Genomic DNA, 54258 nt, shown 5'->3' with positions numbered 1-54258 from the left:
TGCATTGGCGCTGGGGGCGCTGCAGATCCTGCGCAGCGGCGTGGACCTGCAGTCGCTGTCGCTGCCGCCGCCGGCGGCAAAGGGCGGCTAGCGCTCGCGGCAGCGCAGCCAGCCACCCGCAGGGGCAGAGATCTGTTCCCACCCGTTGGCCAGCCGGCGGAAGGCCTGCCCGCCAATGCAGGCCGTGCCGGTGCGCTTGGCCTCGGCCGAACCGAGCGCCGGCAGCACGCCCACCTCGGCGGACGGACCGGGACGACCGGCCTGGCGCGCTTCGTTCTGCAGGGTGCCGGCTTCAACGCTGGCGCAGTACGCCTTCATGCCGGGATGCGGGTGGTTCGGCCAGGCGTACTGCTCGCAGTTGAACGGCGTCGTGCTCTTGGCCATCGAGTTGTGCGCCGGCCGTGGTGCCGCAGGCAGCGGCCTGGGCGCGGGTCCGGTGGCCGAACGGATCTGCTGTGCTGCCGCAGGCAACGCTGCAGCCAGCAGCCAACCCGACAGCAGCAAGGGGCGAACAACCATGGCGTCTCCTCGTTCCATGAGTGGGCAGTGCGAAGGCCCTGCGGCGTGACGCATCACGCTTCCGGCCGGTCCATGCCGACGATTCTGCCCGAAACCCGAGCCGCTGCGGGGGTGGTTCATCGATTGGACGCCGGCCTGTTCCAGCATGGACCACGCCCTTTGACTGCCCAGGATCACCATGACGGATCATTCCTCTGCCGCATTCACTGAAACCGAACGCCAGCACGCGCTGGATGCGCTGCACGTGGTCGGCAGCCTGCCCGAGCCGGCCTACGATGACATCGTGAAGGTGGCCGCCGCCGTCTGCGGCACGCCGATGGCGCTGGTGACCCTGATCGATCGTGACCGCCAATGGTTCAAGGCGCGCATCGGCGTGGAGGGCAGCGAAACCGACCGCGACGTGGCGGTGTGCGACCACGCGATCCGCCAGCCCGATCAATTGCTGGAAGTGGGCGACCTGAAGCAGGACAGCCGCTTCGTCGACAACCCGGTGCTGAACGAGATGGGCGCGCGCTTCTATGCGGGCATGCCGCTGGTCACCCGCGAGGGCGCGGCGGTGGGCAGCGTCTGCGTGGTGGACCTGACGCCGCGTACGCTCAGCGCCGAGCAGCGCGACGCCCTGCAGGCCCTGGCCCGGCTGACCATGAACCTGATGGAAGCGCGCAGCCGCGAGCGCGAGCAGGAAGTGGCGACCATCCTCGAACAGAGCCCGCTGGTGGAAGCCGCGCACGCCACCACCGGCACCGCCTGCACCGTGGTCATCCTCGAGCTGCAGGACCTGGCGGCCCTGGCCGAGCAGATGGGCGAGCGCAGCCTGGAGCGCCAGCTGCAGCAGCTGGATGCGGCGCTGGAACAGTGCCTGGATGCCACGCGCGGCGACAGCATCAACCGGGTCACCGGCAGCGGCGAGTTCATCGCGGTGCTGGGCAGCGACCAGGCCAGCGACACCCTGGCGGCGCTGCAGGCGGTGGCCGACGATGCCTCCTCGCGGCTGGCCCGGCCGCTGCTGCTGGGCGCCGCCGGTGGCACCGGCGAGGAAAGCACCAGCGCCGTGTTCCTGCGCGCTGACCGTGAGCTGAGCGCGCGGAAGGACGCCCAGCGCTGACCGACGGAAACGTGCTCACCGTAGACGCCAACCTTGGTGGGCAACTACACGTAGCGCAACAACTATGCCGCCGCGAACGTGCAGTCTGCGCTGGCAACAAGGGTAACGAACGCCCCGCCCAGCGTGCTGTTGTGGTGCTCGATGATCATGTCCGCAGCCAGCACCGGCGAATCGCTGGTGGTGTGCGCGTCGGCCACCAGCACCGCCGGGAAACCGAGATCACGGGCGGCACGGCAGGTGGTATCCACGCAGTAGTCGGTCTTCATGCCGACGATGACCAGCTCCTCGATGCCGGCCCCGGCCAGCCGTTCGGCCAGGCCCGTACCGAAGAAGCAGCTTGGCCGCGTCTTCTCGAACACGGTGTCACGTGCCGGGTCGATGGTCAGCTCGGGCAGCAGCTGCGACAGCGGGTTGTCACGGGCCAGCGGCGATCCCGCCGGGCCGACATGGCGTGCAGCGAAGACCGGAACACCGGCCGCATGGGCGCGGGCGATCAGTGCGTTGATGTTGGCCAGCACCTCGTCACCGCGATAGGGGCGGCGCGCGCCATTGAACAGGCCCTGCTGCATGTCGATGACCAGCAGGGCGCGGCGTGGCAGTGCGGGCAACGTCACGTCAGCGCCTGCAATGCCTCGAACACCGGGGTTTCACCCTCGGTGAGCTCGATGATGCGGCGGCGTACCTGCGGATGTTCGATCAACCCCAGCAACGTGGCCGCGACGTCGGCGCGGGGGATGTTGCCGTAGGGAATGGCCAGGCCTGCGCGCACCCGGCCGGTACCAGGTTCGTCGGTGAGCGTGCCGGGGCGCAGGATCACCCAGTCCAGCGGACTGTCGGCCAGGTGCACATCGGCGCGCTTCTTCACCACCATGTAGTTCTCGAAGGTGTCCGACAGGTGCTTGCCGCGGCCTGCCTCGGGGAAGGCGGATACCAGCAGGAAGCGCGGCACCGCTGCCGCCTGCGCCGCGGCAACGGCCAGCTCGAGCCCGCGTCCATCGATGGCATCGGTCATCGACGCACCGCCCTTGCCGCCGGCACCGGCCGAGAACACCATCACGTCGCAACCCTTCATCAATGCCGCCAGCGCGGTGGCGTCCAGCTGCAGCAGGTCGCCCTGGACCGGGCGTGCGCCGAGCGTGGCCAGTTCGTCCGCCTGTTCCGGCGCGCGGTGCAGCGCCAGCACGCGGTGACCACGTGCGCTGGCCTGCTGGACCAATGCACGGCCGACTTTACCGGCGGCGCCGACAATGAATACTTGGCTCATTCTGGATCCTGTACTGGGGGCGGATTCCAGTGTGCCGCGCAGTGCTCCAACGCAGCGTGACAGACAGCCGTGATGTTGCCGTGCCCGAACTGCGGCACCTCCTGCATGGACTGTTCACCTCCCATCCCCGTCCGGCCAACGGCCTGCAGCATAACGTGATGGCTCCCTCGATACTTGGAGTGCCCCATGGCCATCAAAACAGCGGAAGACCTGTTCATCCACGAATTGTCGGACATCTACAGTGCCGAGAAACAGTTGACCAAGGCCCTGCCACGACTGGCCCGCGCTGCGCAGAACGCTGAGCTGGCGGCCGCCTTCGAAACCCATCTGGAAGAGACCCAAGGCCAGATCGAACGGATCGACCAGATAGTGGAGGTCCTGGGCATCCGCCTGAAGCGGATCAAGTGCGCGGCCATGGAAGGGTTGGTGGAGGAAGGCAAGGAAGTGATCGATGCCATCGACAAGGGTGCCGTGCGCGATGCCGCGCTCATCGGCGGTGCGCAGAAAGTGGAGCATTACGAAATCGCCTCATACGGCACCATCGCGGCACTGGCCAAGCAGCTAGGCTACAAGGACGCCCTGCCTTTGTTGCTGGAAACCCTGGATGAGGAAAAGGCGACCGACGAGAAGCTGACCCTGCTCGCCAAGAGTGGTGGCAATGCAAAGGCGGCGCAGGCTGCGTGATCCAAGGCTTCATCCGCACGACGCCGTCCGCACTGACGGCGTCGTGCGATCCGCAGACAGGAGCAGACATGCATCCCGATGTCCTCGGCTGGGTTGCCACGGCGGTCCTGATGGCGACGCTGATACGGCAGATGGTCAAGCAATGGCAGGCACCGCATCCGGAAACGGTGTCGAAGTGGTTGTTCCTGGGGCAGATGACCGCCTCGATCCTGTTCACCGTCTACAGCGCCCTGCTGGCTTCGACCGTGTTTGTCGTCACCAATGTGTTGTTGCTGCTCACTGCGGTTGTCGGCCAGGTGCTGGCGTTGTGCCGACGTCGCCGGTGCGCCGCGCCTCCGCCGTGCTGAGCCTGCAGCCCCTCATGGAGCACGATCATGGAAGCATCTGCGGCCCTGATCATCATCGACCTGTTCAGCCTGTTCGATTTCCCTGGCGGTCAACGCTTGGCTGCGCTTGCGGTGCACGCGGCGGAGCGGGCAGCAGCGCTGCGCGACGCCTTCGACAAGCGTGGCCTGCCCGTCATCCACGCCAACGACAACTTCGGCGACTGGAAGCGGGACTTCCCCGCGCTGGTGGACGCATGCCGTGACCACGGCGGAGCATCCGCCCGGATCGCCTCGATCATGGCGCCGCAGTCGCATCACTATTTCATCCTCAAGCCCAAACACTCCGCTTTCCTGGCAACGCCGCTGCCGGTGCTGCTGGCATCGCTCGGTGCTTCGCGGGTGGTTCTGGCAGGCATGGCGCTCGATTCGTGCGTGCTGGCCACAGCGCTGGATGCCAATTCACGCGAGTACGAAACCGTCGTGGCATGGGAGGCGACGGCCGCCCTGCCCGGCCGCCGGGAACCTGCACTGCAGGTATTGAAGCGCTCGGCAGCCGCGAAGGTCCTGGACAACCGGCAGATCATCGCGCTGCTCGATGCCGGCCTGCACCGCCCTTCACCCTGATCAGCTCAGGTGCGGGGCAACCACGGCGCTCATCAGGTCCATCGCCGCAGGGGCGCTGCCTCCCCGGTCAGCCCTGCGCACGAAACCCCGCCAATCGGCGTAGGCCGCCTGGCTGAGCTCCGCGGAGCCGGTCGGCAGCAGCCGCATGGACCAGTAAGGGCACATGCGGCGCCCGACCCGGCCGCGTGCAAGCTCGACGATTTCGCGATGGCTGCTGGCGTCGAGGATCCGGTTATAGGCGATCTGCAATGCATCCTCGGGCCCCTCGATGTACTGCAGGAAGCGCTGTCCATCAAAGAGCAGGATGCCGGTGATGCCTACATCCCGGTTGAAGCGGGCGGCGTCCTCGACCAAGGCGGCGAGGCGGTCTTCAGAAAGGTCGGGAACTGCTTCGCTTGCGTAGGCGATTGCGCGGTTTGCCATGGACGTAGGGTTGGGTTTGCCTGACTCCCTACCTTACGAATCCGTTGTCAACGCCGGGTCTTTGCGCGCGGGCGCAGCCGTGAAGGCCGCTCTCCTGCCGGCGCGCCCCCGGTCGCGCCGGGCCGGTACAGGACCTGGCAGTTGGGGCAGAAGAAGGTTCGCCGATGGGTGAGGCCCAGGTAATGCTTGCTGACCGGCCCGCTGCATTGCGGACAGGTCGTGCGGGTATGCACCTGCCAGCGCTTCTTCAGCTCACCTGCCCGCTTCCAGCGCAGGAAATCGAAGCTGTACCCGCGTGTCTGCTCGATCAGCCGGGTCAGCACGCGCGGCGGCAGGTCACCTACCCTGCTTGCGGGGTGCACGCCCACCCGGAACAGAACCTCGTTCTTGATGATGTTGCCGACGCCGGAAAAGACGGATTGATCCAGCAACGCATCGCACACCAGCATGTCTGGACTGGACTTCAACTTCCGGCGCGCGAGGCTTGCGTCCCAGGCATCGCTCATCACATCTGCACGCCAGTCGTAGACCGCCTCCAGCGGCTGGTCGATCAGCTTGACCGAGCAGGCGTAGAAGTTCATTTCGCCCTTGCTGAACTGCAGCGACACCCTCGGCACGGCGTCCTTGCGCTCATTGATGCGGTAGCTGCCGAACATCATCAGATGGATACGGGGTGGCCTGGCTGAACTCCAGCAGGAAATGCTTGCCCCAGCTGCGGACTGCTTTGACGCGACGGCCGAGCAGGGGATCCAGATCCACGCGGCTGCTACCACCGACGCCGCGCACGGTCCGGCCCTTGAACTGTGCAGCGGCCTCGCGCAGCAGGACGATGGAAGGACCCTCAGGCACCCCGGCTCTCCTTCATCATTGCCTGCAGGCGCAGGGCATTGGGTACGGCATGACCCTGCGCGGTATTGTCCAGGATGACCCAGGCAGGTCCGCGCCGTGCTGCCGCCTCTGCGGCCTTGGCCAGCACCTGCAGATCGCCCTCCTGGTAACTGCTGTAATACATCCGGGGCCTGCCATGCCAGCGCCAGTAGCTCAGATGGCGTGCACCCCCGGGCTCGCGCGCCGGGGGAGCGGGCGCCGGATCCACTGCTGCGCGCGCAATATCGTGCCTCGCCAGCAGTGCATCTGCCGGCGCTGTGAACCAGCTTTCATGCCTGGGCTCGCAGGCAACCGCGACCTCCGTACGATGTCGCAGTGCGCGGAAGAACGTGGAGGCCACGCGGGCATCAAAGACCAGGCGCGGTGGAAGCTGCAACAGCAGCGCACCCAGCCGCTCGCCCAGGTGATGGACGGCATGCAGGAACGGGTCAAGCAACGGCGCCGCGCCCCGCAACCCGCACTCATGGCTGATGGCCTGCGGCATCTTCACCGAAAAGCGAAAACCGCCCGGCACAGCGTCGGCCCATCGGGCGTAGGTCCCGGGTTTGTGGGATCGGTAGAACGATGAGTTGATTTCCGCGCATGTGAACTGCGTTGCGTAGCGCTGCAGCGCGCTGTTTCCATCGCCGAACGCATCGGCGTGAGCGGTGGGAACTGACCAGCCAGCGCAGCCTACGAGAACAGGCGCCATTTCCAGGATGTCGATGTCAGGCCTCATGCGGCTACTCTCGCTCGCACCCCGTACCGCCACGGTGAACCAAGGCCCGGTTCCGCGTGAAGACCTGCATGCTCGGCGTGCCGAAACGGCTGTGGCTGCTCCTTCGCATCCTGCACACAGGAGGCATCCGCTGCCTTGATGCCTGCGGGAGGACAGTATCCACAACAGAAAAGGAAGAGCACGACCTGGCATGCAGAAGCACGGTAATGATCGATCGCGGGAACATTGTCTACTGCTGGTGGAAGATCAGCTGGACCTTGCTGAACTGGTCGAGGATGCGCTTGCCGACGAAGGCAACACGGTCACTCACGCCGAAAGTGTTTTCGAGGCATTGTCCCTGCTCCGGGAAGGTATGTTCGATGCCGCAATCCTCGATATCGAGCTCGGTGATGGTGTGGTCTTCCCGGTCGCCGATCGCCTGGCCGAGCTGGGCGTGCCATTCGTGTTCGCATCGGCCGTCTACGACCAGGTCGTTCCTGCGCGGCACCAGAAAGCACGCTTCATCGCCAAGCCTTTCCACATCCCGCAACTGCAGGAAGCCGTGAGTGCAACGCTGGCGCAGTCCCGCGCTGGCAGGCACCCTTGATTCACCCTGGCCCGAAGGAGAGAGATCCCATGAGCAACAAGCTGCCATTCAATCCGACAGGCGACGCCAGCGACCAGGACAAGGCGCACACACCGGACAAGGTGCGAAGCGACCACAGCTGGAAGAAGGGAAAGGACATGCCGGAGCAGGATGAAACCGCGCATCCGGACGATTACGAACGCCCACCCGTCGATCCCACACGCGGGGAGCCGCAGCCCTGAGCGGGATGGCGGCCCATGCAGCTGGCCTCCGGCCCCCGTGCGCCCTGCATGACGATCAGAGGGAATCAAACCACTCCGCGTAGGGCGTGTTCTTTACCAGAAACCGGTTGTAGTCCTTGCTGCCATCCAGCCACCATGCCGGCCCCCGTTCGCCCAGGCCACGTTTGGCCGCGTCCACCGCCCGCCGCGCCGAACGCAGTGCTTCACCATCCCCGCTTCTCATTGCCGCATGGACGGCGCGCCGCGCATCCATCAGTGCTGCAACCCACCGCGCGCGCTCGGCGGCTGTCAGGCCGGGGTTGGTTGCCCGCCACAGACGCCCCCGCACCACCAGGTAGCGACGATCGGGGGTCAGTGGCGGCATGCCAGCGCCGCCCTTGACCCTGCAGTCCGAGGTGTCGCCATCTGCACTCATGGTGTCAGGACGATCTTCCGGCAGTCGTCATCCTTGGCGTCGAACATCGCGTAGCCCTGCGCTGCGTCGGCCAGGCGCATCCGATGCGAGATGATGTTGCCGGGGTCAAGCCGGCCTTCCAGGATGGCGGTCAGCAGCTCAGGCATCAGGCCCTGCACATGGGTCTGGCCCATCTTGAACGTCAGCCCTTTGTCGAACGCATCGCCCAACAGGAAACCGTGGATGAAACCGGCGTAGACGCCCGGAATGCTGACCACGCCGCCGCGCCGCGCGGCAGCGATGCACTGCCGGATCGCCACGCCGCTGCTGCCTTCGAGCTTGACTGCGGTCAACGCAGTTTCAAGCGAACTGCCCTCCGCCTCGAACCCGACCGCCTCAATGCAGGCATCCACGCCTCGCCCACTGGTCTGGCTGACGATGTAGTCGGCGGGATCGTCCACCTTGCTGAAATCGATGGGCGTGATGCCATAGGTGCGTTGCGCGAAATCCAGCCGATACGGCAGATGATCGACCATGAAGATGGTTTCCGCACCCAGCAGGCGGCAGCAGGCAGCGCTCATCAACCCTACTGGTCCTGCACCGAAGACAGCAACCGTCGAGCCCGCCTTCACCCCGGCGTTGAGCGCTGCCTGATAGCCGGTCGGCAGGATGTCGGACAGAAACAGTACCTGCTCATCTGCTACGCCTTCGGGAATGCGCAGTGGACCGACGTTGGCTTTGGGCACCCGCACAAACTCCGCCTGGCCACCAGCGACTCCACCGTAGAGGTGGCTATACCCAAACAACGCGGCCGGCGGCATCAATCCCTTCGCATTGAGCGCCGCCCCTTTGCCGGGGTTGGTGGTCTCGCACGCGGCGTACTCCGCCAGCTGGCAATGGAAGCATTCACCACAGGCAATCACGAACGGGATGACCACGCGGTCACCAGGGCGTACCTGGGTCACGCCCCTGCCAACCTCTTCCACGATACCCATGAACTCGTGGCCCAGCACGTCGCCGCTGTGCAGGTCGGGAATCTTGCCCCGGTACAGGTGCAGGTCAGAGCCACAGATGGCGGTGGCAGTAACCCGCAGGATGAGGTCGTCCTCGGCAGCGAGTACCGGATCGGGTACGGTCTCAACGCGCACATCCTTGCGGCCGTGATAGGTCAGCGCCTGCATCATCGTTCTCCTGCCGTTGGGGACTGCAGGGTTGCATGGTCACCGCTGTGGCTGCGGTGACATTGCCGTGTGCGGCGCGTGCATTCCGCTGCTGCGGCGTCAGCGGTCTTCGGCATCCACGGTGATCTCTCCCGAGGTCTCCAGCATGGCCAGTTCGATCTGGTGATGGCCACCGCAGCCTGCCTTGCGCATGGCCACGTCCAGGTCCTCCGGCGCCACGTTGCAGCGGCGCAACTGATCCCAGAACACCTTGCCGTTGCGCACCAGCACGACCGGCGCGCCCTCCACCCAACGGTGCAGCCGACGATTGCGCGCGGTCACGTAGCCGACCAGCCAGTTCAGACCCAGCAGCGTGGCGGCAAGGATGAGCCCGCCAAGCAGCGAGGTGTCCTCGCCGATCAGCGAGTTCTGCACCGCCGTGCCCAGCAGGACGATGACCAGCATGTCGAACGGTGCGGACTGCCCGATCGATCGCTTGCCACTGAGGCGCGTCAGCAGAAGCACCACGACGTAGACGGCGGTGGCCCGTAGTACGAACTCGAACCACGGCATGCCCAGCTCGAACAGATCGGTCACGGTTTTCTCCCTGCATGGCCTGCCCGGAGGGATACAGAACAGGTCGTCCACGCCGCGTGACTCCGTCTGCGCGGCCTGTTACAGCGGGTGCAGGGCCCATTGGCCCAAGGAGAGCCCCCTGCGAAGGATGCGGTACGCGTCGCGGTCGAACACCGGATCACTGCGGCGCACGCGCCGGGCAGCGGCCAAGGTCTTCGCGCTGCCGTGATAGAACCATCCATCGACGACATGAAACTGCCGCATCGCTTCACCGCGTTCCTCGATGGCCACGGGTCCTGCGTAGGGCCATTCGGCAATCTCCAGCAGCCTCAACGCGTCGGCGAGCCGTGTCTGATGCTCGGCCAAGGTCTCGCGGCCGCAGCAGGCGCCGGCGCACTGGCGCAGCATCGAGCGGAAGCACGGGCGCCCGGACGGCAGCCGCTCAAGGCCCAGCAGCGAATAGCAAAGGCGATTTTCATCGGCCACGCGGCGCAGCGCCTCACGTGCCCCGCGGGCACTCGAATAGATGCCGTACAGCATCGGCGTGGACGTCAGATCCACCTCTGCCGAGTTCACCACGCTGGTCTCGCCGCGATACAGGCGCAGGCTGAACTGGCGCGGCAAACGCCGCAGCAGGCGGTTGTACAGCGGGCGCTGCGCTTTCACCATCGACGCCTCCAGCAGCTGCGCGCCCAGGTCCCCGGCCATCGGCAGATGGCTGATGCGCTCCGACTGGCGCAGCATCGCCGCTTCTTCGGCCGTCCGTAGATGATCCATGACCCGCGTGCGCAGGTTGATGCTCTTGCCGATGTAGAGCGGCAGGCCGCACTCGCGGCCATGGAAGGTGTAGACACCCGGTCGTGCAGGGAGCGCCTGCGCCTGCGCACGCAGATGCTCGGGAAACACATACCCGGCGGCGCGGGCGGAACGTCGCGCGGCCTGCGCATTGGAAGGCATGAAGGGCAGCAGTGAGGTGCAGTGGGGCCAGCGACACATGATAGGCATGCGCTGCAGGACCGCCAACGCAGGGCTGCTCACGGCACTGAACGCTTCACGTTGATGCCGCGGACACCCGCCGTGCACGCCTGCGACGCGGGCCCCTGGATGAAGCTGTGGGACCGCCGTACGGAGAATAACCATGACGCAGGACAACCCCGGCGCCCTCGGGCGCAAGCGATGGGCCATTGCCGAGGGCTACATTCCCGGTTGGAGCCATGGGCCGGAGCCCGAGCTGCAGAGTCACGAGACGTGCTGCATCCTCAATGCCGGCAGCACCGATGCCCGGATCAGCCTGATGCTGTACTTCGAAGACCGCGAGCCGCAGGGTCCCTATGCCTTCACCGTCCCCGCCCAGCGGACCTGCCACAAGCGCTTCAACGACCTGCAGGAACCCGCCCCGGTACCGCGGGGCGTCGGCTTCTCCTGCGTCATCGAGTCCGACGTGCCGGTGGTGGTGCAGCACACGCGCCTGGACTCGCGCCAGGCAGAGAACAGCATCATGACCACCATCGCCTACCCGCTGTGACCCGCGCCGTGCACGCGGCGCCGACATTGCTGGGCCAAGGCGTTTACTGCGATGCATCCAGACTGCCAGCTCCTTTCCCCGCAGAGGACGCACGCATGCCAGTGCTCAATTACCCGAAGCCGCCGTTCAAGGCGCAGCAGCAGTCCTTCCCCGGCAAGACCAGCAAACTCGACCCGAAGCCGGACCACGGAGAAACGAGCTACAAGGGTCACCGCCAGCTTGAGGGCAAGAAGGCACTCATCACCGGTGGCGACAGTGGCATCGGCGCAGCGGTCGCCATTGCCTACGCACGCGAAGGGGCAGATGTGGCGATCGCCTTCCTGGAGAGCGAAAAGGATGACGCGGCTGACATCGGCAAGCTCATCCAGGAGGCCGGCCAGAAGGCGGTGCTGGTCCCCTGCGATATCAGCGACGAGGCGCAGGCCGAGCAGTTGATCGAGCGCGTCGTGCACGAACTGGGCGGCTTGGACATCCTGGTCAACAACGCCGCCTACCAGCGCTACTACGAGTCGTTCGACGAGATCACGATGGACGACTGGCGCAAGACGTTCGATACCAATGTCCATGCGCTGTTCAACCTGACCCGACTCAGCGTTCCGCACCTGAAGGACGGCGGTTCGGTCATCAATACCGCGTCGGTGAATTCAAAAAAACCGACGCCGAACATCCTGCCGTACTCCACCACCAAGGGTGCGGTCGCCAACCTCACCATCGGCCTGGCCGGCCTGCTGGCCGAGAAGGGCATCCGTGTCAACGCGGTCCTGCCGGGCCCGATCTGGACGCCGTTCATTCCCGCCGGCATGGCCGCGGACAAGGTCGAAAATTTCGGCAGCCAGACCCCCTTCGGCCGCCCCGGCCAGCCCGCTGAACTCGCGTCCGCCTACGTGATGCTGGCCGCTGACAGTGCCAGCTATACGTCGGGCGCGCTGCTCACCATCTCCGGTGGCGCCGTCACCCTGTAACCCGCTACTCACCTCTCCCAAGGAAACCCCATGAGCCGCAACCAGTACGACATGCAGAACCCCCTCACCCAATTCCCGCAACCGACCTACCCGGCCCAGGTGCAGACGCCACCGGGTACGGTGCACGAATTGAATCCCAAGGCAGATCACGGCGAGAAGAGCTACGTCGGCCTGGGGCGGATGAAAGGGCGCAAAGCGCTGATCACCGGCGCTGACTCCGGGATCGGCCGCGCGGTGGCCATCGCCTTCGCGCGGGAAGGCGCGGATGTCGCGCTCAACTATCTGCCCGAGGAAGAGAAGGACGCGGCGGAAGTCGTCGCCCTGATCGAAGCGGAAGGCCGCAAGGCCATTGCCCTGCCCGGCGATCTGCAGGACGAGGTGTTCTGCCGGGACCTGGTGAAGCAGGCCGTGGACGGGCTGGGCGGACTGGATGTGCTGGCCAACATCGCTGGCAAGCAGTTGGCCGTGGAGAAGATCGAGGATCTGGACACCGAGCAGTTCGAGGCGACCTTCCGCACCAATGTGCACGCGCTGTTCTGGGTCTGCAAGGCCGCCCTGCCCCATCTGCCGGCCGGCGCGACGATCATCAACACCGCTTCCATCCAGGCCTACCAGCCCTCGCCGAACCTGCTCGATTACGCGCCCACCAAGGCCGCCATCGTCAACTTCACCAAGTCGCTGGCGCAGCAGGTGGCCGAGCGTGGCATCCGCGTGAATGCGGTTGCGCCGGGCCCGATCTGGACGCCGCTGCAGCCCGCAGGTGGCCAGCCGCCGGAGGCGATTCCCGATTTCGGTTCGCAGACACCGTTGAAGCGCGCGGGCCAGCCGGTGGAGATGGCGTCGGCCTATGTGCTGCTGGCCACCCAGGAATCGAGCTACATCACCGGTGAGGTGATCGGCGCCACTGGCGGCATGCTGCTGCCGTGACCCAGGACGTAGTTGAAGGAGTGAGCATCGCGCGTGACCCTGAGGGTCACGCGCCGATCAACGCATACGCGGCCATCGGTGACGGGCGGTCTGCCGCACTGATCGCGCCCGATGGCAGCATCGACTGGTGGTGCGCACCCTGCTTGGATGCACCACCTCTGTTTGACCGCTTGCTGGATGCGGCGGACGGCGGCCGTTTCGTGCTGCAGGCGCGCAACATCGAGAACGTCTCCCGCCGCTATCGGCCAGACAGCAATGTACTGGAAACCGCGATCCGCACCGCTTCCGGCCTTGCGCGGGTGACCGAATCGCTGAACAGCGGCCCGGCCGGACGCCTGCCGTGGTCCGAACTGGCGCGTCGTATCGAGGGACTGGAGGGAGAGGTCACCTTCGATCTGCACTATTTACCCGGTACCCGCGCCGGCAGCTGCACGCCCTGGATGAGCGACACGCCCAACGGCTGCGTGCACCACGTCGGCCCGGTGATGACCATGCTGCGCTTTCCCGAGCAGACCCGCATCGAGCAGTGTGACGATCGCGAGGTGAGGGGCAGCATCCGGGTTGCATCAGGCGAGCGGGCGATCATCGCCCTGCTGGCCTCGCAGGACGAGGTGCTGCCGGTACCGCCCCTGCAGGACATCGATACCCGCATTGACCGTTCCGACCGTGAATGGCGGCAATGGGTTGCCGATCTGCATTGTGAGAGCCGCCAGCGCAGCGACGTCATGTGCTCGGCGCTGGCGTTGAAGTTCCTCTGGTTTGCACCCACCGGGGCGATCGCCGCAGCGGTGAGTGCCTCGCTGCCCGAACGCCTGGGGGGCGACAAGAACTGGGACTATCGATACGCCTGGGTGCGCGATGCCGCATATGTCATCAAGGCGTTCCTGCGTGTGGGCGCCCTGCCCGACGCGAAGGCAGGCTTCAGCTGGCTGATGACCACCATCGGTCGCCATCGTCCCGGTATTCCGCCGTGCTACACCCTGCACGGAGAACGTGTGGAGCAGGAGCGCTACATCGACATCCCTGGCTACCAGGGCAGCCAGCCGGTGCGGGTCGGCAACACCGCCACCGACCAGCTGCAGACCTGCGTCTACGGCGATGTGCTGGAGATGGCCAGCCGGATGATCGAGGCCGGACACATACTGGATCCCGCTACCGCGCGCCTGTTGTTCGAGCTGGCAGACGAATGCGCCGACCAATGGATGCGCAAGGACTGCGGATTCTGGGAGCTGGAGGATCTGCAGCACTACACCATGTCCAAGGTGGAATGCTGGATGGCCCTTCGACGCGCCTGCGAGCTCGCTGAAAAGGGCCACATCACCCGCGCGCGTCTGCCACGCTGGCAGCGGGAGAAAGAGCGCATCCTGGACTGGATCGATGCGCACTGCTGGGATGAGGGCAGGCAGACCTATGTGATGCACGCCGGCAGTGACCGGTTGGATGCCAGCCTGTTGCTGGCCTCGCGATTCGGCCTCGCCGAGGTACGGCGGGAACGCTTCATCGCTACCCGTGACGCCATGCGACGCGAGCTGTGCGATGCCAGCGGCGATCTGCTGTGGCGCTACAGCGGCATGCAGGACTGCGAAGGCACCTTCATCAGCTGCGCGTTCTGGATGGTGGAGGCGTATGGCCTGCTGGACGAGCGGGACGAGGCCGAGCGCCTGTTCCATTCATTGCTGGGGCGGGTACGCAACGATGTCGGGCTGATGCCGGAGATGTGGGATCCATCCACCGGGCAGGGACTGGGCAACACGCCGCAGGGCTTGAGTCATCTGGCGCTGATCCATGCCGCGTTTGCGGTGGACGGCCACTAGATCTGCGCTGAAGGAGTCCTCAGCTGGCCAAGGCCAGCTGGGGAGTCGGCAACGCCTCAACGGCAGCCAGGCTTGCCAGATGATCGGCAAAGCCACCGACGGCGCGGCCTGACAACCGGCCACTGGTGGTCACCACTGGCGCGCTGGCCCAACGGATCGACGCGCCTGCCGCCTCCAATCGATGCACCAGATCCACATCTTCGGAGCATCGCTTCGCCGCGAACCCGCCCGCCCGCCGATAGGCAGCGGCCGAGACCCCGAGGTTGGCCCCGTGCACGCGACCATGCCCCTCACCCCAGCGCTCGCTGCGCTGGAAGCAGCTGCGCAGCCACGCCTGCTGCGGCGCCAGCTCGCCAAGATCGACGACGCCACAGAACACGTCGGTCCCCGCAGCCCGTTGGGCGACCAGCCAGTCGCCAGGGACCTCGCTGTCTGCGTCGGTGCTCGCCAGCCAGGTGGCGCCACGCTCGACCAGCACCCCCGCCGCGGCCGCGCGCGCAGCGCCGACGCACCGTGCCTGCAGGCTGAGGGTTTCCGTCGCCATCCGCGCACAGACCTCGGCGCTGCCGTCCGTGCAGCCGTCCAGCGCAACGATGATCTGCACCGGCTCGCCAGCCAACCCCGGATGCGCTGCAGCGATGGCCAGCGAGCGCAGGCATGCCGCCAGGTGCTCGGCCTCGTTGTGTGCCGGCACCAGCACGCCGATCATCTCAGCCCCTCGTTGCTGGCCAGCGAGAGCGGTGCGCGGGTCCAGCCCTGCAGGATGAAGTCGCTGTCGCGGTAGCAGAACGCCTCCTGCAGGCCATGCCCCAGCCGCTCATGCACCAGGGCACTGCGACAGGCGCGGCCCGGGAATGACGGCAGCCAGTGACAGGCCACCAGCAGGCCATCCTCCTTCATGGCCGCATGCAGCCCATCGCGCAGTTCAACCAGCGCTTCCGGGCCCAGGTAATAACCCATTTCGCCACACACGATCAGATCGAAGCGACCAGCGGGCCATTGCTGCGGATGCTGCGCACAGTGCACCTGCACGTGCGGCAGGTGGGCGAGGCCGCGGCGCGCCTGGAAGGCGGCGCGTGGGCTGATGTCCGTGGCCAGCAGGCGCTCACAGCGGCCGGCCAGGCGCTCTGTGAGCACCCCGTTGGAGCAGCCCAGTTCCCAGCCGCGCTGGAAGGTGGACTGGGTCAGACTGGCCATCAGCAGGTCGCGCTTGCGCTCTTCGTACCAGCGAGTGCGGTAGCCGAAGGGATCGTCATTGGCGTGGATTTCGTCAAAGTAAGGCTGGGCGCTCATGCAAAGTAAACCTCGTGGGTACGGTAGAAGCGGGTGAGCACGTGGTCCGGAAGGATGGGCTCGGCCTGCAGCCGGGGAACATTGCCGGTCTGGGTGCGGAACTGGGCGATGGCCTCACGCTTGCGCGCGGCAACCGCAGAGATGTCTAGAAGGCGTGGCGCCTCCCAAGCCATGTGGGCGCAACCGGGATCCAGCCAGTGCCAGCCCCATACCGGATATTCCAGGCGCTGGCATCCGGCCATACGCGCGGCACGCCAGGCAGCGCGGCCCGCTGCTTCATGGTCGGGGTGGCCATCAAAGCGCCACGGTGCCAACACCAGGTCGTCCTCGCGCAACGTCTGCCACAGCCAGTCTTCCAGGCCCGTTTCGTGATCGCTGACCCCGCCGTCGGCAATGCCGAGGTGGACGATGGCCCCAGCATCGATGGCCAGCGCACCGAGAGCGTCGCGCAGTTCCTCTCGGCGTGCCTGGCGCAGCCGCTGCGGTGTCCACCAGGCCTCGCCCGGATAGCATGCCTCGCCGTCGGTCACCGCTACCACCTGCACCGGCACGCCAATGGCTGCCGCCGCACACAGCAATCCGCCACAGGCCAATACCTCGTCATCCGGATGCGGCGCGACCACCACGATGCGCCCGGCTCCGCCAATGAGTTCGGCCAAGGCCGTCTCGGGCTGCTGCCAGAGCCAATCGCAGTGCTCCCACGCGCACTCCTCCGAGCCCTGCCCGTGGATGGTGGCTACAGCGCCCATGGCATCACCTGCCGGGCGCATTGTTCGCCCAGCCATTCCCAATCCTTGTCGGCATGGCTCTGCCGCATGAACACGGTCAGATCAGCCCAGCGTCGCGCATGGGCATCTTCCATGCACATCGGCGCCGGGCCAAGCGCGCGGCCCGCCAGGTCCAGCACCTGCGTGGCAGCGCGTTCGACCACGCTGCGTACGCGCACCACCTGCACCCGATGGGTTAGCTGCGGAGCAGCATCGACGGCATGGGCCAGTTCGCGCAGCAGCGCTGCCGCCGGGGCCAGCGCGAGGTCAGCCTTGCCCAGCAGGCGTGCACGCAAGCCCTCACTGCAGGCGTGCTGCATGCGCTCGGCCAGCGCGGTCGCCGCACCAAACCACACCGCGGCGATGCCAGCACCACCGTGCCAGAAGCCGGGACGTTCCAGGTAACCGTTGACGGGCCCGACCGCTTCGGCCTCAGCGTCATCGAAGCGCACCGTGGTCGATGGCACCCCGGCCATGCCGGCGGCCGGCCACGGCTCGCTCTCCATGCAGTGCCACTGCGACGCGTCCACCTTGTACAACTGGACGCCCGACTCACCGCGCACGGTCACCAACGCGGTGTCGACCAGGTTGCTTCCGGAACACCAGGGCTTGTCACCGCGCAGGCGGCCAGTGTGCTCGGCCCGTAGCGTACTGGCGGGGCCTTCAGCTGCCCACACCGCGAACAGTTGCTCCGCAGGAACGGGCACACGTAGTTCATGCAGGATCGCGATTGCATCATGATGCGCCTCCAGCACCTTGGCCAGGCACAGATCCTCATGGCCCAGGGCAGCCAGCGCACGCCAGCGTTCCAATGTGCGGCCCTGGCCTGGAAGGGGAAGATCAGGCAGCTGCAGCAGGCGTTGCCGGGCGAGATTGGACAACGGGGGAGGCAGCACTGGAGCAAGCATCTGGTGTATATCGCTAGGGACAGACCTGCAACGTAGGCGCTGCCCGATCACGTTGCTGTCTTGCCGGCGTGTCCGATGGATGAATGCTTTGGCAGTGCATCCTCACGACCTGCGCCGACAGCCACGATGAAGGATTCAGATGCTGACGGTGAGCCATGTCGGCGCGTGGTCGCTGGCTTTCTCCTGCAGCCGCACCCAGCGGTCGACGCCTGCGTCCTGCAGGCGCGGCGCCAATGCCGGGTTCAGCAGCAGGTGATCGATGCGCAGGCCGCGGTCGCGCTCGGCGTGCTGGCGGAAGTAATCCCAGAATGTGTAGATGACGGTTTCCCCGTGCACTTCGCGCAGCGCATCGCGCCAGCCCTGCGCGAGCAGCTGCTCGAATGCCTCGCGGACGTCGGGCTGGAACAGCGCGTCACGCTTCCAGGCCTTGGGGTCATACACGTCTAGGTCGGTGGGGATGACATTGAAGTCGCCCATCAGCACCGCCGGGTGGGGCAGATCGACCAGCGAGCGGGCATGGCGCAGCAGCCGCTGCATCCAGCGCAGCTTGTAATCGAACTTCGGGCCGGGCTGCGGATTGCCGTTGGGCAGGTACAGCGCGCCAACGACGATGCCATGCACGGCCGCTTCCAGATAGCGGCTCTGGCTGTCCTTGGGATCCCCCGGCAGCCGGCGACGGCTTTCGATCGGCATCGCATCCCGCGCCAGCAGCGCGACGCCGTTCCAGCGCGCCTCGCCGCACCAGATCGCGCCATAGCCCGCCTGCTCCAGCTCGGCTGCCGGGAAGGCAGCATCGGTGGCTTTCAACTCCTGCAGGGCCACCACATCGGGTGCCTCGCGATCCAGCCATGCCAGCAGATGCGGCAGGCGCGGGCCGATGCCGTTGACGTTGAAGGTGGCGATGCGCAGCGTCTTCCGGCGTGGCATGAAGGGTAACCCCGGCAACCCCGTGCGGGGATCGATGGCCTGCAGTATCCGCGCCTGCAGATGCAGGCGCGGTGCAGGGCCATTCATCCGTAGTCAGCGCCCCTCGCGGTAATCCATGTCCTGCAGATCCTGCAGCAGCGTCGGGCCGACCGGCTGCCAGCCAAGGCGCTGCCGCGTCAGTGCACTCGATGCCGGCAGGTCCATGCCGGCGAACAGGCCGAACCAGCCGAACATCGCGTCCGCGTCTACCGCAGCGATGCCGCGCACCGGCACGCCCAGCCCCGCGCCCACCACCTCGGCGATGCGGCGGGCACTGATGCCCTCCTCGGCCACGGCGTGGTAGCGCTCACCAGCGCGGCCGCGCTCCAGGGCCAGGACGTAGGCACGGGCCACATCATCCACATGGGCCGCAGACCAGCGGTTGCCGCCCTCGCCCACGTAAGCGGCTACGGCCTGTTTGCGCGCGTTGTCGATGAAGTAGCTGATCAGGCCCTGGCGGAAGGCATCGTGCACCTGCGGCAGGCGCATCACCCGCACGTCGATGCCCGCGTCGAGCAACGCGTTGCCCGCGCGTTCGGAGGCGATGCGTGGGTTGCCATGGCCAGGATTGAACACGGTCTCCAGCGCCGGCTGGCCGGGCGCGGCCTCACCCATGCCGACGCCGGAGGTGATCAGCAGCGGGCGCGGCGAGCCCTTCAGTACCTCGCCCAGTGCGCCGATCACGGCCGCGTCCTGCTCGCAGTTGGCGGCGAAGCGGCTGAAATCGTGGTCGAACGCGGTGTGGATCACCGCATCGGCTGCCGCCGCGCCTGCGCGCAGGCTGGCCAGGTCGCCCAGCTCGCCACGCTGCACGTGGGCGCCTGCGGCACGCAGGGCCTCCGCGCCCGCGTCCGAGCGGGTCAGGCCGATGACCTCATGGCCTGCCGCCTGCAACTGCTCGCATACGCGGCGGCCAATGAAGCCGGTGGCGCCGGTCAGGAATACACGCATGGGATGCTGCTCTGCTGGAAAGTGGGACCAGTATCCGGCTCCGCGCATCCTGTTAAAGTAGTGACGTTATACAGGTATAGCGACTGACAGGCAGGGAACGGCATGAACCAGCATTCGCTCGGGGAATTTCTCAAGAGCCGTCGCGCACGGCTGGATCCGGCCAGCTTCGGTTTCGCCACCGGCCGCCGACGCACGCCAGGCCTGCGTCGCGAGGAGGTGGCGCAACGGGCCAGTATCAGCCCGACCTGGTACACCTGGCTGGAACAGGGCCGCGGCGGCGCGCCGTCGGCCGAGGTGCTGGACCGCATCGCCTCCGCCCTGCGCCTGACCGATGCAGAACGCGAACACGTCTACATGCTGGGGCTGGGCCGCCCGCCGGAAGTGAAATACCGCAGCGGTGACAGCATCTCGCCGCGCCTGCAGCGGGTGCTCGATGCCCTGCCCTACAGCCCGGCGTTGATCCGTACCCAGACCTGGGACGTGGTCGCCTGGAACCACGCCGCCACGGTACTGCTGACCGACTACGCGCAGGTGCCGCCCAGCGAGCGCAACATCCTGCGCTTCATCTTCAGCAACAGCCGGGTACGCGCGGCGCAGGAGGATTGGAGCAGCGTCGCCCGCTTCGTGGTGGCGTCGCTGCGGGCCGACGCGATCCGCGCCGGTGCCGAGGCCGAGGTGGCGCAGCTGGCGGCCGAGCTTTCGGCCAGCAGCCCCGAGTTCGCGGCGCTCTGGCGCAGCAACGATGTGGCCAGCGAAGGCGATGGCAGCAAGCGGCTCAAGCACCCGGAGCTGGGCCCGCTGGAGCTGGAATTTTCGACGTTCGCGGTGGAGGCACGCCCGGACCTGTCGATGATCGTCTACACCGCCGGCAACGCGGCCACGCTGCAGCGGATCGCGGCGTTCATCGAGGCGCGGCGCACCCCGCCGCCGCCTGTGGGAAAATGACGGGCAGCTTCCCCCGTTGGTTGTTGCAAGGAGTTCCTGATGTCCCCCTTCCCCTTCGATGCCGTGCTGTTTGACTGCGATGGCGTCCTCGTCGATTCCGAGCCGCTGGTGGCCCGCGTGCTTTCGGAAATGCTGACCGAGCGCGGCTGGCCACTGACCCAGCAGCAGGCCGGTGAGATCTTCCTCGGCAAATCCGTGGCGGGCCTGGCTGGCCTGATCGAGGAGCGCACCGGCAAGCCCTTCACCGAGGCGTGGCTGGACGAGTTCCGCCGCCAGCGCAACGTGGCGCTGGAGCGCGACCTGGTTGAGATTCCCGGCGCGCCGTCCGCCGTGCGTGCCCTGCAGGCGGCCACCGGCGGCAGGATCGCCTGCGCCTCCGGCGCCGATCTGCTGAAGGTGCGCCTGCAGCTGGGCAAGATCGGCATCCTCGATGCCTTCGGCGGGCAGATCTTCAGTGGCCAGGACCAGCCGCGGACCAAGCCGCACCCGGATGTGTACCTTGCCGCCGCCGCGTCGCTGGGCGTCGATCCGACCCGCTGCGCGGTCATCGAAGACACCGTGACCGGCGCCACCGCGGGCGTTGCTGCCGGCGCCACGGTGTTCGGCTACAGCCCGGGCGGCCAGTACCACAGCACGCCCGAAGCCCTGCGTGCAGCCGGTGCCCATGTGATCTTCGAGTCGATGCACGAGCTGCCGGCCGTGCTGGCCGCGTACGCCGCCAACGCAGCCGCGTGATCGGCGCTGCCGCCGCCCCTTCCGGGTGCGGCGGCAGCCTTGCATCACCAGGTGCTCAACACCAGGTGCGCATCACCAGGTAAACCGCGCCGTCGCCGTCACCGTGCGGCCGGTGCCGTAGTAGCACGACGACACGCCGGTGCAGGTCGACACGAAGCGCTTGTCGGCCAGGTTGCTCAGGTTCAACGACAGCAGCGTGCCCACTGCGCCATGCAGGCCGGCGTCATAGCGGATGGCCGCATCCCACAGGGTGTAGGACGGAATGCGGTACAGGTTGGCACTGTCACCGTAGCTCGTGCCGTTGTAGCGCACGCCCGCCGCCAGACTCAGGCCCTCCAGGGCACCGGCCTGGAAGGTGTAATCCCCCCACAGCGAGGCGGTCCAGTCGGGCACCATCGCCAGTTCCTTGCCGCGGTAGCCGTTGTTGCTGCGGGTGACTTCCGATTCCATCCACGACGCAGCGCCGATCACGCTGAAGCCCTGCAGCGGGGTGACGCGCCCTTCCAGTTCGACACCGCGCACGCGGCCTTCGCCATCCTGCACCTGGCACTGGCTGGTGCCCGTGGTGCCGCAGGTGTTGTGGCTGCTGTCCGGATCATCGGTCAGCACGTTCTGTTGGCGCAGGTCGTAGGCCGACACGGTGATCAGGCCGTCGAAGCTGGCGGGCTGGTACTTCAGGCCCACTTCCCACTGCTTGCCGGTGATGGGATCGAACGCCGTGCGCTCAAACGACTGCGTGGCCGTGCTGCCGGCCGGCTGGAAGGATTCGGCATAGCTCAGATACGGGGTCAGGCCGTTGTCGGCCACGTACAGGATGCCGGCGTTGCCGCTGAAGGCATCGTTCTTGATGTGGCTCGGCGTGCGTGCGCCGTAACGGTCGCTGGCCACGGTGTAGGCCTGGGTCCAGGCGTCATCCTTGGTCCAGTCATAGCGGCCCCCGACGGTGAAGCGCCACTTGTCCAGCGCGATCTGGTCCTGCAGGTAGGCACCGGTCTGGCGGTTGATGCCACCGGAGTAGCTGATCGACGTGGTGGCCGGGATGTAGCCGCTGTAGACAGGGTTGAAGATGTCGATGGCGGTGGGCGTATCGGTGGCCGTGCCCATCGCGCCGCGCGCGGCGGTCCAGTCGGCCTTCTGCCAGTCCACGCCCAGCAGCAGGGTGTGCTCGGCGGCGCCAGTGCTGAACTTGCCGGTCAGCCTGGTATCGGCGGTATCGCCACGCGAATCGCCCTCGCCCCAGGTGGAACGACGCTTCTGCGTGCGGCCATCGGCGTTCAGCGCGCCATTGGTCACCACGCTGCGGAAGGTCGATTCCACGTTCAAGCGGCGCGCGCTCTGGCTCAGCGTCCAATGGTCGTTGAAGGCGTGTTCGAACAGCCAGCCACCGGACCAGATGGTGCGGTCGTAGGTGTTCCAGGTCGGCTCACCAATGAAGGTGCTGTTCTTCATGTGGCCATGGGGCGTGGCCACCAGGGTGCCCGCCATCGGCAGGAACTGGTAGGTCGAGCCGCCATCGTCGCGCTGGTACAGGCCCAGCACGGTCAGGCGGGTGCGTTCGGCCATCTGCCAGGTATAGCTGGGGGCGAGGAACCAGTGCTCCTGGTCGGTGTGCTTGATCTGCGTGTCACCGTCACGGTACAGGCCAACCAGGCGCCCGAGATGCCGACTGTCAGCGCTGCCGGCGCCGACGTCGAAGGCGGTGCTGTACTGGCCGTTGCCATCCACGCCCAGCTGCAGCACCTGCTGCTGGTCCGGGGTGGGCGTCTTGCTGACCTGGTTGACCATGCCGCCCGGTGCCACCTGGCCGTACATCACGGCCGAAGGGCCCTTGAGGACTTCCACGCGGTCCAGGTTCCAGCTGTCGACCATGGTCCGGTTCCACTGCCCACCCTGCGGGGCGCGCATGCCATCGACGGTGACGTTGTTGCTCCAGCTGCCGGCATCGAAGCCGCGGATGCGGAAGTCGTCAACACGGTTGTCGATGCCGGTGCTTTCCAGCGAGACACCGGCCACGTAGCGCATCGCCTCATTGAGGTTCTGCACGCCGCGTGCGTCCAGCTCCTCACGGGCGATGACCGAGACGGACTTGGCCATCTCCGCCACCGGGGTATCGGTCTTGGTTGCACCCGAGGTGTGGGTGATCGTGCGGTAGGCGTTGACGTGCACTGCATCCAGATCGGTGGGCGTGGCACCGTCCGGCATCGCCGACTGGGCCTGTGCGGCGATCGGCAGCGCCAGCAGCGTGGCAACGGACACGGACAGCAGCGAGCGCATCGGCTCGCGGGCAAGGGAACGGGTATGGGACATGGGGGACCTGCTGATAGGAGGCGCGCCTGGGCGGCGGCAGCGGCGCTGGTTAAGGGCGCGTTAAATCATAGCAGATGCGAATGGTTCCCACTAGCAACGGCGCGACAATCGGTCGCAGCAGCGCTGCATCGATGGCCGAGCACGGTGCCTTAACCGGCGTTGCCTATGCTGTCTGCGCGTCGCACGCCTGCGGCGCGCCCGCAATGGAACGCACGAGGAGATTGCATGACCCGTCTGCACAGCCTGATCGTCACCGCCAGCCTGCTGGCCATCAGCCCGCTGGCCCTGGCCGAAACGGTGAACCTGACCAACAGCGCCGACGGCGCCAACCGCGATGCCGGCATCAACGCAGTGAAGAAGAAACTCAGCGACGCCTGCACCGACCGCAAGGGAACGCCAAAGTCGGACTCGTTCGAGGTGGTCTTCGAGAAGACCAGCGAGAACCCGAACGTACCGAAGCCCTATTACGTGGACGGCAAGATGCAGTGCGAACTGCCAGGCTGAGACGCCTGTCGGCTTCGCAGATCATTGCACCCGGGGTGGCCGCAGCCACCCCATCCACGCAGCCGCTGTGCGCACGCCATCTCAGTGCGCCACCCGCTCCTTCGCTGGTCGCTCGATCATTTTCCAGCCATTGCCGGATGGATCACGGAATCCAGCGTCGACCGCGCCGTAGCGCTCGACCGGCTCCTGGGTGAATTCAACGCCTTTGGCCAGCAGTTGCGCATGGCTGGCGCGACAATCCTCGACAGCCAGCACCAGGGGCGGCATCGCGCCCTTGGCGACCAATTGCTGCAATGCCTGTGCGGTCGCCGTGTCGTGCACCGGCGGCCCTGGCTTGAACAACCCGAGCTGGAAGCCCTCATCACCTGCAGCCTGCACGGTAAGCCAACGATACTCACCGCTGCCGACATCGGTATGCACCCTGAAGCCCAGGATCCTGACGTAGAAATCGAGTGCTTCGTCCTGGTCACGCACATAAAGGCCCACCACGTTCACGGTACCGGTCATAACCCCTCCTCTGTAGTGGGGCTCACGCTAACAAGCGCGGCGCGGCGTCGCTTCTCCAAAACTGCGGTCTTCAGGTCGGGGCGCTGCGCGGCACGCACATGGCATTCCGGCATCGGCGCACGGGCATCCAGCTTGCTGCGCTCGCGGTCGCGGACCGCCCGTGGGCTGTCGCCGGCAATGTCGCGAAAGATGCGCCCGAACGTGCCGAGGCTGACCCAGCCGGTCAGTGCAGCAATCTCGGTGACAGGAAGATCTGTCTCCCGCAACAGGGCGACCGCGCGCTCGATGCGGCGGCTGAGCAGGTAGCGGTGAGGAGGTACGCCGAAGGCCTGCTTGAACGCGCGTGCAAAGTGGGCCGGCGAAACCGCGCTGACTTCCGCGAGGCGCAGCACCGGCCAGTCTTCGTGGCTGGCCCGGTCGATCTGGTCCTTGGCACGCAGCAGGCGACGCAGCAGTTCAGGGCTCTGGGACATGCGTCAAGCGTAGCCCATACGGCTACAGCGCCGCGCGCACGGCGGCCATCAGTTCCAGCAGGCTGAACGGCTTGGGCAGCAGGCTCATGCCGGTCCCGAGGAAGGTCTCGCGCACCGCGGCGCGCTCGGTGTAGCCGGTGATGAACAGCACCGGCAGTACCGGATTGATCTCGCGCGCAGCATCGGCCAGTTCGCGCCCGTCCATGCCCGGCAGGCCGACGTCGGACAGCAGCAGGTCGAATGCGGGGTCATGCCTCAGCTGTCGCAGCGCCTGGCGGGCATCCGCCGCCAGCGTGACCTGGTAGCCGGCCTCGGACAGCATCTCGCCGACCATCATCCGCACCGAATCGGTGTCATCCACCAGCAGGATGCGCTCGGACTGGCCACGTGGTGGGGCTGTCTGGTCGATGCTGGCATCGCTCTGCACTGGTTCACCGGCAGGCAGCAGCAATTCGATCTCGGTCCCCTCGCCCGGCTCGCTGGCGATGCGCGCCACCCCGCCTGACTGCCGCGCGAAACCATAGGTCATCGACAGGCCCAGTCCGGTGCCCTCGCCCTGCGGTTTGGTGGTGAAGAAGGGTTCGAAGACCTTGTCCAGCAGGTCCAGCGGGATGCCCGGCCCGTTGTCGATCACCTTGAGGCTGACATAGCGGCCGGGCGTCAACTCGTTCTCGCGCTGGATTTCAGAGGCCTCGGCGCGCAGGCGGATCAGGCCGCGGCCCGCAAGTGCGTCGCGTGCGTTGATGACCAGGTTCAACACCACGTTCTCGAACTGGTTGACATCGGCGATGGCCACCAGCGGTTCCTCGCCCAGCTCGAATTCCAGCTCGATGTTCTCGCCGATCGAGCGGCGCAGCAGGTCTTCCAGCGAGCGCGTGCGCGCGACCAGGTCGAAGGGACGCGAATCCAGCGGCTGTTTGCGCGCGAACGCCAGCATGCGCTGGGTCAGGGCGGCGGCGCGCTGGGCCGATGCTGCTGCGATGCTGCTGTACTGGGGCACCTTTTCCAGCCGGGAAGAGGCAACCGCCAGCTCGATCATGTCCAGGCCGGAGATGATGGTGGTCAGCAGGTTGTTGAAATCATGGGCGATGCCGCCGGTCAACTGGCCCAGCGAATCCATCTTCTGTGCCTGCAGCAGCTCGCCTTCGGTGCGCGTGCGCTCGGCGATCTGGAGGGCCAGCTCGGAGGTGGCCGTTTCCAGCTCGGCGCGCTGTTCAAGGGCGCGCACGTGGTGCTCGGTCACATCTTCTACCACCACCAGCCCATGGCCGGTGCGGCGGTCCGGCGTCAGCCGCCACTGCGTGTTGCGCACGCCCTGGCGGCCCGCAATGGCCAGCACACCCTGCCATCGCTCCTGCCGGGCCAGCGCGTCCTGCAGGTCGAGCACGAATTCCTTGTTGCTGCCCATCAAGGCAAACAGGGAGCCATTGGCATCGGCGTCGCTGAGCAGGCGTGCGAATGCGGGATTGCTCTCGCGGACCTGCAGCTGCTCATCGAGCACGGCGATGGGCGCATTGACCTGGCTGAAGATCTCCTGGAAGCGCGCGTCCGCCTCACGCAATGCTTCTTCGGCCCGGCGCGCGCGCAGCAGGCTGCGCAGGGTCGCCAGCAGGACGTCGGGGTCCACCGGGTGGATCAGGTAGGCATCGGCACCGTTGTCCAGGCCGGTGATCATGTCACCGGTGGCGATGGAGGCGGCCGAAACGTGCACCACCGGCAGCAGCTGGGTGCGCGGGTGCGAACGCAGCTGGCGCACCACGTCGAAGCCGCTCATGTCCGGCAGATTGACGTCCAGCACCACCGCGCCGAACTCCGCGTCAGCCAACCGGTCGAGCCCCTCCTGCCCGGTGGCCGCTTCACTTACGCTGTAGCCATGGTGTTCGAGCACGCGCCGCACGGAATACCGCGTGGCTGCGTTGTCGTCCACTACCAGAACACGATCAGAGTGGGGCATTGGCGTTCTCCGTCGCCTCGTCCAGTGCTACCGGCAGGATGACATGGAAGGCCGAGCCGCTGCCAGGCAGGCTTTCCACCGCGACGCGGCCACCAAGCAGTTCAGCGAAGCGCTTGCACAGCGACAGGCCCAGGCCGGTGCCGCGCAGGCGCTTCTGCAACGGCGAATCCACCTGCACGAAGTCTTCGAACAGCGCCGGCAGCAGCTCCTGCGCGATGCCGATACCGGTATCGCGCACGGTGAAGCGAACTTCCACCTCGCTTTCCATCCTCGCCGACACCACCACCTGCCCTTCCGGGGTGAACTTGATGGCGTTGGAAATATAGTTGCGCAGGATCTGCGCCAGCTTCTTGTCGTCGGTGTAGAGCATCGGCAACGGCGGCGGGTCCTCGAACACCAGCTCGATGCGCTGGTTGCTCTCCACCAGTGGCCTGAACATGCCGCGCAGCGCTGCGAACAGGTCCATCAGGTCGAACCAGCCCGGCGAGATCGTGATGCGGCCCGCCTCGATCTTGGCCAGGTCCAGCAGGTCGTCCACCATCTCGCGCAGCTCCGACGCCGATGCGCTGACGAAGCGCACCTGGCGCAGCTGCTCATCGTTGAGCGGGCCGTCGAAGCCGTCCTCCAGTAACCGGGTCATGCTGAGGATGGAGCCCAGCGGCGTGCGGAACTCATGGCTCATGTAGGACAGGAACCGGCTCTTGAGATCGGACACCTCACGCAGCTGCACCGCCTGCTGGTCCAGCTCGGCATACAGCGCCAGCACGCCCTGGTTGGTTTCTTCCAGCTCCGCGCGCAGCGCGGCATTCTCGGCCGCCAGGCGCGCGTTTTCGTCCTGCATCTGTTCCTGCCCCATCACCACGCTCCCATGCGCAGGGCAACGATGCTGGCATCGTCACGCCCACGGTCGAAATCACGCTGCAGCACGGCCACCACCAGGGCCGGGTGGCGATGCACCAGGCCCGGATAGTCCTGCAATCGCCAGCGCCCCTGCAGCCCATCGCTGTGCATCAGCAGCAGGGTGCCGTGCGCGGCGTGAACGTTGAATGCCTGTGCCTTGCGGTACTGCACGCCGACGATGCCGGGCATCGAGGCCAGGCCGCGGTAGGTCGCGGCGTCGGCAATGCCGGCATTGATGTTGCCGATCCCGGAAAACTGCAGCTCGCCCCCGGCCAGCGGCAGGGTCGCCACGGCGACGGCGCCGCCGCGGGTGCCCGACATGGCCCGGTGCAACGCTTCAATCAGCGGCTTCGGTGACTCCGCGCCCGCCTGCGCGGCCGCGCGTGTGCCGGCCTGCGCCGCATCGGTCGCAGGCAGGCCGTGGCCCAGGCCGTCGATCACGGTCAGCGTGGCCTGGCCTTCGCGCACCGACAGGTGCCAGGCATCGCCGCAGGCTTCTTCGCCCCGCATGGCAAGGCGCAGGGCGCCATAGGCGAGGTCAACGCGTGGGCCGGCACGATCCGGGTAGATGCGGGCGACGACGATCGTGCCACGCGAATCCGACCAGCTGTCCAGCAACGCCGCTTGGCGCTTGACCACGCCCAGCCCAAGTCCCTGGCTGCCGCCGGTGGAATAGCCTTCCACCAGCGCCTGCGAAAGCACGAAGCCGGGACCAGCGTCCACGGTGTACAGCTCGATACCGCGGGCGTCGCGCCCCTGCACGACCGAAAGATGGACCTTGCCGCCACCGCCATGGCGCAGCAGGTTGCTGGCAAGCTCGCTGGCCGCCAGCGCAACCCGGCCGCTGTCCGTTTCATCGAAACCGATCCGCGCCGCCAGGGCCAGCGCCTCACGGCGCACCTGCCCGACCTGGGTCGATTCCTCCACAGCCACGACGCGGGTGACGTGGCCGGAGAAATTCACGTCCATTTGGTGATGGTGATGCGCGTGCCCTGGCCCGCTGCACTGTCCAGTTCAAAGACATCCACCAGCCGCCGTGAGCCGGACAGGCCCAGGCCCATGCCCTTGCCCGACGACCAGCCATCGGTCAACGCCTGCTCGATGTTGGCAATGCCGGGGCCCTGGTCGGAGAACACCAGGCGCACGCCACGGCGCAGCCCTTCATCCAGCAGTTCCCAGTCCATCTGCCCGCCACCGCCGTAGATGACCGTGTTGCGCGCCAGCTCACTGGCCGCGGTCACCAGCTTGGTCTGGTCGATCAGGCGCAGCCCGCAGGCCACCGCAGCCTGGCGCACGGCCTGGCGGGCCAGCACGACGTCCTGCTCGACCCGCACCGGTAAGGTCCCCTGGCGTGCGGTCATGGCGCTTTATCACTCAGGCGCAGCAGCTTCATGCCGCGCTCCACGTTCAGTGCCGTGCGTACGCCGCTCAGGTCCAGGCCCAGCTCGACCAGGGTAATGGCGACGGCCGGCTGCATGCCCACCACGACGGTGGTCGCATCCATGACCCGCGACAGCGCGGAAATGGTGGCGATCATCCGGCCGATGAAGGAATCGACGATGTCGAGCGAGGAGATGTCGATCAGCACGCCACGCGCGGATGTGCGGCGGATGCGCTCGCTGAGGTCGTCCTGCAGGTTCAGCGCCAGCTGGTCGTGCATGTCCACCTGGATGGTGACCAGCAGAAGGTCGCCCATCTGCAGGATCGGGATGCGGTCCATCAGCGGCTGGCCTGGCTGACGGTCACGCCGTTCCGCTTCAGCGCCAGGGCCAGTGCGTCGGCCAGGTTGGCCTTGGTCACGATGCCCTGCAGGTCCAGGCCCAGGTGCACGATGGTCTGCGCGATCTGCGGACGCACGCCGCTGATGATGGCGTCGGCACCCATCAGGCGGATGGCGGTGACGGTCTTCAGCAGGTGCTGTGCCACCAGCGTATCCACGGTCGGCACGCCGGTGATGTCGATGATGGCGATTTCCGAGCCGGTATCGACGATCCGCTGCAGCAGTGATTCCATCACCACCTGGGTCCGCTGCGAATCCAGCGTGCCGATCATCGGCAGCGCCAGCACCCCATCCCACAGCTTCACCACCGGGGTGGAGAGTTCCAGCATTTCTTCCTGCTGGCGCTGGATGACATCTTCGCGGGTGCGCTGGAACGCCTTTACCGTGTGCAGGCCCAGTACGTCCAGCAGCTCGGAGATCGACCACAGCTGCTCGCCCAGCGACTGCGGGTCACCGCTGTGGTGCTGCTGCAGCAGCTGGAACAGCGGCCGCTTCAGCGAAAAGATGAAGGTGGCTGTCTCCGACGAGCTGAAACCCTTGATCGCGCGGTCGCGCGAGAGATCTTCGAGGAAATGGCGGATGCCCTGCCATTCGCCGCCATGCAGGTTCGCTGCATCGGCCGCCGACAGGGCGGGCAGCAGCAGTTGCCAGAATTCGTTGACCTGGATGTCCAGGTCGCGCGCGCCGATGCGGCTGTCGTCGTTCTGCCCGGCGGCGTTGAGGTTGTCCCGCCACTGCGCGATCAGGGTCGACTGATGCTCGCGGATGAGATCGATGGTGCGCTGCTGCAATGCCGCCATGGGTACGGTCCAGGTAGATGAAAACGCTGGGTCCGTCCTCAGAGGACGAGCCCCCACTCGTCAGGAAGCCTATTAAGCACTGTGAAGACGTTTCCGGCACGTGAAATTTCTCAATCAAGAGCGCTTGGCTGGTCACAACGCGTGCGTGCAGGATCGGCAGGCGTTCACATCGCCACGCAGTCATCTTCGCGATAGTGGCGCACGCCCCACCCGCCCTTGAGCCCGGATGCCCGCATTTCCAGTACGTTTCAAGCAATGGTCGCGCCCCTGGCGGGTGTTGGCATGGAGCATTGCCGGGGTCTACGCCGCCTACCTGCTGGCGGGCAACCTGTTCCTCAACACGCCCCTGTTCGACCGGGTCACCAACCACAAGCCGCAGAAGTTCGTGATGCGCACCGGCCCGGCAATCACCCTGCTGCCGGGCCATGTCATTGCCTGGAACGTGCACATGCGCGGGCACGTGAACCATACGGTGTATGTCCTGCATGCCGAGCGTGCCAGCGCCCGGCTGGCGCTGTGGCCGCTGTTCCGCCGCGAAGTGCGCGTGCCGCGCCTGCAGGCCACGGGGGTGTCGGCCGAGGTCACCCGTGTCGAGGACGTGGTGCCACCGCCGCCCCGCGGCAACCAGGGGTGGACGCTGCGCTTCGACGCCATCCATAGCGATTCCATCCAGCACGCCCGTTTCGGCAAGCTGCTCATCATCGGCACGGGCAGCGGCACCGTAGGGTTCCGCAAGCAGCTGCGCGGCGGCCCCTCTGAACTGTATGACTCGCAGGTGGCCTTCGCCGATGCCAGCGCCAGCTACGACGGCGTGCAGCTGCTGGACGCGATGAAGGTGGAGGCCCGCTTCGGCTACCCCTGGCACTACCGCGACCAGGCACCGGGCATCGCCAAGTTCGAAATCATCCACGGCGCCTTGAAGGTGGATGCGCGCAGCCATGGCATCCGCGTGGACACCGATGCACGGACGCTGGCCGTCTCCAGCTCACCCAGCACCGGGCAGCTGCAGGCCGACATCACACTCGATGGCGGCACCCTGCAGCCGGGCAGCCGTGCCGTGTGGCGCGTGCCGCTGCAGGCCGGTGCGGGCGCGCCCGATCGCGGCACGCTGGCCCTGCAGATGGATGCCGCACAGGACATCCGCCTGCAGGCACGCCTGCCGGCACGCGAGGGCACGGCTGCCTCGCTGGATGCCGACCTGCGCATCAGCGGACGGAAGATTCCCTTCCGCGAGCCCGCCCAGCTAATTGAACGGACCTCCGGCCGCGTCCAGGGCGAGTGGACGTTTACCTCGCTCAACTGGATACCCGCGCTGTTCCTGCGCAAGCCGTGGCTGCAACTGGACGGCGGCGGCACCGTGCGTGCCGACCTGCAGCTGCAGCAGGGCGAGCTTGCCGCTGGCAGTACGGTGGACATTCCAGAGGCTGCAGCTGTAGCCGAGGTTGCAGGCGTACGCATGGCCGGTACGGCCAGCGCACATGGCGAGCTGAAGCCCGGTACGCCCACCCGCGCGGTGCTGGATGTACGCGTGCCGCGCTTCAATGCCCGCGCCGGTGGTGACAAGGGGGACACCCTGTTCGACGGCCGCGACCTGGCCCTGCAGCTCAGTGGTGATGGCCGGCTGCGCGAGTTCCGCAAGGACATGCGCGCGCGGCTGCGCTTCAACAACGCCACCATTCCCGACCTGACCGCCTACAACCGCTACCTCGGCAAGGAGCAGGTGAGGCTGCTGGGCGGCACCGGCACACTCACCGGCGATGTGGAGCTAGATACCGATGGCCGCGTCGGCCACGGCACGGCCACGCTGCTGGGCAGCGGGGCACGGATGCGGGTGGCCGGGCTGGACCTGCTGGGCAATGCCCAGGTGGACGCCACCCTGCGGCGCGGCGACTTCAAGCAGCGCTACTTCGACCTGTCCGGCACCTCGGTGCAGCTGCGCAACGTGCAGGTCGGCCAGCAGGACCGCAAGGCTCCGTGGCAGGGCCGCGTGCAGTTCAAGCAGGGCCGCATCGATGCCCAGGCGCCGTTCCGGGTCGATGCCAACGCCGATCTGACGATGAGTGATGCCGGCCCCTTGCTGGCGGTGTTCGCCGAGCGCGGCGATTATCCACGCTGGGTGCTGTCGCTGCTGGATGCCGGGGAGGTGAATGCCTCGACCCGCCTGCGCTGGCAGGCAGGACACATCGTGCTGGATGGCCTGCAGGCGGAAAACGAGCGCCTGTCACTGCGTGCACGCCTGGATCTGCTCGATCAGAACAAGCGCGGTGATCTCTACCTGCGCTGGGGCCTGCTCGGCGCTGGCATTGAACTGGATGGCAAGCAACGCCAGTGGCACCTGGCGGGCGCACGTGAATGGTTTGACGCGCGCCCTGCCCTGCTCCCTGCTGACGGCGGCCCCGGCGCCGCGGACTGACCCTGGCGGCGCCTGCATCCAATACAGCGGCACATGCGTAGACACACAGCACTGCATACAGATCTGAAGGACCAACGATGAATCACAGACGACAGCTGTTCGGCTTGGTGGGCTGGCTTGCCGTGACCCTGGTGGCTGCGGCACTGGGTGCCCGCGCGTCGATCTCGGCCGCCACCTTCTATGGCCAGCTGGCGCAGCCCTCGTGGGCACCACCGGCGAGCGTGTTCGGGCCGGTCTGGACCTTTTTATATGTGCTGATGGCGATCAGTGCGTGGCTGGTCTGGCGGCACGGCGGCTGGCGCGCCAACCGGACCGCGCTTGGGCTCTATGTCGCGCAACTGGTCGCCAACGTGCTCTGGAGCTGGCTGTTCTTCGGCTGGAAGCTCGGTGCGGCGGCATTCGCCGACATCCTGCTGTTGCTGGTGCTGATCGTAGCGACCATGTTGGCGTTTGCACGCCGTCGCGCGTTGGCTGCCTGGCTGCTGCTGCCCTACCTGGCCTGGGTCAGCTTTGCCACCGCACTCAACCATGCGGTGTGGCAGCTCAATCCAGCGCAGCTGTAATCGCCTATCAGGCCGCTGGCGCTGCAGCCGCACGCCACTGCCGCAGCGCGGCACCGCTGAAAGCCTGCTGGCCACAGCCAGCGGGGCACCGCACCACGCGGGCGGACGACGTGCTGACCAGGCCAGCACCTTCTTCGGCCTTGAACACCGTTTCGCACGCCGTGCAGCGCGCCACCAGGGCATACAGGTGCACGATGCGGCCACTGCACGGATCCTGCAGGGCACTGACATCGAGCAGCTCGAAGTGGCCACTGTCCGGCATCGGTCGACGAGGGAAGGAGAACGGAACGGAAGGCTGCAGGTCCACGCGGCGTCGCCAGGAAAGGGATGCAGTGCAATCTAGGCAAGCACGCGTGCAGCACGTGTGCAGCCCTGATGCAGGTTCCGCGAAAGCCCTCCCGTCAATGCAACGCTGATCCTGAATTGTTCAGTGCGTTGCCCCTTCGTCTTCACATGAAAGAGTGGTATGCGAATCACGGTTTTTGCTTCACCATGTAGCGATGGCTTTTTCTCCCGACCCAGACGTGCGTCGTGGCGTGCATTGCGGCGCTGCCAACCTGCCCCGAATTGCGAGCGTTGCTGATGGCCTCTACTGAGATCGCGCAGGACGTCGCGCTGGATCTCTGCGCGCGGGAGCCCATCCACACGCCCGGGGCGATCCAGCCTTACGGTGTGCTGCTGGTGATCGATCCGGCATCTCTGGAGGTACTTGAGCGCGCAGTGAGCGAACCCGCGCTGCTCGAGCGCTTCGGCGATCCGCTGGGGCAGACGCTCGAGGCGGTCCTGGGCGGCGCATTGGCAGCCTGCGTCGAACCGGTCAGCCAATTGTCGACAGACAGTTCGCTTCATCTGGGTTCCATCGATCTTGCGGAGCATGGCCGCCACCAGGTACTGGCCCACCGCTCGGCGCAGGCCGTGTTGCTGGAACTGGAATCGCCGGTTGCCGGCCAGCCGACCTCGCTTGAAGCGCTGTATCCCGCCATCCGGCAACTGATGGCGGCCATCGAGACGGCCAGCTCGGTGGAGGCGCTGTGCCAGATCGCCGCCGAGCACATGCGCGCGATGACCGGCTTCGACCGCACCCTGGTGTACCAGTTCGACAGCGGCTGGAACGGCATCGTCATCGCCGAGGACGGCAACGGTGTCCTGCCCTCCTACCTCGACCTGCGCTTCCCGGAGTCGGACATTCCCGCACAGGCGCGCGAGCTCTACCGCCGCAACCGCGTACGCCTGATCGCCGATGCCAATTACAGCGCGGTGCCGCTGGTACGCGCCGCACGGCAGGCCGATGCAGCGCCGACCGACCTGAGCCTGTCGGTGCTGCGCAGCGTTTCGCCGGTGCACCTGCAGTACATGCGCAACATGGGCACCGGCTCATCCATGTCGGTCTCGCTGATCCACGAGGGCCAGCTCTGGGGCCTGGTGTCCTGCCACAGCGCGGACGCCCGCCGCCTGCCCTACCCGGTACGCACGGCGTGCGAGTTCATGGGCCAGATCGTCTCGCTGCAGATTGCCTTGAAGGAACGGGCACGCGCGGTGGAAGAACGCATCAACCGGCGCTCGGTGCTGGTGCGGCTGCTGGGGCGCATGGCTGGCGACGAGGAGTTCATGGCCGCGCTGCGCCAGGATCCGACCAGCCTGATGTCGCTGACCAACGCGGCCGGCGCGGCGATCGTGCACAAGGGTGATTGCCTGCTGGTGGGCCAGTGCCCCAGCCGCCATGAAGTGCTGGACATCGCCCGCTGGCTGGCGACCGAGCACGCCGGCGATGAAGTCTATGCGACCGACCACCTGGCCAGCGCGTGGGCAGCGGGCGAGGCCCTCACCGACACAGCAAGTGGACTGCTTGCGGTTTCGATCTCGCAGCTGCACGACAGTTTCCTGATGTGGTTCCGCCCCGAAGTGGTGCGCACCGTGCGCTGGGGCGGCGACCCGCGCAAGACCGCGGCACCGGGGACGGTCCTGTCGCCACGACATTCCTTCGAAGCGTGGAAGGAAACCGTGCAGCAGCGCAGCCTGCCCTGGACCGATGCCGACCGCGATGCCGCGCATGAAATGCGCACCGCCATCGTCGACATCGTGCTGCGCAAGGCCGAAGAGATGGCCGAACTCAACGAACAGCTCCTGCGCAGCAACAAGGAGCTGGAGGCCTTCTCGTATTCGGTCAGCCATGACCTGCGCGCACCGTTCCGCCATATCGTGGGCTATTCCGAGCTGCTCGGCAGTTCCGCCGCCGAGCGCTTGAACGCCACCGAGCGCCGCTTCCTGGACACCATCGTCGAATCGGCGAAGTCGGCCGGCACGCTGGTCGATGACCTGCTGAGCTTCTCGCAGATGGGCCGCTCGACGCTGGGGCGCATGCGCCTGGACATGGGCGCCCTGGTCAGTGATGTACGCCGCACCCTGGCCTTCGACCATGCCGGGCGCGATGTCGAGTGGAAGGTCGGCGCGCTGCCGGTCATCGAGGCCGACCCGACGATGATGCGCCTGGTCTGGCAGAACCTGCTGTCCAACGCGGTCAAGTTCACCCGCGAACGCGAGCACGCCATCATCGAGGTCGGCTGCGAACGCACCGACGAGGAAGACATCTTCTTCGTCCGCGACAATGGCTGCGGTTTCGACATGCGCTACGTCGACAAGCTGTTCGGCGTGTTCCAGCGCCTGCACCACGTCGAGGAATTCGAAGGCACCGGCATCGGCCTGGCCAATGTGCGCCGCATCGTCGGCCGCCATGGCGGCCGCACCTGGGCCGAGGGCGTGCCTGGCAAGGGCGCCACGCTGTATTTCACCCTGCCCCATCAAAACGGAGAACACCCATGAGGGATCTGCGGCCCATCCTTCTGGTTGAAGACAGCCCCAAGGATGCCGAGCTGACGATGGCTGCGCTGGCGCGCTGCCAGCTGCTGAACGACGTCATCCACGTGCGCGACGGCGCTGAAGCGCTGGACTACCTGCGCTGCGAGGGCGCCTATGCCGGCACGCAGCATGGCGGCCCCGTGGTGGTGCTGCTTGACCTGAAACTGCCGAAGATCAATGGCCTGGAAGTGCTGGAGCAGGTGCGCAACGACGCGACGCTGAGCAGTACGCCGGTGGTCATGCTCACCTCGTCGCGCGAGGAGCAGGACCTGGTGCGCAGCTACCAGCTGGGCGTGAATGCCTTCGTGGTCAAGCCGGTGGACTTCAAGGAATTCTTCGACGCCATCCAGGGCCTGGGCATGTTCTGGGGCATCACCAACCAGCCGCCGCCCCACCCTTCGCTTGGCACAGCCCCCCGCGATGCGTGATGCCACGCGCCGCGCGTCGCACCTGCGCATCCTCATGCTGGAGGACAGCGCGCTGGATGCGGAGCTGATCACGGCGCAACTGCAGCGGGCCGGGCTGGATTTCGAGATCGAGCGCCTGTGGACCCGCGATGCCTTCATCGAAGCGATCGAGAGTGATCGTTTCGACGTCATCCTCGCCGACCACGTGCTGCCGGGCTTCGACGGCGATGCCGCGCTCGACCTGGCGCGCGAGCGCGCGCCGCAGATTCCCTTCATCTTCGTCTCCGGCACCCTGACCGAAGAACTGGCGGTGCAGGCGCTCACCCGCGGCGCGCGCGACTACGTGGTCAAGCAGCGCCTGCAACGGCTGCCCGATGCGATCCGCCGCGCCCGCCAGGAGGCCAGCGAGCGCAGCCAGCTGGCCCATGCCCGCGCCGCGCTGGACGAGAGCCAGGCGCAGCTGCAACAGATCACCGATGCGGTGCCGGCGCTGATCGCCCACCTCGACACCGACCACCGCTACCGCTTTGCCAACAAGGCGTTCCTTGACTGGCACGGCGCCGAACTGCAGGGCATCCTCGGCCGCACCGCTGCCGAGATCGGCGGAGAAGAGGCCTTTGCCAACGCCCTGCCCAGCCTGCAGCGGGTACTGGCCGGCGAGCGGGCCAGCTTCCAGACCACCCTGGTCCATCGCAGCGGCGAGTCACGTTTCGTGCAGATGGACTGCGTGCCCGAGCGCGCGGCCGATGGCAGCGTCACCGGCTATACCTGCCTGGGCAGCGACGTGTCCTCGCTGAAGCGTGCCGAGCTGGCGCTGCGCGAGGACAACGAATCGCTGGAGCGACAGGTGCAGGCGCGTACCGCCGAACTGCAGGGCAGCAAGCGGCGCCTGCAGGCCATCTTCGAATCCAGCTTCCAGCATCAGGTCCTGCTTGGCACGTCTGGCCGCATCGTCGATGCCAATGTTGCCTCGCTCGCTGCGGTATTGGCCGAAAAGGACGATGTCATCGGCCTGCCCTTCTGGGAGTCGCCGTGGTTTGCCGGCACCCCCGAGCTTGCGCGCATGGTCGAGCAGGCCGTGGGCGATGCCGCGCAGGGGCGCAGCGCCCTGCAGGCGATGGACCTTGAACTGCCGACCGGCCGCCGCAGCTTTGATTTCTCGTTCCGCCCGCTGCAGGGTGCCGAGGGTGCGGTGAACGCAGTGGTTTCCGAGGCCGTGGAGACCACGGCCCGCATCCACGCCGAGCATGCGCTGCGGCAGGCACAGAAGATCGAGGCGGTGGGCCAGCTCACCGGTGGCATCGCCCATGACTTCAACAACATCCTGACCGTGATCGCCGGCAACGTTGAACACGCGATGCTGCTGAACCAGCGTGACGGCCAGCCCGGCAACATGAGTGCGCGTGCGCTGGACAACGCGCTGAAGGGCGTGGGCCGTGCGGCGAGCCTCACCCAGCGCCTGCTGGCCTTCGCCCGCAAGCAGCCGCTGCGCAGCCAGGCCGTCAATCTCAACGATGCCCTGCTGGGCATGCATGACATGCTGCAGCGGGCACTGGGCGAGCTGGTCCAGCTCGACATCCGCACCGCCGAGGGCCTCTGGTGTGTCGAACTGGACCTCAGCCAGCTCGAAGCCTCGGTGCTCAACCTGGCGGTGAACGCGCGCGACGCGATGTCCCACGGTGGTCGCCTGGTGGTGGAAGTGGACAACAGCCACCTCGACCACGACTATGCCTCGCTGTTCCCCGATGCAACCCCCGGCGAGTATGTGATGCTGCGCGTGCGCGACAACGGCCACGGCATGTCGGCCGATACGCTTGCCAAGGTCTTCGAGCCCTTCTTCACTACCAAGCAGGTGGGCCGTGGCACCGGCCTGGGCCTGTCGATGGTGCATGGCTTCGTCAAGCAGTCCGGTGGCCACGTCCTCATCGATTCGGTGGAGGGCGGCGGCACCAGCATCACCATGATGTTCCCGCGCTCGTCGCTGGCGCTGCCCTGTGAAACCGCCGTGGCGGCCACCGGGCTGGCCGGTTACGAGCCGCGCGAAGAAACCATCCTGGTCGCCGAAGACAACGACGACGTGCGTGCCTACACCGTCGAGGCGCTGCGCCAGCTGGGCTACCGGGTGCTGGAAGCGCACGACGGTCCGTCCGCGCTGCGCCTGCTGGAACGCCCGGACGCGAAGATCGATCTGCTGTTCTCCGACATCGTGATGCCGGGAATGTCAGGCTGGGAACTGGGCCGCCAGGTACGCGAACGCTGGCCCAGCGTGGCCGTGCTGTTCACCTCCGGCTACCCGCGTGACCACGATGCGGTCGGCAGCAAGGGCCGCTCGGCGCCCCTGCTGTCAAAGCCATTCACCCGCAGCGATCTGGCGGAGTCGGTGGTCAGCGTCCTGAAGGCCCACGCGCCAGCCGGTTGATCAGCGCGCATTCCACGACCGCCGGCGGTGCCGGCATCCCGGCCAGCGCGATCATTGCCTGGCCGATGGCCCGGTTGCTGGTGGTCAGCGCGGGCAGCAGCCCTTCGGCCACCGCCATCAGCGGGCGGGCCAGCAGATAGAACGGCTTGAGCAGAGCGTGTCGCGTGCCCGTGCCGGATACCGGCCGCACGCCGGCCGGTCGCAGCATCACCGTGCGCACCGGAAGTTGCGCCAGCGCCCGCTCGGTCTCGCCCTTCACCCGCAGCGGCATGATCCGGCTGCCCGGGTTGGCATGGGCACCGGACACATACAGAAAGCATCCTTCAGGGTTCGCCGCCGCCCACGCGTCAGCGACGGCGCGGGTCACCTGCAGCGTCACTTCGCGGTACTCGGCCTCGGGCGTACCCACGGGCGGAGCACCGGCGCAATAGAAGCAGGCATCGAATCCCGCAAGCGCATCGCCCAGGGTGGCGGCTCTCTGGAAGTCCGGCAGCACGATCTCATCGACGTCGCCCGCCACGCTGCCCGGCCGCCGCACCAGCGCGGCTACCCGGGCCACATCGGCCGATTGCAGGCACGCTTGCAGCACGCCCTGGCCCACCAGCCCGGTGGCGCCTACCACCAGCACCCGCAGCGTATTGCCGTTGTCCATGGGTCCTCCTCCCAGCGTGCTACAGCTTGACGAACCGCTGGATCTTGCGCGCCAGCCAGCCACTGAACACCAGCGGGGCATCCAGCGCCGACACACAGATGCAGGGCACGCCGGGTGCGGTCACCGGCTGGTGCTCCACATCTTCATCCAGGTCGGCCACATCGCCCGGCGCGAACAGGCCCAGCGCATCATTGTAGGAACCGCGCAGGATCTGGGTAAGCTCGCTGCGGCCGTGGCTGTGCATCGGCAGGCACTTGCCCGGCGCGATCTTCAGCATGATCAGCGACGGCATTTCAGCGGAGCGGATGCAATGCACGCCCGGGGCGATCCAGCGCCAGCGCAGGCCCCCCAGCGAGCGCCCGAAGTACGGATGCAGCGAGGCCGGCAGGTGGTCCGCATTCACTTCAGGCCGCTCCACCGGCGGCGCGGCCGGCCTGGCGACGGCGACGGCAGCCACGGCAGGCTCACTACGCTCCAGCTCGGCCAGCATGGCTGCACGCAGTGCCGGGCCGCGCCCGCCGACCACCATCGGCTGGGTCTGTTCAATCAGCGCCGCGCCGATGGCCTCGGCCTCGCGCAGGCGCTGGCGGCAGTGCGGGCACTGCTCCAGATGGGTACCGGCCACCACGCTGAGCGGCGCGGGCAACGCGCCGGCGGCGTAGCTCAGCAGGGTCGATTCATGCAGGTGGTGGTGCGGGTTCATGGCATGCCCCCCACCTTCGACTGCAGCTGCAGGAATGCCCGGCGCAGGTGCGATTTCACCGTGCCCAGCGGCATCCCCAGCGCCTCGGAAATTTCACCGTGGCTCTTGGCTTCGAAATAGGACATGCGCACCAGCCGTGCCTGCACCGCCGGCAGTTCGTTGATGCGCTGGCGCAGCCTGGCCTGGTCAGCATAGTGCTCGGCACTGCTGTGCGACTGCGCATCACTGCTGGACGCCTCCTCCACCGCGGCCTGCACCTGCATCCAGCTGCGCTCATGGCGCACCCGGTCGATCTGCAGGTTGCGCGCGATGCGGTACAGCCAGGTGCTCAGCGCCCCCTGCGCCGCATCGTAATCGGCGGCGCGCAACCACAGACGCAGCAGGCACTCCTGGGCCAGTTCCTCGGCCACCGCGTCCGGCGCCCCCAGGCCACGCAGGTACACACACAGGCGCGGCATGAAGTGGTCATAGATGCGCATGAAACAGGCGCGGTCGCGCAGGCGCGCCACACCGTCCATGTCACCGGTCCAGTTCGTCGGCTCGTTGCTCGGCTGCTGGGAACTGGACACGATGCGCGCGGTGTCGAAGTCAAAGGAAGGGCTGGCTGCGTCAGGGTACATCCGGGCGGCGATCAGGCAGGTGAAGGAGGTCTGTGTGCTGTACGCACCAGAGGCCGGTTTGGATGCAGCCCGCTGCCGTGCATCCAACCCGGGCTGCCATGCGTATCTCCTGCAGGCCAACCGCCAGGACCCCTCATGCACACCGCCGGGCTGCTGCTGTACCTGTCCACCGTGGCCAGCGCCACGCCCCTGCTGCGTACCGAAGGCATTGCCAGCCTGGCCGACGGCACCCCCGCCTACCGCGAAGTGCACTGGCGGCGCGGGGCGCCCGAGGGCGCGCAGCGCTGGGTGCAGTACCTGTGCCCGGATGGCCGCCCGTTCGCCCGCAAGGAATTGCCGGGCACCGCGCAGCCGCTGGCACGAGGCTACCTGCTGCAGGACGGGCGCAGCGGCCAGGCCGCACGCGTGGTGGTGGCCGGCACACAGGTCAGCATCGACTGGAAGGAAAGCGCGGCGGAGGCCGAGCGCCAGGCCCGTGTGCCACTGCCCGCCGACGCGGTGATCGACACCGGTTTCGACGCGGCGGTGCGCGCGCATTGGCCGGCGTTGATGAAGGGCGAGCAGGTCCAGCTGCCCTTCCTGGTCCCGGGGCGGCAACGCTTCTACCCGGTCAGCGTGCGCCGGACCGGCGCACTGCACTGGCAGGGCATCCCCGCGCAGGCCATCGAGGTGCGCCTGGCTGCGTGGTACGGCGTGGTCGCACCCCGGCTGTCGCTGGTGTATGCCGATGATGACCGCCGCCTGCTCGAGTTCCGCGGCACCAGCAATCTCCGCGATGCGCGCGGCGCCTACCCGGCCGTCATTGTCCGCTTCTCCGCGCCCGCGTCGCCGCAGCCGCTGGCGCAATGGCAGCAGGCCTGGTCGCAGCCGCTGGTGGCGAGCTGCACCGTGAGCAGCAGGTGAAGCCGCGCGCGATCCGCATTCACTGCATCCAATTGACGCCCTGCCGCGTAGAGGTAGACAGACACGCCCTCGAGACCTCGCCCATGTCCGCAGCCGCGCCCCTTCCACGCCGACGTGAGCGACTGCTGCGCACCCTGCGACGCTGGTTCGATACCGAGGCCGCTGCAGCGCAGGCCGAGCCGGTGCAGCGCGGCCGGATTGACTGGCTGCGCGCTGTGCCCTTCGTGCTGCTGCACGTGGCGTGCCTGGGCGTGATCTGGGTGGGGGTGTCGTGGGCCGCAGTCGCGGTAGCGCTGGCGCTGTATGCGGTACGCATGTTCGCCATTACCGGGTTCTACCATCGCTACTTCTCGCATCGCACGTTCCACGCGTCGCGCCCGGTGCAGTTCGTGTTCGCGGTGATCGGCGCGGCCAGCGTGCAGCGCGGCCCGCTGTGGTGGGCCGCCCACCATCGCCACCACCATCGCCACGCCGACCAGCCGCAGGACCCGCATTCGCCACTCCAGGCCGGTTTCTGGCGCAGCCACATGGGCTGGTTCCTGACCCGCGAGGCCTTCGCCACCGACCTGTCCCGCGTGCCCGATCTGGCCCGCTATCCCGAACTGCGCTGGCTGGACCGCTTCGATATCGCGGTACCGGTGCTGCTGGCCGCGGCCCTCTACGCCATCGGCGCCTTGCTGGAACGCGTGGCCCCTGGCCTGCACACCACCGGCCCACAGCTGCTGGTGTGGGGCTTCTTCATCTCCACCGTGGTGCTGTTCCATGCCACGGTCACCATCAATTCGCTGGCCCACCGCTTCGGCAGCCGCCGCTTCGACACCCGCGATGACAGCCGCAACAACCTGTGGCTGGCCCTGCTGACCTTTGGCGAAGGCTGGCACAACAACCACCACTTCTTCCCGGGAACGGCCCGCCAGGGCTTCCGCTGGTGGGAAGTGGACCTGACCTGGTACGGGCTGCGGCTGCTGGCCGCGGTGGGCCTGGTCAGTGGCCTCAAGCCGATTCCCGAGTGGGTGCTGGCCAAGGCGAAGGACTGAGCATGCGCATCGCGGTCATCGGTTCGGGCATTGCAGGGCTGGCCAGCGCATACTGGCTGGACGGCGAGCACGAAGTCACCCTGTACGAAGCCAACGACTACCTGGGCGGCCATACCCACACCCATCGGGTGGACGTGGACGGGCGCCCACTGTCGGTGGATACCGGCTTCATCGTGTTCAATCCCCAGCACTATCCGCTGCTGACTGCCCTGTTCGACGAACTGGGCGTGGCGTCACAGCCGACCACGATGAGCTTCTCGATGCACAGCGAGCGCAGCGGCGTGGAGTACAACGCCACCTCGCTGGATGGGCTGTTCTGCCAGCGCCGCAACCTGGTGTCGCCGCGGTTCTGGGGCATGCTGGCCGACCTCCGGCGCTTCTACCGCGATGCGCCACTGCTGCTGGCCGACGCCGAGGGCCCGACGCTGGGCCAGTACCTGCGGCAGCAGCGTTACGGCGATGCGTTCGTAGAGGAACATCTGCTGCCGATGGCGTCGGCCCTGTGGTCTTCGCCAACGGCCACCGTGCTGGACTTCCCGGCACGCTACCTGGTCCAGTTCATGGCCAACCACCAGATGCTGCAGATGACCGGCCGCCCGCCGTGGCGCGTGGTCAAGGGTGGCTCGGCACGCTATGTGGATGCCCTGCGCAGCCGCTGGCGCGTCCATGAGCGGCTGGAAACCCCGGTCCGGGCGATCGAGCGCATGCCCTGGGGCGCGCGCGTGCACAGCGCCGCCGGCATCGAAGGCTTCGACGAGGTGATCCTGGCCTGCCACAGCGACCAGGCGCTGGCCCTGCTGGCCGATGCCGACCCGGTTGAGCACGCCGTGCTGGACGCCATCCGCTACCAGGCCAACGAGGCGGTGCTGCACACCGACGCCTCGCTGCTGCCACGCAACCGCAAGGCCTGGGCCGCCTGGAACGCGCACGTACCTGCCGATCCGGGCGCGCCGTGCACGGTCAGCTACTGCATGAACCTGCTGCAGGGCCTGCCCGGCGACACGCCGCTGGTGGTGACCCTCAACCGCAGCGATGCCATCGACCCCTCGAAGGTGCTGCGCCGCCTGCATTACGCGCACCCGGTGCACGACCATGCCGCGGTACGCGCGCAGCAGCGCTGGGGCGAGATCCAGGGCCATCGCCATACCTGGTTCGCCGGCGCCTACTGGGGCTGGGGCTTCCATGAAGACGGCATCGCCAGTGCGCGGCGCACGGTCGACGCGCTGCGCTCCCGCACCGGCATCGCATCGCCGCTGCGCCCGACCGAGATCACCGCATGACCGCCAGTGCGCTCTACTTCGGCCATGTGCAGCACCGGCGGCACCACCCGCATGCGCACGCGTTCCGCTATCCCGTCGCGCAGCTGCTGCTTGACCTGGACGAGCTGGACCAGGTCTTCGCCGGCCGCTGGCTGTGGTCGGTCAACCGCCGCAACCTGGCCGAATTCCGCCGCAGTGATTACCTGGGCGCCGCCGGGGTGCCGCTGGCCGATGCCGTGCGCGACCACGCCGCCACCGTGCTGGGCCGCCGTCCCGCCGGCCCGGTGCGCCTGCTGGCGCACCTGCGCTTCGGCGGCCACGTGTTCAATCCGGTCAGCTTCTACTACTGCTACCAGGCAGACGGCAGCACGCTGGACTGCATTGTGGCCGACATCACCAACACCCCGTGGAAGGAACGGCATGCCTACGTGCTGCCGGTCGAGCAGGCCCAGCACGAAGGCGGCAGCCTGCGCTGGCAGTTCGACAAGTGCTTCCACGTCTCGCCCTTCATGCCGATGGACTGCCGCTACGACTGGCGCTTCAGCGCGCCGGGCGACGCGCTGCGCGTGCACATGCAGGTCTGGCGCGACGGGGTCCGCCAGTTTGATGCCACCCAGTCGATGCAGCGCCGCCCGCTGGATGGTCGCGGCCTGGCCCGGGTGCTGCTGGCCTACCCGTTGATGACCGTGCAGGTGGTGGCGGCCATCCACTGGCATGCACTGCGCCTGTGGATGAAGCGCAACCCCGTGCACGACCACCCTTCCCTTGCCGAGAAACCGCGATGAACAACCTGACGCCTTCGGTGGCCCTGCCCCGCGCCGGCGCACTGGATGCCTTCCTGCGCCGCCGCCTGCTGGCGCAGCTCGCCCCGTTGCGGGACGGCCAGCTGCGCGTGCGCGATGCCTTCGGCGAGGTGCTGCTGGGCAATGGCCACGGCCCGCTGCAGGCCACGGTGACCATCGACGACCCGGCGTTTTACCGCAAGGTGGCCGCGCAGGGCAGCGTCGGTGCCGGCGAGAGCTACATCCATGGTGACTGGCGCTGCGACGACCTGGTGGCACTGGTGCGCCTGCTGGTGCGCAACCGCGATCTGCTCGATGGCATGGAGCGCGGCCCGGCACGCGCTGCCGGCTGGCTGCTGCGGGGCTGGAACCGCCTGCGCCGCAACAGCCGCGAGGGCAGCCGTCGCAACATCGCCGCGCACTACGACCTGGGCAATGATTTCTTCGCCCTGTTCCTGTCGCCGGACCTGATGTACTCCTCGGCGTTGTACGCGCAGGCCGACGAGCCGCTGGAGGTGGCCTCGACCCGCAAGCTGGACCGCATCTGCCAGCAGCTGCGCCTGCAGCCGGGCGACCGCGTGGTCGAGATCGGCACCGGCTGGGGCGGCTTCGCCGTGCATGCGGCCCGCCACTACGGCTGCCATGTCACCACCACCACCATTTCCGCCGAACAGCATGCGCTGGCCGTGCAGCGCGTACAGGACGCCGGCCTGCAGGACCGCGTCAGCGTGCTGATGCAGGACTACCGCGACCTGCAGGGACAGTTCGACAAGCTGGTCTCCATCGAGATGATCGAGGCCATCGGCGCCGAGTTCCTCGACACCTACATGGGCACCCTGCAGCGCCTGCTGAAGCCCGAGGGCGTGGCCCTGCTGCAGGCGATCACCATTGAAGACCACCGTTACGAGCAGGCCCGGCGCAGCGTCGACTACATCAAGCGCTTCGTCTTCCCCGGCAGCTTCATTCCCTCGATCAACGCGATCATGGCCGCCAAGACGCGGGCCAGTGACCTGCAGCTGGTGGCGCAACAGGATTTCGGCCACTCCTACGCCCTCACCCTGCGCGCCTGGCGGCAGCGCTTCCTGGCCCAGCGCGCCGCCGTGCAGGCACAGGGCTTCGATGAGCGCTTCTGCCGGCTGTGGGAGTTCTACCTGGCCTACTGCGAGGGCGGCTTCCTGGAGCGATCCATCGGCGTATCGCACCTGCTGCTGGCGCGCCCGGGCTACTGCACGGACGTGCCCGCTGGCGGCGAGGGCTGAGATGGGAGGCCTGACATGAAACGGACGTGGGCCAACCTGCTCGGCAACCAGCTGGTCTGGCTGTGCGCGGTTGCGGGCGCGGGCCGGGGCTGGCAATGGCCGGCCCTGGTGGCGGCGTCGCTGTACATCGCCAGCCAGGTGCTGACCAGCCCCGTGCCACGCCTGGAACTGCGCCTGCTGCTGCTTGCCCTCGCCTGCGCCTGGCTGGTGGATGGCGTTGCCGCCGCCAGCGGCGCCGTGCGCTATGCCGCCGCGCCCCTGGGCTGGGCGCCACCGCCCTGGATCATGGCGCTGTGGGCGGCCTTCGCCATGACGTTGACGTGTTCAATGGCCTTCCTGCAACGCTATCGCCTGCTGCCGGTGGCCTTCGGCCTGCTGCTGGCTCCGCTGGCCTACCTCTCGGCGGCGCGCGGTTTCCAGGCGGTGCACTTTGCTGCACCCGCCTGGCACGGCGCGCTGCTGCTGGGGGTGGGCTGGAGCATCGCGCTGCCGCTGCTGTGCGCACTGGCACGGCGCGGCACCGGCAACACCGGCATGAATGCACACGGGAACGCTCACAAGGGAGCACGCGCATGAACCTGCTTGGCTGGGTGCTGCTCTACGCGGTGCTGGTGATGTGCTGGGGCTGGGCCTGGCAGCGCCGGCACCACAACATCGGCGTGGTCGACGTGCTGTGGGCCAAGGGCGTGGCGGCCGGCGCACTGCTGCTGGCGTGGCTGGGCGATGGCGCGCTGCAGCCGCGCATCGCACTGGCCGTGCTGGGTGGCCTGTGGGGCAGCCGGCTCGCCCTGCACCTCTGGCACCGCGTGCGCAGTGAAGACGAAGATGGCCGCTACCGCTACCTGCGCGGGCACTGGAACGGCCACCAGGGAAAGATCTTCGGGTTCTTCATGGCCCAGGCCCTGCTGGTGGTGCTGTTCGCGCTGCCCTTCCTGGCGGTTGCGCGCAACCCGTCCACCGGTCACGACGCGTGGATTGCGGCCGCCGTGGCGGTGTGGCTGCTCAGTGTCGGCGGCGAAGCACTGGCCGATCGCCAGCTCGCGCGCTTCCGCGCCAACCCGGCCAACAAGGGCCGCACCTGCCGGCAGGGGCTGTGGCGTTACTCGCGCCACCCGAACTACTTCTTCGAATGGCTGCACTGGTTTACCTACGTGCTGCTCGCGGTCGGCTCGCCGCTGTGGTGGCTGGCCTGGTCCGGCCCGGTGGTGATGTACCTGTTCCTGCGTTTCCTCAGCGGCGTGCCCTTCACCGAGAAGCAGGCCCTGCGCAGCCGCGGCGAGGACTACCGCGACTACCAACGCAGCACGTCGATGTTCTTCCCGTGGTTCCCCCGCACCTCCCCTTCCCAGGACCGCACGCCATGAACGCTGCCAGCACGCTGCACCCACCCGTCCAGATCGAAGGCGGCCTGACCGGCTGGGCCGAGCGCGGCTGGATCCCGGATGTCGCCCTGCGGGCCGGCATCCGCCGCCAGTGCGCGCAGCGCCTGCAGGAGGAAACCGAGGGCGGCCTTGCCGCGCAGTCCGTGCGCTTCCAGCGCCGCATTGCCGACCTCGCCGGCAGTCCGCTGGCCCTGCACGTCGATGCGGCCAACCGCCAGCATTACGAGGTGCCTGCCGCGTTCTTCCAGGCCTGCCTCGGCAAGCGCCTGAAGTACAGCAGCTGCTATTACCGCACCGGTCACGAAACCCTGGACCAGGCCGAAGACGAAATGCTGGAGCTGTACGCGCAGCGCGCCGGCCTGCGCGACGGGCAGGACATCCTCGAGCTGGGGTGTGGCTGGGGCTCGCTGACCCTGTGGATGGCCGAACGCTATCCCAATGCGCGCATCACCGCCGTTTCCAATTCGCACAGCCAGCGCGAGCACATCCTCGGCCAGTGCCAGGCGCGCGGCCTGCGCAACGTCGAGGTGCTCACCCGCGACGTCAACCTGCTGGAACTGCCGGCAGCGCGATTCGACCGCTGCGTGTCGGTGGAGATGTTCGAGCACGTGCGCAACTACCAGCAGCTGCTGCAGCGCATCGCCGGCTGGCTGCGCCCGGACGGGGCGCTGTTCGTGCACATCTTCGCCCACCGCACGCTGATGTATCCGTTCGAGACGGAAGGCGATGACAACTGGATGGGGCGGCACTTCTTCACCGGCGGCCTGATGCCGGCCGCCGACACCCTGCTGCACTTCCAGCAGCACCTGCAGCTTGACCAGCGCTGGCTGCTGGATGGCACCCATTACGAGCGTACGGCCAACCACTGGCTGGACAACCAGGACGCGGCGCGCGGATCGCTGATGCCCATCCTGCAGGCCACCTACGGCGAGGCCGCGGCGCGCATCTGGTGGCAGCGCTGGCGCATGTTCTGGATGGCGTGCGCCGAACTGTTCGGCTATGACGATGGCCAGCAATGGCTGGTCGCCCATTACCTGTTCCGCCCACGCTGAAGGAGATACGGACATGCGCATCCCCCCATTGTTCACGCTTCTGGCCGTGGCCCTGTTCGGTGCCGGCTGCAGCAGCCAGGACACCCGGCCGCTGCCACGTGCGGCATCGGTGGACGTGCCGCGCTTCATGGGTGACTGGTACGTGATCGCCCACATCCCGTCCTGGCCGGAGCGCGAAGCCTTTGATGCGGTGGAAAGCTACGCCCTGCAGCCCGACGGGCGCATCCGCACCACGTTCACCTACCGCAAGGGCAGCTTCGATGCGCCCCTGAAGAGTATGCATCCGGTTGGCCGGGTCGAGAAGGAGGGTGCCGGTGCGGTCTGGGGCATGCAGTTCGTCTGGCCCATCCAGGCCGAGTACATCATCGCCTGGCTGGACGAGGGCTATCAGCAGACCATCGTCGGCCGCAGCAAGCGCGATTACGTCTGGTACATGGCGCGCACGCCTCAAGTGTCGCCACAGGAGTACCAGGCCGCCGTCGAGCGCATCGCTGCCATGGGCTATGACACCTCGAAGCTTAGGAAGGTTCCGCAGTCCGTGCGTTGATCCCGCCACATGAATGGGCCTCTCCGGTACCGCTAGCGAGGCACCGCCCCGCTCCTCTATAGTCAGCCGAGCACGACAGGCACGGTGCCTGTCCGGTAACCACAGGGAGCAGGTCATGGGTCTGGTACAGGCGGTCAAGGGTGCAGTGGGCGGTGTTCTGGCCGACCAGTGGAAGGACTTCTACACCGTGCCGACGGGCCTGCCGTCGACGGCGGCGCTGTTCGCGGCCGTGCCGAACGGCACCAACGCCGGGCGCGGCTCCAACACCAGCGGCTCGTCCAACATCATCAGCAACGGCTCGAAGATCATCGTGCCCGAAGGCTACGGCCTGCTGCTGTTCCAGGACGGTGCTATCACCGCCTTCGTGGCCGAAGCCGGTGGTTACGAATGGCGTTCGGACGACCTCAATTCGCAGTCGATCTTCGCCGGCGATGGCCTGGTCAGCACCTTCATCAAGCAGAGCTGGGAACGCTTCAAGTTCGGTGGCCAGCCGGGCTCGCAGCAGGCCGCGTTCTTCGTCTCGCTGAAGGAACTGCCGGACAACCGCTTCGGCACCCAGTCGGAAATCTACTGGGACGATGGCTTCCTCAACACCCAGGTCGGCGCAGTCACCCGTGGCTCGTACACGCTGAAGATCGTCGACCCGATCCTGTTCGTGAAGAACTTCGTGCCGGCCACCTACCTGCGTCCGGGCCAGGTGTTCGACTTCACCGACATGGACAATGCCGCTGCGACCCAGCTGTTCAACGAAGTGGTGGGTTCGCTGGCACCGGCGTTCAGCCTGTACACGAACGACCCGGCCAAGGGCAACCGCATCACCAAGCTGCAGCAGGATTCGATCGGCTTCGCCCACAGCCTGTCGGCCGCGGTCGAGCAGGCCTACCAGTGGCAGTCCGACCGTGGCCTGGCCATCGTCAAGACCGCCATCATTTCGATCGAGTACGACGCCAACACCCGTGAACTGCTGAAGACCGTGCAGCGCGCCGACGCGCTGTCCGGTTCGCGCGGCAATTCCAACCTGCAGGCCAGCGTCGCCCAGGGCATCCAGTCGGCCGGCGAGAACGGCGGCGCGGCAGGCCTGGTAGGTGTCGGCATGGCGTCGGGCATGTTCGGCGCGGGCAACCTGCAGCAGCCGGCGGCACCGGCGGCCGATGATCCGGTGGCCAAGCTGAAGAAGGCCAAGGAAATGCTGGACCTGGGCCTGATCACGCAGGACGACTACGACGCGCTGAAGACCAAGGCGCTGGGCCTGTAAGACGCCGGGCGCGCAGACACCATGTCCGATCCCAGAAACGGCCCTCCGCCGCTGCCCCAGGCCGATCCCGCTTCGCCCCCGCCGCTGCCGGCGGCGAAGCTGGACGGTCCGGGTTCGCCGCAGGACGTCCCGCCCCTGCCCGGCAGCTTCCCGCTGGATACCAGCACGCTGCCGCAGGCCATCCGTGATGACGTCGAGGCCCCCGATCCGCTGGCCATCGACACCTCCGCCAGCGAACTGAAGGACGGCCTGAACCGCTGCCCGAAGTGCGGCGCCACCGACATCCGCCCCAAACTTGGCACCGATATCCTGGTCTGCCTCTACTGCCGCCACGAGTGGCACGGTGCGCGGGTGGAGGAGGAATTCGGGCTGGGTGAAGCGCTGGACCAGCTGCAGGGCACCGTCATCGCCTCCGGCGCACGCAACATCGACGCCGACACCTCTGCGTTGATGACCTTCAAGTGCAGCGGCTGCGGCGCCGAGGTCACCGTCAACACCGAGAGCACGATGACCGCACGCTGCCACTGGTGCCGCCATGTGTTCGGCGTGAACGAGCAGATCAGCAACGGTGCCGTGCCCGATGCCGTGTTGCCCTTCCACATCAAGAAGGACGACGCCGTCGCGCGGATCCGCCAGTTCGTCGACAAGCGGCGGATGTTCGCGCTGAAGGCGTTCAAGGACCAGTTCACCCCGGAAAACGTGGTGGGCGTGTACCTGCCCTACATGATCGTGGACAGCAACGTCAGCGCGGCCGTGGCCGGAAAGGGCGAGATCAAGACCCGCGAATACACCCGCGGTACCGAGAAGAACAAGCAGACCTACTACGACGCGGACATCTACCAGGTCGAGCGCCAGGTCGATTTCACCGTCGACGACCTGCCGCTGGAATCGTCGGCCGAGCGCGGCAACCTCGACACGCAGACCAACACCAACAACATCATCAACACCATCCTGCCGTTCGACACCAAGAACGCGGTCAAATGGAACGCGTCCTACCTGGCGGGCTTCACCTCGGAGAAGCGCAACCTGGATGTGGAGAAGCTGCGCCCGCGGCTGGAGGACCAGCTGCTGTCGATCGCCCGTGCCGAGGTCCAGGCCAGCGTGCGCCGCTACGACCGCGGCGTGCGCTGGGAACAGGAACAGCTGGACGTGCATGGCACCCGCTGGGTGTCGATGTACCTGCCGGTATGGCTGTATTCCTACCACCAGCCCGGCGCCAACGGCGGCATGCTGCACTACATCGCGGTGAACGGCCGTACCGGCGAAACCATGGGCAGCGTGCCGGTGCAGCAGTGGAAGATGCTGCTGGCCGCCCTGGCCACCGGCACGGTCATCGAAGCCCTCGCAATTGCCTTCCTGGTGGCGACAACATGAGTGACGACAGTGGTCTCTGGTTGCTGGCGGCCGGCCCGGCCGGTGCTACGGCGCTGTATTGGGCGCTGTACCGCTATTACCGCAACACCGACAAATCGCATTCGTTCGAACGCGAAACCGCGATCGACGCCAAGCCGGTCACCGGCTCGGACCGCCGCGTGGATTCGATCACCGGCACGCAGGAACGGCGCGTGCGCGGTGACAACGTCTACGAGTACCGCAAACGGGTGATGCGGGTGAAGCCCTCAGAAGATTGAGCGTCCGCTATAGGGGCTGTATGTGCAGTTTCCCTTATACAGACAGTCAAACCATACAAAAGGCACCCCATTGAATCGGGCCGACCCGCAGCAAGCTGAAGATATCAAATGATCCGATCGATTCGCGCGATGAACGCAGATGTGCTCTTGGCTGACAACGAGCCGGATTGCTTGAGTTCCACACTCTTCAAAGCGAGTGCCATCAAGCTGCTGGTGGGACCCAATGGCTCCGGAAAGACCGAGACACTACGCGCCATCGCCAACGCGGTCGTTTCAGAAGATGGTGAAGCCGCATTGAGCGACGCACCTCTTGCCGACTACCATGCGATCTATTTCAGCCCGAGTCACTTCGGCGCGGCCCAGATCGCCGGCACCGATAGACTTGATGTTTTGGACAACAGCAGGCGCCCCGCCCGCCTAAATCCAAGATCAAAAATCCTGACGATGCTCAAGGATTCATTTGGGTTCAGCAACAGCCTTCACGTAAAACTGAAGTTTTCATCCAGATCAAACGGTTTTAGCGGACTGACGCTCATCGTAAGCGCTCTACGCAAGCTATCACGGAGCACAGACCCAAGCCAGATAGACCAGCCCGTACGGACGCTTGTCGACAAGATCCGCAGGCACGACGATGAGGCCGTGGCGAATCGCTCACAGTGGACCGCCAGTGGCGTCAGCGCGAACAGTTGGCTGGAATCCGATGCGTGGAGACAGCTACGCGCTAATGGCTTGGAGTTGAGGCGGGACGTCGAGGAGCTCGTGAGGTCGCGCGCAGGAGATGCTTACCCACTGCTGCTGCGAGCACTCGCCCAAACGATCAAGCATGTCAAGCGGGATCGCGCAGACGCAACCCTACACCTGATGGGCGAATTTGGAATTCCGATATCGACCAAGTCTCGCCCAACAGCAATGAAGCTATTCAAGAAGTCAAAAGCACAGCTTGAGATTTTGGCGGACAGGGTTCGCGACCCCGCGCTCGCCCAAGACTCCTACCAGATCAACCATGGAAGCATTGATGACGGTGAAGTCAGCGACGTTGCGGATATAGACTATCTACATTCGAGCTCTGGCCTCGCTGCGCTGATAAATCAGATATCTCAAATCAACTCTGCTGTAGAGAGGGCGAGGCGCACGGGTCATCGTCGACTCATTGTTCTCATTGATGAGGGGGATAGCTTTCTCCATATCGAGTGGCAGCGACGATATGTAAAATTCATCGATGACTACGTTGGCACAGTGATCGATGGATTTGAATCAATCCAGGTCATAATTGCAACACATTCACCGATTTTGATGTCTGACTTTCCACGAGATCTCATTCATCGTTTTCCGTCAGATCCGGCATCTCTCCAGTTACAGGGGGCCACGGAGCAGGAGGAAATTCACTCCTTCGCAGCGCCGCTGGAAGCAATCGTCAGAACGGCAGCAGGAACAGGGACTATTGGGGCCCTTGCAGCGGCGTGCATCGACGAACTCTTTGAGAAAATTGACCGCGCACAAAGCATACCGGAATGGCGAATCCGCATGATTGACGATCCTATACTTCGCTCTTTTTTTGAAAGATACGTGAGCAGATAAAGCAATTCATGATCATTTCAATGCACAGGGCATGGGATGCCGCCAAGACCCAGCACCTCGCGTACTTCATGACTCTTGTCTCAGGTGTTTCCACAGTCGGAACCGTGGGTGGTCGCAAGCTCTTTCTGGAGATGCTGAAGGACAGGGCGGAGCAAATCGCTGTCGGCTCTCCCAGCGCCTTGCAGGCGATTATCAACGAGGTGGATTGCAAACTTGGCATCGGAAAATCCTTCAGTCGAAGCAGTCTTCAAAAAACGCTCGCCGCTGCAAAGAAGAAGGACGACGGCGCCTCCCTCAAGGGAGAAGAGCGCACCGCATGGGATTTCTTGAAAACGGCACGGGATGTACTTAGTTACAGCTCATTTTCAAAGAAAGGCAACGTCCCTTGGAACGCCTACGCTCTCTGCGGAAAATTCCCCTATCGACTCTGCCCA

The 54258-nt window shown here is 66.7% G+C and carries 61 protein-coding genes and 1 pseudogene (2 of these 62 running past the window's edge); 33 read left to right on the top strand and 29 right to left on the bottom strand.

Annotation, left to right across the window (positions count from 1 at the left end):
* Nucleotides 1–91 carry the end of a TetR/AcrR family transcriptional regulator gene (locus C1926_RS16140; RefSeq protein WP_108760739.1) on the top strand. 566 nt of this gene lie to the left of the window's left edge, so 91 of the gene's 657 nt are visible here — the last part of the coding sequence; its start codon lies beyond the left edge, outside the window; the stop codon is at nucleotides 89–91.
* On the opposite strand, the gene C1926_RS16135 is transcribed toward C1926_RS16140, so the two are convergent.
* Nucleotides 88–519: a hypothetical protein gene (locus tag C1926_RS16135; RefSeq protein WP_254057295.1), complete on the bottom strand. Its 432-nt coding sequence runs from the start codon at nucleotides 517–519 to the stop codon at nucleotides 88–90. The genes C1926_RS16140 and C1926_RS16135 overlap by 4 nt on opposite strands.
* A gap of 178 nt (nucleotides 520–697) precedes the next feature.
* Between C1926_RS16135 and C1926_RS16130 the strand changes: the two genes are divergently transcribed.
* Complete coding sequence (locus tag C1926_RS16130) at nucleotides 698–1624, top strand: GAF domain-containing protein (RefSeq protein ID WP_108759906.1); 927 nt, start codon at nucleotides 698–700, stop codon at nucleotides 1622–1624.
* Between the two features lie 62 nt (nucleotides 1625–1686).
* On the opposite strand, the gene C1926_RS16125 is transcribed toward C1926_RS16130, so the two are convergent.
* Complete coding sequence (locus C1926_RS16125) at nucleotides 1687–2238, bottom strand: cysteine hydrolase family protein (protein WP_216822016.1); 552 nt, start codon at nucleotides 2236–2238, stop codon at nucleotides 1687–1689.
* A complete protein-coding gene (locus C1926_RS16120; RefSeq protein WP_108759904.1) occupies nucleotides 2235–2888 on the bottom strand; it encodes an NAD(P)H-binding protein in 654 nt (217 codons plus the stop codon). The genes C1926_RS16125 and C1926_RS16120 overlap by 4 nt, the downstream gene beginning before the upstream one ends.
* Before the next feature lie 186 nt (nucleotides 2889–3074).
* Between C1926_RS16120 and C1926_RS16115 the strand changes: the two genes are divergently transcribed.
* The 3 genes from C1926_RS16115 (at nucleotide 3075) to C1926_RS16105 (ending at nucleotide 4522) form a co-directional block, all read left to right on the top strand.
* The gene (locus C1926_RS16115) at nucleotides 3075–3572 is read left to right on the top strand and encodes a DUF892 family protein (protein ID WP_108759903.1); all 498 of its coding nucleotides are present in this window, start codon (nucleotides 3075–3077) and stop codon (nucleotides 3570–3572) included.
* Between the two features lie 68 nt (nucleotides 3573–3640).
* Nucleotides 3641–3919: a hypothetical protein gene (locus C1926_RS16110; protein WP_108759902.1), complete on the top strand. Its 279-nt coding sequence runs from the start codon at nucleotides 3641–3643 to the stop codon at nucleotides 3917–3919.
* 27 nt (nucleotides 3920–3946) lie between these two features.
* Nucleotides 3947–4522, top strand: coding sequence for an isochorismatase family cysteine hydrolase (locus C1926_RS16105; protein ID WP_108759901.1), 576 nt, complete (start codon nucleotides 3947–3949; stop codon nucleotides 4520–4522).
* Here C1926_RS16105 and C1926_RS16100 read toward each other — a convergent pair whose 3' ends face one another.
* The 3 genes and pseudogenes from C1926_RS16100 to C1926_RS16090 form a co-directional block, all read right to left on the bottom strand.
* Nucleotides 4523–4945 carry a BLUF domain-containing protein gene (locus tag C1926_RS16100; RefSeq protein WP_108759900.1) on the bottom strand — a complete coding sequence of 141 codons (423 nt, stop codon included), beginning with the start codon at nucleotides 4943–4945 and terminating at the stop codon, nucleotides 4523–4525.
* A gap of 47 nt (nucleotides 4946–4992) precedes the next feature.
* A pseudogene (locus C1926_RS16095) lies at nucleotides 4993–5794 on the bottom strand (DNA-formamidopyrimidine glycosylase family protein).
* Complete coding sequence (locus C1926_RS16090; RefSeq protein ID WP_108760738.1) at nucleotides 5787–6551, bottom strand: DUF72 domain-containing protein; 765 nt, start codon at nucleotides 6549–6551, stop codon at nucleotides 5787–5789. The pseudogene C1926_RS16095 and the gene C1926_RS16090 overlap by 8 nt, the downstream one beginning before the upstream one ends.
* A 190-nt stretch (nucleotides 6552–6741) precedes the next feature.
* On the opposite strand from C1926_RS16090, the gene C1926_RS16085 reads away from it, so the two are divergent.
* Nucleotides 6742–7137: a response regulator gene (locus C1926_RS16085; protein WP_108759899.1), complete on the top strand. Its 396-nt coding sequence runs from the start codon at nucleotides 6742–6744 to the stop codon at nucleotides 7135–7137.
* Nucleotides 7138–7166: 29 nt separating this feature from the next.
* A complete protein-coding gene (locus C1926_RS16080) occupies nucleotides 7167–7358 on the top strand; it encodes a hypothetical protein (RefSeq protein ID WP_108759898.1) in 192 nt (63 codons plus the stop codon).
* Between the two features lie 55 nt (nucleotides 7359–7413).
* Here the strand turns inward: C1926_RS16080 and C1926_RS16075 are convergent, their stop codons facing one another.
* The 4 genes from C1926_RS16075 to cho all read right to left on the bottom strand — a co-directional run bounded on the left by C1926_RS16075 (nucleotide 7414) and on the right by cho (nucleotide 10445).
* Nucleotides 7414–7722 (bottom strand): hypothetical protein, encoded by a 309-nt coding sequence (locus C1926_RS16075; protein ID WP_108760737.1) that lies wholly within the window; start codon nucleotides 7720–7722, stop codon nucleotides 7414–7416.
* Nucleotides 7723–7769: 47 nt separating this feature from the next.
* Nucleotides 7770–8933: a zinc-dependent alcohol dehydrogenase gene (locus tag C1926_RS16070; RefSeq protein WP_108759897.1), complete on the bottom strand. Its 1164-nt coding sequence runs from the start codon at nucleotides 8931–8933 to the stop codon at nucleotides 7770–7772.
* A 99-nt stretch (nucleotides 8934–9032) separates the two neighbouring features.
* Complete coding sequence (locus C1926_RS16065) at nucleotides 9033–9509, bottom strand: YetF domain-containing protein (protein ID WP_108759896.1); 477 nt, start codon at nucleotides 9507–9509, stop codon at nucleotides 9033–9035.
* 78 nt (nucleotides 9510–9587) lie between these two features.
* The gene (cho, locus tag C1926_RS16060; RefSeq protein ID WP_108760736.1) at nucleotides 9588–10445 is read right to left on the bottom strand and encodes an excinuclease Cho; all 858 of its coding nucleotides are present in this window, start codon (nucleotides 10443–10445) and stop codon (nucleotides 9588–9590) included.
* 181 nt (nucleotides 10446–10626) lie between these two features.
* Here cho and C1926_RS16055 point away from each other — a divergent pair, with 181 nt between their 5' ends.
* From C1926_RS16055 to C1926_RS16040, 4 genes are all read left to right on the top strand, one after another.
* Complete coding sequence (locus C1926_RS16055) at nucleotides 10627–11013, top strand: sensory rhodopsin transducer (RefSeq protein WP_108759895.1); 387 nt, start codon at nucleotides 10627–10629, stop codon at nucleotides 11011–11013.
* Between the two features lie 95 nt (nucleotides 11014–11108).
* Complete coding sequence (locus C1926_RS16050; protein WP_108759894.1) at nucleotides 11109–11975, top strand: SDR family oxidoreductase; 867 nt, start codon at nucleotides 11109–11111, stop codon at nucleotides 11973–11975.
* A gap of 30 nt (nucleotides 11976–12005) precedes the next feature.
* The gene (locus C1926_RS16045; protein WP_108759893.1) at nucleotides 12006–12902 is read left to right on the top strand and encodes an SDR family oxidoreductase; all 897 of its coding nucleotides are present in this window, start codon (nucleotides 12006–12008) and stop codon (nucleotides 12900–12902) included.
* A gap of 20 nt (nucleotides 12903–12922) precedes the next feature.
* Nucleotides 12923–14716 carry a glycoside hydrolase family 15 protein gene (locus C1926_RS16040; RefSeq protein ID WP_108759892.1) on the top strand — a complete coding sequence of 598 codons (1794 nt, stop codon included), beginning with the start codon at nucleotides 12923–12925 and terminating at the stop codon, nucleotides 14714–14716.
* A gap of 19 nt (nucleotides 14717–14735) precedes the next feature.
* Here C1926_RS16040 and C1926_RS16035 read toward each other — a convergent pair whose 3' ends face one another.
* From C1926_RS16035 to C1926_RS16010, 6 genes are all read right to left on the bottom strand, one after another.
* Nucleotides 14736–15425, bottom strand: a complete 690-nt coding sequence (locus C1926_RS16035; protein ID WP_108759891.1) for a glycosyltransferase — start codon at nucleotides 15423–15425, stop codon at nucleotides 14736–14738.
* Nucleotides 15422–16009, bottom strand: coding sequence for an SAM-dependent methyltransferase (locus tag C1926_RS16030; RefSeq protein ID WP_108759890.1), 588 nt, complete (start codon nucleotides 16007–16009; stop codon nucleotides 15422–15424). Before C1926_RS16030 ends, C1926_RS16035 begins: the two co-directional genes overlap by 4 nt.
* Nucleotides 16006–16758 (bottom strand): PIG-L family deacetylase, encoded by a 753-nt coding sequence (locus C1926_RS16025; protein ID WP_108760735.1) that lies wholly within the window; start codon nucleotides 16756–16758, stop codon nucleotides 16006–16008. The genes C1926_RS16030 and C1926_RS16025 overlap by 4 nt, the downstream gene beginning before the upstream one ends.
* Entirely contained in the window at nucleotides 16746–17657 is a 912-nt protein-coding gene (locus C1926_RS16020; protein ID WP_254057294.1) for an acyl-CoA dehydrogenase, read from the bottom strand. Before C1926_RS16020 ends, C1926_RS16025 begins: the two co-directional genes overlap by 13 nt.
* 162 nt (nucleotides 17658–17819) lie before the next feature.
* Entirely contained in the window at nucleotides 17820–18611 is a 792-nt protein-coding gene (gene xth, locus C1926_RS16015) for an exodeoxyribonuclease III (protein WP_108760734.1), read from the bottom strand.
* A 93-nt stretch (nucleotides 18612–18704) separates the two neighbouring features.
* Nucleotides 18705–19601 carry an SDR family oxidoreductase gene (locus C1926_RS16010; protein ID WP_108759888.1) on the bottom strand — a complete coding sequence of 299 codons (897 nt, stop codon included), beginning with the start codon at nucleotides 19599–19601 and terminating at the stop codon, nucleotides 18705–18707.
* A 102-nt stretch (nucleotides 19602–19703) separates the two neighbouring features.
* Between C1926_RS16010 and C1926_RS16005 the strand changes: the two genes are divergently transcribed.
* Entirely contained in the window at nucleotides 19704–20546 is an 843-nt protein-coding gene (locus tag C1926_RS16005) for a helix-turn-helix transcriptional regulator (RefSeq protein ID WP_108759887.1), read from the top strand.
* Nucleotides 20547–20585: 39 nt separating this feature from the next.
* Nucleotides 20586–21281 carry an HAD family phosphatase gene (locus C1926_RS16000; RefSeq protein WP_108759886.1) on the top strand — a complete coding sequence of 232 codons (696 nt, stop codon included), beginning with the start codon at nucleotides 20586–20588 and terminating at the stop codon, nucleotides 21279–21281.
* 72 nt (nucleotides 21282–21353) lie between these two features.
* Here the strand turns inward: C1926_RS16000 and C1926_RS15995 are convergent, their stop codons facing one another.
* The gene (locus C1926_RS15995; RefSeq protein ID WP_254057292.1) at nucleotides 21354–23588 is read right to left on the bottom strand and encodes a TonB-dependent siderophore receptor; all 2235 of its coding nucleotides are present in this window, start codon (nucleotides 23586–23588) and stop codon (nucleotides 21354–21356) included.
* Between the two features lie 225 nt (nucleotides 23589–23813).
* Between C1926_RS15995 and C1926_RS15990 the strand changes: the two genes are divergently transcribed.
* Nucleotides 23814–24092 carry a hypothetical protein gene (locus C1926_RS15990; protein WP_108759885.1) on the top strand — a complete coding sequence of 93 codons (279 nt, stop codon included), beginning with the start codon at nucleotides 23814–23816 and terminating at the stop codon, nucleotides 24090–24092.
* Nucleotides 24093–24173: 81 nt separating this feature from the next.
* Here the strand turns inward: C1926_RS15990 and C1926_RS15985 are convergent, their stop codons facing one another.
* Genes C1926_RS15985 through C1926_RS15950 form a run of 8 tightly spaced genes read right to left on the bottom strand, consistent with a single transcriptional unit; the run spans nucleotide 24174 to nucleotide 30506 of the window.
* Nucleotides 24174–24599, bottom strand: coding sequence for a VOC family protein (locus C1926_RS15985; protein WP_079221977.1), 426 nt, complete (start codon nucleotides 24597–24599; stop codon nucleotides 24174–24176).
* The gene (locus C1926_RS15980) at nucleotides 24596–25072 is read right to left on the bottom strand and encodes an AraC family transcriptional regulator (protein ID WP_108759884.1); all 477 of its coding nucleotides are present in this window, start codon (nucleotides 25070–25072) and stop codon (nucleotides 24596–24598) included. The genes C1926_RS15985 and C1926_RS15980 overlap by 4 nt, the downstream gene beginning before the upstream one ends.
* A gap of 22 nt (nucleotides 25073–25094) precedes the next feature.
* Entirely contained in the window at nucleotides 25095–27026 is a 1932-nt protein-coding gene (locus C1926_RS15975; protein ID WP_108759883.1) for a response regulator, read from the bottom strand.
* Nucleotides 27013–27882, bottom strand: a complete 870-nt coding sequence (locus C1926_RS15970; RefSeq protein WP_108759882.1) for an ATP-binding protein — start codon at nucleotides 27880–27882, stop codon at nucleotides 27013–27015. The genes C1926_RS15975 and C1926_RS15970 overlap by 14 nt, the downstream gene beginning before the upstream one ends.
* Entirely contained in the window at nucleotides 27882–28895 is a 1014-nt protein-coding gene (locus tag C1926_RS15965; protein ID WP_108759881.1) for an ATP-binding protein, read from the bottom strand. The genes C1926_RS15970 and C1926_RS15965 overlap by 1 nt, the downstream gene beginning before the upstream one ends.
* A complete protein-coding gene (locus C1926_RS15960; protein ID WP_108759880.1) occupies nucleotides 28886–29287 on the bottom strand; it encodes an anti-sigma regulatory factor in 402 nt (133 codons plus the stop codon). Before C1926_RS15960 ends, C1926_RS15965 begins: the two co-directional genes overlap by 10 nt.
* Nucleotides 29284–29646 (bottom strand): STAS domain-containing protein, encoded by a 363-nt coding sequence (locus tag C1926_RS15955; RefSeq protein WP_108759879.1) that lies wholly within the window; start codon nucleotides 29644–29646, stop codon nucleotides 29284–29286. The genes C1926_RS15960 and C1926_RS15955 overlap by 4 nt, the downstream gene beginning before the upstream one ends.
* The gene (locus tag C1926_RS15950; RefSeq protein ID WP_108759878.1) at nucleotides 29646–30506 is read right to left on the bottom strand and encodes an STAS domain-containing protein; all 861 of its coding nucleotides are present in this window, start codon (nucleotides 30504–30506) and stop codon (nucleotides 29646–29648) included. Before C1926_RS15950 ends, C1926_RS15955 begins: the two co-directional genes overlap by 1 nt.
* Nucleotides 30507–30732: 226 nt before the next feature.
* On the opposite strand from C1926_RS15950, the gene C1926_RS15945 reads away from it, so the two are divergent.
* Entirely contained in the window at nucleotides 30733–32919 is a 2187-nt protein-coding gene (locus C1926_RS15945; protein ID WP_108759877.1) for a hypothetical protein, read from the top strand.
* Nucleotides 32920–32996: 77 nt separating this feature from the next.
* Entirely contained in the window at nucleotides 32997–33482 is a 486-nt protein-coding gene (locus C1926_RS15940; protein WP_108759876.1) for a TspO/MBR family protein, read from the top strand.
* A gap of 7 nt (nucleotides 33483–33489) precedes the next feature.
* Here C1926_RS15940 and C1926_RS15935 read toward each other — a convergent pair whose 3' ends face one another.
* Entirely contained in the window at nucleotides 33490–33789 is a 300-nt protein-coding gene (locus tag C1926_RS15935) for a hypothetical protein (RefSeq protein ID WP_108759875.1), read from the bottom strand.
* 275 nt (nucleotides 33790–34064) lie between these two features.
* Here C1926_RS15935 and C1926_RS15930 point away from each other — a divergent pair, with 275 nt between their 5' ends.
* From C1926_RS15930 to C1926_RS15920, 3 genes are read left to right on the top strand one after another with little or no spacing between them, the layout of a single operon-like run.
* Nucleotides 34065–36302 (top strand): ATP-binding protein, encoded by a 2238-nt coding sequence (locus C1926_RS15930; RefSeq protein ID WP_108759874.1) that lies wholly within the window; start codon nucleotides 34065–34067, stop codon nucleotides 36300–36302.
* On the top strand, nucleotides 36299–36766 hold the full coding sequence (locus C1926_RS15925) for a response regulator (protein WP_108759873.1): 468 nt from the start codon (nucleotides 36299–36301) through the stop codon (nucleotides 36764–36766). Before C1926_RS15930 ends, C1926_RS15925 begins: the two co-directional genes overlap by 4 nt.
* Complete coding sequence (locus C1926_RS15920) at nucleotides 36759–39164, top strand: hybrid sensor histidine kinase/response regulator (protein WP_108759872.1); 2406 nt, start codon at nucleotides 36759–36761, stop codon at nucleotides 39162–39164. Before C1926_RS15925 ends, C1926_RS15920 begins: the two co-directional genes overlap by 8 nt.
* Here the strand turns inward: C1926_RS15920 and C1926_RS15915 are convergent.
* The 3 genes from C1926_RS15915 to C1926_RS15905 are packed head-to-tail and all read right to left on the bottom strand — an operon-like array spanning nucleotide 39130 to nucleotide 41139.
* The gene (locus C1926_RS15915; RefSeq protein WP_108759871.1) at nucleotides 39130–39816 is read right to left on the bottom strand and encodes an NAD(P)H-binding protein; all 687 of its coding nucleotides are present in this window, start codon (nucleotides 39814–39816) and stop codon (nucleotides 39130–39132) included. The two genes, C1926_RS15920 and C1926_RS15915, sit on opposite strands and share 35 nt — an antisense overlap.
* Nucleotides 39817–39835: 19 nt before the next feature.
* Nucleotides 39836–40519 carry a ChrR family anti-sigma-E factor gene (locus C1926_RS15910; protein WP_108759870.1) on the bottom strand — a complete coding sequence of 228 codons (684 nt, stop codon included), beginning with the start codon at nucleotides 40517–40519 and terminating at the stop codon, nucleotides 39836–39838.
* A complete protein-coding gene (locus C1926_RS15905; protein WP_108759869.1) occupies nucleotides 40516–41139 on the bottom strand; it encodes a sigma-70 family RNA polymerase sigma factor in 624 nt (207 codons plus the stop codon). Before C1926_RS15905 ends, C1926_RS15910 begins: the two co-directional genes overlap by 4 nt.
* Before the next feature lie 135 nt (nucleotides 41140–41274).
* On the opposite strand from C1926_RS15905, the gene C1926_RS15900 reads away from it, so the two are divergent.
* From C1926_RS15900 to C1926_RS15835, 14 genes are all read left to right on the top strand, one after another.
* On the top strand, nucleotides 41275–42042 hold the full coding sequence (locus tag C1926_RS15900) for a hypothetical protein (RefSeq protein WP_108759868.1): 768 nt from the start codon (nucleotides 41275–41277) through the stop codon (nucleotides 42040–42042).
* Nucleotides 42043–42125: 83 nt separating this feature from the next.
* A complete protein-coding gene (locus C1926_RS15895) occupies nucleotides 42126–43079 on the top strand; it encodes a fatty acid desaturase (protein ID WP_108759867.1) in 954 nt (317 codons plus the stop codon).
* 2 nt (nucleotides 43080–43081) lie between these two features.
* Nucleotides 43082–44359 (top strand): FAD-dependent oxidoreductase, encoded by a 1278-nt coding sequence (locus tag C1926_RS15890; RefSeq protein ID WP_108759866.1) that lies wholly within the window; start codon nucleotides 43082–43084, stop codon nucleotides 44357–44359.
* Nucleotides 44356–45123, top strand: a complete 768-nt coding sequence (locus C1926_RS15885; RefSeq protein WP_108759865.1) for a DUF1365 domain-containing protein — start codon at nucleotides 44356–44358, stop codon at nucleotides 45121–45123. The genes C1926_RS15890 and C1926_RS15885 overlap by 4 nt, the downstream gene beginning before the upstream one ends.
* On the top strand, nucleotides 45120–46379 hold the full coding sequence (locus tag C1926_RS15880) for a cyclopropane-fatty-acyl-phospholipid synthase family protein (protein WP_108759864.1): 1260 nt from the start codon (nucleotides 45120–45122) through the stop codon (nucleotides 46377–46379). The genes C1926_RS15885 and C1926_RS15880 overlap by 4 nt, the downstream gene beginning before the upstream one ends.
* Before the next feature lie 15 nt (nucleotides 46380–46394).
* Nucleotides 46395–46955, top strand: a complete 561-nt coding sequence (locus C1926_RS15875) for a DUF2878 domain-containing protein (RefSeq protein WP_108759863.1) — start codon at nucleotides 46395–46397, stop codon at nucleotides 46953–46955.
* Nucleotides 46952–47743, top strand: coding sequence for a DUF1295 domain-containing protein (locus C1926_RS15870; protein ID WP_108759862.1), 792 nt, complete (start codon nucleotides 46952–46954; stop codon nucleotides 47741–47743). Before C1926_RS15875 ends, C1926_RS15870 begins: the two co-directional genes overlap by 4 nt.
* A complete protein-coding gene (locus C1926_RS15865) occupies nucleotides 47740–48813 on the top strand; it encodes a class I SAM-dependent methyltransferase (RefSeq protein ID WP_108759861.1) in 1074 nt (357 codons plus the stop codon). The genes C1926_RS15870 and C1926_RS15865 overlap by 4 nt, the downstream gene beginning before the upstream one ends.
* A gap of 13 nt (nucleotides 48814–48826) precedes the next feature.
* Entirely contained in the window at nucleotides 48827–49360 is a 534-nt protein-coding gene (locus C1926_RS15860; RefSeq protein WP_108759860.1) for a lipocalin family protein, read from the top strand.
* Between the two features lie 115 nt (nucleotides 49361–49475).
* Nucleotides 49476–50615 carry an SPFH domain-containing protein gene (locus tag C1926_RS15855; protein WP_108759859.1) on the top strand — a complete coding sequence of 380 codons (1140 nt, stop codon included), beginning with the start codon at nucleotides 49476–49478 and terminating at the stop codon, nucleotides 50613–50615.
* Between the two features lie 21 nt (nucleotides 50616–50636).
* On the top strand, nucleotides 50637–51989 hold the full coding sequence (locus tag C1926_RS15850; protein WP_108759858.1) for a hypothetical protein: 1353 nt from the start codon (nucleotides 50637–50639) through the stop codon (nucleotides 51987–51989).
* Nucleotides 51986–52246 carry a hypothetical protein gene (locus C1926_RS15845; protein WP_108759857.1) on the top strand — a complete coding sequence of 87 codons (261 nt, stop codon included), beginning with the start codon at nucleotides 51986–51988 and terminating at the stop codon, nucleotides 52244–52246. Before C1926_RS15850 ends, C1926_RS15845 begins: the two co-directional genes overlap by 4 nt.
* A gap of 129 nt (nucleotides 52247–52375) precedes the next feature.
* The gene (locus C1926_RS15840) at nucleotides 52376–53824 is read left to right on the top strand and encodes an AAA family ATPase (RefSeq protein WP_159095128.1); all 1449 of its coding nucleotides are present in this window, start codon (nucleotides 52376–52378) and stop codon (nucleotides 53822–53824) included.
* A gap of 8 nt (nucleotides 53825–53832) precedes the next feature.
* Nucleotides 53833–54258 carry the start of a hypothetical protein gene (locus C1926_RS15835; RefSeq protein WP_159095127.1) on the top strand. The gene runs 576 nt beyond the window's last position, so the window shows 426 of its 1002 coding nt (coding positions 1–426); it begins with the start codon at nucleotides 53833–53835; the stop codon falls past the right edge of the window.

The sequence above is a fragment of the Stenotrophomonas sp. ZAC14A_NAIMI4_1 genome (genome assembly GCF_003086915.1).
Classification (GTDB): Bacteria; Pseudomonadota; Gammaproteobacteria; order Xanthomonadales; family Xanthomonadaceae; genus Stenotrophomonas.
The sequence above is the reverse complement of the archived record's forward strand: the minus strand, read 5'-3'. Positions and strand labels throughout refer to the sequence as shown.

Coding starts and splice junctions, on each gene's coding strand:
- C1926_RS16085 (WP_108759899.1), top strand. CDS start 6,742: ATGCAGAAGCACGGTAATGATCGATCGCGGGAACATTGTCTACTGCTG.
- C1926_RS15985 (WP_079221977.1), bottom strand. CDS start 24,599: ATGACCGGTACCGTGAACGTGGTGGGCCTTTATGTGCGTGACCAGGAC.
- C1926_RS15875 (WP_108759863.1), top strand. CDS start 46,395: ATGAAACGGACGTGGGCCAACCTGCTCGGCAACCAGCTGGTCTGGCTG.
- C1926_RS15980 (WP_108759884.1), bottom strand. CDS start 25,072: ATGTCCCAGAGCCCTGAACTGCTGCGTCGCCTGCTGCGTGCCAAGGAC.
- C1926_RS15975 (WP_108759883.1), bottom strand. CDS start 27,026: ATGCCCCACTCTGATCGTGTTCTGGTAGTGGACGACAACGCAGCCACG.
- C1926_RS15950 (WP_108759878.1), bottom strand. CDS start 30,506: ATGGCGGCATTGCAGCAGCGCACCATCGATCTCATCCGCGAGCATCAG.
- C1926_RS15930 (WP_108759874.1), top strand. CDS start 34,065: ATGGCCTCTACTGAGATCGCGCAGGACGTCGCGCTGGATCTCTGCGCG.
- C1926_RS16075 (WP_108760737.1), bottom strand. CDS start 7,722: ATGCCGCCACTGACCCCCGATCGTCGCTACCTGGTGGTGCGGGGGCGT.
- C1926_RS15855 (WP_108759859.1), top strand. CDS start 49,476: ATGGGTCTGGTACAGGCGGTCAAGGGTGCAGTGGGCGGTGTTCTGGCC.
- C1926_RS15865 (WP_108759861.1), top strand. CDS start 47,740: ATGAACGCTGCCAGCACGCTGCACCCACCCGTCCAGATCGAAGGCGGC.
- C1926_RS16025 (WP_108760735.1), bottom strand. CDS start 16,758: ATGGGCGCTGTAGCCACCATCCACGGGCAGGGCTCGGAGGAGTGCGCG.
- C1926_RS15905 (WP_108759869.1), bottom strand. CDS start 41,139: ATGTACCCTGACGCAGCCAGCCCTTCCTTTGACTTCGACACCGCGCGC.
- cho (WP_108760736.1), bottom strand. CDS start 10,445: ATGCCTTCCAATGCGCAGGCCGCGCGACGTTCCGCCCGCGCCGCCGGG.
- C1926_RS16050 (WP_108759894.1), top strand. CDS start 11,109: ATGCCAGTGCTCAATTACCCGAAGCCGCCGTTCAAGGCGCAGCAGCAG.
- C1926_RS15990 (WP_108759885.1), top strand. CDS start 23,814: ATGACCCGTCTGCACAGCCTGATCGTCACCGCCAGCCTGCTGGCCATC.
- C1926_RS15870 (WP_108759862.1), top strand. CDS start 46,952: ATGAACCTGCTTGGCTGGGTGCTGCTCTACGCGGTGCTGGTGATGTGC.
- C1926_RS16090 (WP_108760738.1), bottom strand. CDS start 6,551: ATGAGGCCTGACATCGACATCCTGGAAATGGCGCCTGTTCTCGTAGGC.
- xth (WP_108760734.1), bottom strand. CDS start 18,611: ATGCCACGCCGGAAGACGCTGCGCATCGCCACCTTCAACGTCAACGGC.
- C1926_RS16045 (WP_108759893.1), top strand. CDS start 12,006: ATGAGCCGCAACCAGTACGACATGCAGAACCCCCTCACCCAATTCCCG.
- C1926_RS15965 (WP_108759881.1), bottom strand. CDS start 28,895: ATGGACGTGAATTTCTCCGGCCACGTCACCCGCGTCGTGGCTGTGGAG.
- C1926_RS15885 (WP_108759865.1), top strand. CDS start 44,356: ATGACCGCCAGTGCGCTCTACTTCGGCCATGTGCAGCACCGGCGGCAC.
- C1926_RS16070 (WP_108759897.1), bottom strand. CDS start 8,933: ATGCAGGCGCTGACCTATCACGGCCGCAAGGATGTGCGCGTTGAGACC.
- C1926_RS16030 (WP_108759890.1), bottom strand. CDS start 16,009: ATGAGCGCCCAGCCTTACTTTGACGAAATCCACGCCAATGACGATCCC.
- C1926_RS16080 (WP_108759898.1), top strand. CDS start 7,167: ATGAGCAACAAGCTGCCATTCAATCCGACAGGCGACGCCAGCGACCAG.
- C1926_RS15860 (WP_108759860.1), top strand. CDS start 48,827: ATGCGCATCCCCCCATTGTTCACGCTTCTGGCCGTGGCCCTGTTCGGT.
- C1926_RS16135 (WP_254057295.1), bottom strand. CDS start 519: ATGGTTGTTCGCCCCTTGCTGCTGTCGGGTTGGCTGCTGGCTGCAGCG.
- C1926_RS15850 (WP_108759858.1), top strand. CDS start 50,637: ATGTCCGATCCCAGAAACGGCCCTCCGCCGCTGCCCCAGGCCGATCCC.
- C1926_RS15970 (WP_108759882.1), bottom strand. CDS start 27,882: ATGGGGCAGGAACAGATGCAGGACGAAAACGCGCGCCTGGCGGCCGAG.
- C1926_RS16105 (WP_108759901.1), top strand. CDS start 3,947: ATGGAAGCATCTGCGGCCCTGATCATCATCGACCTGTTCAGCCTGTTC.
- C1926_RS16120 (WP_108759904.1), bottom strand. CDS start 2,888: ATGAGCCAAGTATTCATTGTCGGCGCCGCCGGTAAAGTCGGCCGTGCA.
- C1926_RS15995 (WP_254057292.1), bottom strand. CDS start 23,588: ATGTCCCATACCCGTTCCCTTGCCCGCGAGCCGATGCGCTCGCTGCTG.
- C1926_RS15900 (WP_108759868.1), top strand. CDS start 41,275: ATGCACACCGCCGGGCTGCTGCTGTACCTGTCCACCGTGGCCAGCGCC.
- C1926_RS15840 (WP_159095128.1), top strand. CDS start 52,376: ATGAACGCAGATGTGCTCTTGGCTGACAACGAGCCGGATTGCTTGAGT.
- C1926_RS16110 (WP_108759902.1), top strand. CDS start 3,641: ATGCATCCCGATGTCCTCGGCTGGGTTGCCACGGCGGTCCTGATGGCG.
- C1926_RS15895 (WP_108759867.1), top strand. CDS start 42,126: ATGTCCGCAGCCGCGCCCCTTCCACGCCGACGTGAGCGACTGCTGCGC.
- C1926_RS15880 (WP_108759864.1), top strand. CDS start 45,120: ATGAACAACCTGACGCCTTCGGTGGCCCTGCCCCGCGCCGGCGCACTG.
- C1926_RS16000 (WP_108759886.1), top strand. CDS start 20,586: ATGTCCCCCTTCCCCTTCGATGCCGTGCTGTTTGACTGCGATGGCGTC.
- C1926_RS15845 (WP_108759857.1), top strand. CDS start 51,986: ATGAGTGACGACAGTGGTCTCTGGTTGCTGGCGGCCGGCCCGGCCGGT.
- C1926_RS15940 (WP_108759876.1), top strand. CDS start 32,997: ATGAATCACAGACGACAGCTGTTCGGCTTGGTGGGCTGGCTTGCCGTG.
- C1926_RS16055 (WP_108759895.1), top strand. CDS start 10,627: ATGACGCAGGACAACCCCGGCGCCCTCGGGCGCAAGCGATGGGCCATT.
- C1926_RS16005 (WP_108759887.1), top strand. CDS start 19,704: ATGAACCAGCATTCGCTCGGGGAATTTCTCAAGAGCCGTCGCGCACGG.
- C1926_RS16130 (WP_108759906.1), top strand. CDS start 698: ATGACGGATCATTCCTCTGCCGCATTCACTGAAACCGAACGCCAGCAC.
- C1926_RS15925 (WP_108759873.1), top strand. CDS start 36,299: ATGAGGGATCTGCGGCCCATCCTTCTGGTTGAAGACAGCCCCAAGGAT.
- C1926_RS16100 (WP_108759900.1), bottom strand. CDS start 4,945: ATGGCAAACCGCGCAATCGCCTACGCAAGCGAAGCAGTTCCCGACCTT.
- C1926_RS15910 (WP_108759870.1), bottom strand. CDS start 40,519: ATGAACCCGCACCACCACCTGCATGAATCGACCCTGCTGAGCTACGCC.
- C1926_RS16010 (WP_108759888.1), bottom strand. CDS start 19,601: ATGCGTGTATTCCTGACCGGCGCCACCGGCTTCATTGGCCGCCGCGTA.
- C1926_RS16035 (WP_108759891.1), bottom strand. CDS start 15,425: ATGATCGGCGTGCTGGTGCCGGCACACAACGAGGCCGAGCACCTGGCG.
- C1926_RS15945 (WP_108759877.1), top strand. CDS start 30,733: ATGCCCGCATTTCCAGTACGTTTCAAGCAATGGTCGCGCCCCTGGCGG.
- C1926_RS15915 (WP_108759871.1), bottom strand. CDS start 39,816: ATGGACAACGGCAATACGCTGCGGGTGCTGGTGGTAGGCGCCACCGGG.
- C1926_RS16115 (WP_108759903.1), top strand. CDS start 3,075: ATGGCCATCAAAACAGCGGAAGACCTGTTCATCCACGAATTGTCGGAC.
- C1926_RS15960 (WP_108759880.1), bottom strand. CDS start 29,287: ATGACCGCACGCCAGGGGACCTTACCGGTGCGGGTCGAGCAGGACGTC.
- C1926_RS15955 (WP_108759879.1), bottom strand. CDS start 29,646: ATGGACCGCATCCCGATCCTGCAGATGGGCGACCTTCTGCTGGTCACC.
- C1926_RS15920 (WP_108759872.1), top strand. CDS start 36,759: ATGCGTGATGCCACGCGCCGCGCGTCGCACCTGCGCATCCTCATGCTG.
- C1926_RS15890 (WP_108759866.1), top strand. CDS start 43,082: ATGCGCATCGCGGTCATCGGTTCGGGCATTGCAGGGCTGGCCAGCGCA.